The sequence below is a fragment of the Nocardioides psychrotolerans genome (assembly GCF_943371775.1).
GTDB classification, from domain to species: Bacteria; Actinomycetota; Actinomycetes; order Propionibacteriales; family Nocardioidaceae; genus Nocardioides; species Nocardioides psychrotolerans_A.
In genome coordinates this window covers 1-57,671 of the sequence record NZ_CALRWD010000017.1, presented here as the reverse complement: position 1 = coordinate 57,671, position 57,671 = coordinate 1, and the positions used below count along the sequence as shown (strand labels likewise).

The following is a 57,671-nucleotide window of genomic DNA, read 5'->3' as shown; positions in this document are numbered from 1 at the left end:
CTGCATGAGGTGCTTGACGTAGGTTGACGCCTGCAGGTTGTGACCCGTGGGACGAGGGAGACATGGACGTCTTCAAGGTCCACGACCAGGTGATCGAGGACTACCGCGCTTTCACCTCGGGCTTCGTGGAGGTGAGGGATGAGCGCATCAAGGCGTTCGTCGACCAGCAGTTCGACGACGGCGTGCAGTGGCCCGACCCATGGGTCGGGCTGAACCCGTCATTCGCGACGGGGGGGTCAGTCCCTGAGCTCGTCGATGAAGGGTTGCTACACCCTGAGGCCGCACGCATCTTCCGCCGGAAGCTTGACCGTCAGGACGCCGGTCGCGACCCGATCGTGCTGCATCGTCACCAGCGACAGGCCGTGGAGATCGCCCGGACAGGTGCGAGCTACGTCCTCACGACCGGCACCGGCTCGGGCAAGTCGCTTGCCTACATCGTCCCGATCGTCGACGCGGTGCTCCGCGAGAACGCCGAGCGAGGTAGCCGTCGGCCCGGGGTGAAGGCGATCGTCGTCTACCCGATGAACGCACTGGCCAACTCCCAGGTCGAGGAGCTGCGCAAGTTCCTGCGATTCGGCTATCCCGAGGACGGGGAACCCGTCACGTTTGCCCGCTACACAGGTCAGGAGAATCCCGACGAGCGGCGCCGCATCCTCGCCGACCCGCCGGACATCCTGCTCACGAATTACGTGATGCTGGACCTGGTGCTGACGCGTCCGGACGAGCGCAACCAGCTGGTCAGGGCTGCTCAGGGGTTGCGCTTCTTGGCGCTGGACGAGCTGCACACCTACCGCGGTCGCCAGGGCGCCGACGTGGCGATGCTGGTCCGACGCCTCCGCGACGAGTGCGAGGCCGAGGACCTCCAGCTGATCGGCACCAGTGCCACCATGTCGAGCGAGGGCACGTTCGAGGAGCGAGCTCGTGTCGTGGCCGGCGTCGCGACGCGTCTCTTCGGCACCGACGTCCGCCCGGAGCATGTGGTGGGGGAGACGCTCGTCCGTTCAACCCCTGAGGTCACCGCCGACAGCCCCACCTTGGCCGACGCGGTCCGCGGCAACGTCAGCCAGCAGCAACGCCTCTTCGAGACGTTCACGCGTGACCCTCTGACGAGCTGGATCGAGACGACGTTCGGACTGACCTACGAAGCGGGTGCGGATGGGGAAGATCGGCTGGTGCGGCGTCCGCCCACGACCCTTCCGGAGGCCGCCAAGACGCTCGCAGACGAGACCGGCCTGGACGAGCCGTCCTGCGAGACGGCGCTCCGCAACGTCCTTCGCGAGGGGTCGGCGGTCACGCACCCGACCAGCACGAGGCCGGTCTTCGCGTTCCGGCTCCATCAGTTCCTCTCCAAGGGCGACACGGTCTACGTGTCGCTGGAGCCCGAGAGCACCCGTCACATCACCGGCACCTACCAGGTCCGGGTGCCCGGGCACCCGGACAAGGCGCTTCTGCCGTTGGGCTTCTGTCGCGAGTGCGGCCAGGAGTACCTCGTGGTCGCCCGGACCTCCGTCGATGGGGAGAGTCAATTCGTGTCGCGCCGCGACGCCGATGCCAGCGGGGGCGATGCCGTCACCGGCTACCTGTACGTCTCCTCCGACTACCCCTGGCCGGAGAAGGCCACCGAGATCAACCGCGTCCCCGAGCCATGGCTGGTCACCGACCCCGAGACCGACCGCGTCGAGGTCATCGAGAGCAAGAAGAAGTACCTGCCGACGCCGGTGTGGCTTCGCGCCGACGGTGGAGTGGACGCTACGCGTACCGGCCTCCAAGCATGGTTCGTCTCCACGCCCTTCGCGTTCTGCATGCGGTGCGGTGTCTCCTACGAGCAAGTCCGGGGACAGGACTTCGGCAAGCTGGCCACTCTCGACGCCGAGGGTCGTTCGAGCGCAGTGTCGCTGCTGTCTGCGTCGCTGGTTCGCAGTCTCAAGAGCCTGCCCGAGTCTCAGCTGCCGGCCACTGCACGCAAGCTCCTCACGTTCGTCGACAACCGCCAGGACGCCAGCCTTCAAGCAGGGCACTTCAACGACTTCGTCCAGGTCTCGCAACTGCGCGCCAGCCTGTTTGCGGCGCTGGTGAACGCCGGGCCTGCCGGGCTGACGCACGACGTGCTGGGTGACGTCGTCACGAACACCCTCGGTCTGCGGATGGTCGATTTTGCGCAGGCGCCTGAGGCGAAGTTCAGTGCGAAGAAGGATGCTGAACGAGCCCTGCGTGCCGCGGTGGAGTATCAGCTCTACGTCGATCTGCAGCGCGGCTGGCGAGTCACCATGCCCAACCTCGAGCAGACCGGCCTGCTCAAGCTCGTCTACCGAGACCTTCCCGAGCTCGCCGAGGACGAGGAGTCCTGGGAGGGCACCTACCTGCTCCATCGGATCAGCCCGGCGCAGCGCCACGAGCTGTGCCAGATCTTGCTCGACGAGCTGCGCCGCGTTCGGGCGATCGCAGTCGACTGCCTCACGGAGGACGGCTTCGAGCGCCTCAAGCGCCTCACCCGTGCCCACCTCATCGAGCCATGGAGCCTGGGTGAGGACGACCGTGTGGTCGAGGCCGGCGTCGCGATCCCGCGCCCTGCCAAGGCAGGTGGACGACGCGCCCTGCTCGCCGTTTCTGGTCGGGGCGCTTTCGGCAAGTACCTGCGCCGCGACGTAGCCGGCCTGCCCGACAACGGGACCCTCAAGTCCGAGGATTCAGAGCGGGTCATCGTCGACATGTTCAAGGTCCTGACCCGCGCCGGCCTGTTGGTGCAGAGCGAGGGCCCCGACGGAAGCGAATACAGGATCAACGCCGGAGCCCTGCGCTGGGTCGCCGGCGACGGTACGTCGGGCGCCGGTGATCCCCTTCGGAAGTCGTTCGCCGGAGAGGAGACCGCCCGGGTCAATCCGTTCTTCCGCGAGCTGTACCGGGACCTCGCTCGAGGCTTCGCGGGCCTGTTGGCGCGTGAGCACACCGCGCAGGTATCGCAGCAGGACCGCCTGGAGCGCGAACGCCAGTTCCGCAAGGGTGCGCTGCCGCTCCTCTACTGCTCGCCCACCATGGAGCTCGGCGTCGACATCTCCGACCTAAACGCTGTCGCGCTGCGCAACGTGCCGCCCACCCCGGCCAACTACGCCCAGCGCTCCGGCCGGGCCGGTCGCAGCGGCCAGCAGGCGCTCGTGCTGACCTACTGCTCCACCGGCAACGCGCACGACAGCTACTGGTTCCGCCGCTCCCGCGAGATGGTCGCCGGCACGGTGATCGCACCGCGCCTCGACCTCACCAACGAAGACCTTGTGCGCTCCCACGTGCACGCCATCTGGCTGGCCGAGACCAACGAGTCGATGAAGTCCTCGATCACCTCCCTGGTGGACGCCGACGGCGACAGCCCCAACTACACGGTGTTCCCCAACCTTTGGAGCGCCGTGACCAAGCCCGACGTGGCGCGCCGCGCCCAGACCCGAGCCGAACGCGTTCTCGCCGGGCTGCGAAAGACCTGGCAGCTCGACGGGGGAGATCCTTCCTGGTGGTCGGACGCGTGGGTCCACGACCAGGTCGCCCGCGCTTCGCAGGCCTTCGATGACGCCTTCGACCGGTGGCGGACGCTATACCGCACCGCGCTCACCGAGGCAAATGAGCAACACAAGCTCGCGCTCAGCACGACAGCAAGCCGGTATGACCGCACGATCGCCGAGCGGCGACGCACCGATGCCCGCAACCAGCTGCGGCTGCTCCGCAACGACGACTCCGAAGCTGGCGCCACCGACTTCTACAGCTACCGCTACTTGGCCAGTGAAGGCTTCCTCCCCGGCTACTCGTTCCCGCGGTTGCCGCTGGCCGCTTACATCCCGGCACGCCGGGGCGGCAAGCATGACGGCGACTACCTCCAGCGGCCGCGGTTCCTTGCGATCTCCGAGTTTGGACCAAACAGCCTGATCTACCACGAGGGAGCCCGCTACGAGGTCACCCGGATCCAGCTGCCCCGCGATCCTGGTGAGACCAGCGGCGGGGGTGCGATCACCGAGATCGCCAAACGCTGCCCAGGCTGCGGGTACCACCACCCGGTGCAGGTCGGCACGGACGTGTGCGAGAACTGTGGCGAGCGTCTAGGCGCAACCCAGTACGGGCTGCTGCGGCTGCAAACGGTATTCACCCGCCGCCGCGAGCGCATCAGCAGCGACGAGGAAGAGCGCCGCCGCTCCGGCTTCGAGCTCGAGGTTTCCTACCGGTTCCCCGACCGTGGTGGGGCACCGGACTGCATCCGCGCTGCGGCGACGCGCGACGGCACCATGATCCTGGAGCTCACCCACGCAGAGGCCGCCGACATGAGGATCACCAACGTCGGCCGGCGGCGCCGCAAGAACCCTGACGACCGGGGGTTCTGGCTCGACCTTCGTGAGGGTCGATGGCTCAGCGACAAGCAAGCCACCGACACCACGGTCGACACCGACGGACTCCCCGACGCCCAAGACGTCAAGGAGCGCGAGAAGGTCGTGCCCTTCGTCCAGGATCGCCGCAACATCCTTGTTCTCCGCGCGGCCACGCACCTGGTCGACGAGGTCGCCGTTTCCCTCCGGGCCGCGCTTGAGCGCGCGATCGAGACCGAGTTCCAGCTCGAGGACTCCGAGCTCGACAGCCGCGCGCTGCCCGACACCGGCGAACGGGGTCGCATGCTGCTCACCGAAGCGGCCGAAGGCGGCGCCGGCGTCTTGCGACGACTCGTGGACGAGCCCGAGGCGATCCAGCGCGTGGCGCGCAAGGCGCTGGAGATCATCCACTACGACCCCGAGACCGGGACTGACCTCGAGCACGCCGCCGGTGCCCGGGTCCGTTGCGAGCGCGGCTGCTACGACTGCCTCCTCTCCTACGGCAACCAGTACGAGCACACCCTCATCAATCGGCACAGCGTCGTCGACATCCTGCGCGATCTCCTCGATGCTCGCGTCGAGGCAGGCGCCGGTGGACGACGCCGCGCGGAGCACGCCGACTGGCTCACCAAGCTCGGCGACTCCAGCCTGGAGTCACGGTTCATCACCTGGCTCCAGTCGACGGGACGCCGTCTCCCCGACGACGCCCAGCGCACCATCCTGGACTGCCGCGCCCGCCCCGATTTTGTCTACGACGGCAACATCCCGGTCGCGGTTTTCATCGACGGGCCACACCACGACAGCGACACTCAGCAGCAGCGTGACCGCGAGGCCGAAGCCCGCCTGACCGACGCGTCATGGTTCGTGATCAGATTCCGGTACGACGACGACTGGGCCACCCTCGCCGACCAGAACGAGTGGCTTTTCGGTCGCGGAAGGAGCACCGCCTGATGAGCACCACTCACGCCGTGGGCAGCTTGGTCCTAGCCCGCGGCCGGGAGTGGGTAGTCCTGCCGGGCACGACGCCCGACTTCCTGCTTCTCCAACCCCTTGGCGGCGGCAACGCCGACGTAGCCGGCGTGTTTCCTGACGAGGGCGTCGAGGCTGCCACGTTCCCGACCCCCACCCTCGAAGACCTCGGGGACAGCACGTCAACTGCCCTGCTGCGCACCGCGCTGCGCGTCGGTTTCACCACGAGCGCCGGTCCGTTCCGCTCACTCGCCGGTATCTCGGTGAGCCCGCGCAGCTACCAATACGTCCCACTGCTCATGGCGCTACGTCAGGACGTCGTACGCCTCCTCATCGCCGACGACGTCGGCGTCGGCAAGACCATCGAGGCCGGCCTCATCGCCGCCGAGCTCCTTGCCCAGGGTTCAGCACAGCGGATGGCGGTGCTGTGCTCCCCGGCCCTGGCCGAGCAGTGGCAGCGCGAGCTCTCGGCCAAGTTCGGTATCGAAGCCGTGCTGCTGCTGACAAGCACCGTGAAGGGCCTCGAGCGCGGCCTGATGATGAACGAATCACTCTTTGACCGCTATCCGCACGTCATCGTGTCGACGGACTTCATCAAGTCCGACCGGCGCCGCCACGAGTTCCTGCTTCGCTGCCCCGAGCTGGTCATCGTCGATGAGGCGCACAACAGCGTCGCCGGCTCGGGCATGGGTCAGAAGGGGCGTCACCAGCGCTACGAGCTGTTGCGTGACCTCGCAGCTGACCAGAACCGCCACCTCATCCTGGCAACCGCTACCCCGCACTCTGGTGACGAAGAAGCCTTCTCCAACCTCATCGGCCTTCTCCACCCCGACCTTGGCACCGCAGACCTGGTCAGCACCCGAGGCCGCGAGCTGCTGGCGCGCCACTTCGTCCAGCGCCGGCGCGGCGACATCCGCCGCTACCTCGACGAGGACACGCCGTTCCCCAGCGACAGACTCACCCTCGACGTCCCCTACAGCCTCTCGCCGGCCTACCGCGATCTCTTCGACGACGTCCTCGCCTGGGCGCGCGACCAGGTCAAGCAGGACATCGGCAGCGCCAAGGGGCGGGTGCGCTGGTGGTCCGTCCTCGCGCTCCTGCGCGCGCTCGCCTCCAGCCCCCGCGCCGCGGAGGCCACGCTTCGCACACGGGCCGCCAACAGCGAGGCCACCACCATCGCCGAGGCCGACAACCTCGGTCGTGCCGCCGTCCTCGACGAGAGCGACGAGGAGTCGCTGGAAGGGATGGACACCACCCCCGGCGCCGTCGTCGAGTCCGACGCCGACAACGGGCACGACGTTGCCTCCGCCACCAGCGCCACTGAGCGTCGGCGACTGCTGGACTTCGCCAAGCGCGCCTCCGAGCTTCACGGCCCCGACCAGGACCGCAAGATCGGCAGTCTCACCCAGCAGGTCAAGAAGCTGCTCGCCGGTGGTGACAACCCCATCGTCTTCTGCCGCTTCATCGACACCGCCCACTACGTCGCCGAGCACCTCACCGACACGCTGGGCACCAAGAAGGCTCCGGTGACGGTCGTGGCGGTCACCGGCGAGCTCCCGCCAGCCGAGCGCGAGCGGCGCGTCGCCGAGCTCACCGCCACCGACGGCATGCACGTGCTCGTCGCCACCGACTGCCTTTCTGAGGGTGTCAACCTCCAGCACGGATTCTCGGCGGTTGTCCACTACGACCTGTGCTGGAACCCAACACGGCACGAACAGCGGGAAGGCCGCGTCGACCGCTACCTGCAACCCAAGGACATCGTTCGCGCGCTCACGCTCTATGGCGAGGACAACGGCATCGACGGCATCGTCCTCGATGTCCTCATCCGTCGCCACCGCGCCATCGCAAAGGCCACCGGCGTCGCCGTGCCCGTCCCTGGCGATGGACAGGGCCTCATCGACGCACTTGCCGAGGGCCTGCTGCTGCGCGGGGAGTCGTCCCGCGACCAGCTCATGCTCGACCTTGACCTCAACGCCAAGGCAGCGCAGCTCGACCGAGCCTGGACGTCGGCCGCCGAGAAGGAGAAGGCCTCCCGTGCCCGTTTCGCCCAGAACACCATCAGGCCAGAGGAGGTCGCCCAGCAGGTCGAGGACATCCGGGCAGCCCTCGGATCACACGGCGACCTGCGGCAGTTCGTCACCGCGTCGCTGAGTTCGCTCGGCTCCACGATCACCAGCACCGATGACGGGTTCACCGCGGTCACGGCCACACTGCCTCTCGGCGCCCGCACCAGCCTCCCGTCCGGCCTGCGCGACCCGTTGCCGTTCCACGCCGACCCACCTGCCGCCCGCGGCCACGCCATGATCGCCCGCACCGACCCCGCCGTGCAGGCGCTCGCCCGCTACGTGCTCGAGAGCGCCCTTGACCCCACCGTGGCGCCTCACGAGCGGCCCGCTCGTCGTGCCGGCGTCATGATGACCGATGCCGTCGGCACCCGCACGACGCTGCTACTGGTGCGGCTCCGGTTCCACCTGACCCTCCCCACCCCGTCCGGGCCTCGGCAGAAGGTCGCCGAAGACGCCTGTGTCCTTGCCTTTGAGGGCTCACCGGAGGCCGCCGCTTGGCTGCCCGACGAGGATGCCGAACGCCTCGTCGGCGCCCAGCCCTCCGGCAACGTTCCTCCCGCGGTTGCGCAGCAGTGGATGGGCGGCATCCTGCGCGGGCTGGACGACCTCCAGCCGGTGCTGGCCCAGGTGGCCGAGCACCGTGCGCAACGGCTCCTCGACGCTCACCTACGCGCCCGCGCCGGCACGGGCCGCGACGCGGAACGGTCACGCCGCGGCCTGACAGTCACCGCCCAACAACCCGTCGACGTCCTCAGCGTGCAGGTGCTCATGCCCGCCGGGGGCACCCCATGAGCACCCAGCCCGCCGGCACCCTCAGCACGGCCAGGCTGACGGCCATCCGGGTCGTCGGAGGCTTGTTGCCCAATGACGTCCTCACCGCGGTGCTGGCCGGCACTCTCGACGGCCTGAAGGGCAACGACTACCACCTCGGCTCCGAGACACCACGCGAGGCTGCCGCCCGCGCCTGGACCCATCTGCTCGCCACCTACCGACGCTTCCGAGACGACCTCGGCGCGCTCCCCGAGGGTGACCCGGCCGTGGCCGTCACCCGGGAACGCTGGCTGAGCCAGGTGCTGGGCGACCTCGACTACGGCCGGGTAGCCGCGACACCCGTCGGCGGTCTCACCGCAGGCGAAGGGACGGCCGCCAAGCAGTACCCGGTCAGCCACCTGTGGGGGAGCACCCCCATCCACCAGCTCGGCTGGGGCGTGCCCCTTGACACGCGCAGCCCCGGGGTCGCCGGTGCCGCGCGCGCACCGCATGCGATGGTCCAGGAGCTGCTCAACCGAACCGACGACCACCTGTGGGCGATCGTCACCAATGGCCGCATCCTCCGACTGCTGCGCGACTCAACGACGCTGACCGGATTCGCCTACGTCGAGTTCGACCTCGAGGCCATGTTCGACGGCGAGCTCTTCGCCGAGTTCGCGCTCCTCTTCCTGCTAGCCCATCAGTCCCGCGTCGAAGTTGCCGACGGCGCGGCTCCGAGCTCGTGCTGGCTGGAGCGATGGCGCACCACCGCCATCGGCCAAGGCGTGCGCGCGCTTACCCTGCTGCGCGACGGCGTCGAGACCGCCCTGGAAACCCTTGGCACCGGATTCCTCCAGCACCCTGCCAACACCCAGTTGCGTGACTCGCTCGCCGACGGCACCGTGCGGCTCTCCGATGTCCACGCAGCCCTGCTGCGGACCGTGTACCGCCTGCTGTTCTGGGCCGTCGCGGAGGACCGCGACGCCCTGCTCGCCCCAGGCGCCACTGCTGACCAGCGGGCCAGATACCAGGACTACTTCTCCTCCGCTCGCCTTCGCGACCTGGCGCTGAAGCGACACGGCAGCGGACACGACGACCTGTGGCAGGCCGCTACCTTCGTTCTCGACGCACTCGGTCAGTCCGACGGAGAGCCCCGCCTCGGACTGCCCGGCTTGGGCGGCCTGTTCAGCACCACAGCCACCGACGTGCTCGCCGGCTGCCGACTCCCCAACGGTGGCCTGCTCTCAGCGGTCCGGTCGCTGTCAGTGGTGCAACCCAAGGGCGAGCCGCGACGCGTGGTGGACTTCGCCCACCTCGGCCCCGAGGAGCTCGGCTCGGTCTACGAGTCGCTGCTGGAGCTCGTGCCCCGCTACGACCCGGTCAGCCACGCGTTCTCCCTGGAGACGCTGGCCGGTAACGACCGAAAGACGTCCGGCAGCTACTACACCCCCGCCGCGCTGGTCGAGCTCGTCCTCGACACCGCGCTCGACCCGGTGCTCGACGATGTCGAGAAGCACACCCGCACCCCAGAGGAGCGCACCGAGGCGCTCCTCGCGCTCAAGGTCTGCGACGCGGCTGTCGGATCGGCACATTTCCTGGTCGCCGCGGCCCGGCGGATCGCGCTGCGGGTCGCGGTGGCACGCACGGGCGAGCTCGACCCCACCCCGACCGACTACTCCGACGCACTCCATGACGTGGTCGGCAGCTGCCTATACGGCGTAGACATCAACCCGATGGCCGCCGACCTCGCCAAGGTCAGCCTCTGGCTCACCGCCATGACCCCCGGCAAGCCGCTGTCGTTCCTCGACCACCACATCAAGGTCGGCAATGGCCTCCTCGGCACCACCCCCGCGCTGTTGAGCGACGGCTTACCTGACGCCGCCTTCACGGCTCTCACTGGCGACGACAAGGCAGTAGCAACCCGATGGAAGAAGGCCAACAAGGCTGAGCGCGCCAACCGGGGCGGGGATGATCTCTTCGGCGAGAGCGCCGCCCACCTCGACCCGGCCCGCGCCCGTGCCGTCACCACCGAGGTCGACCAGGCCCTCCGGGCCGCTGCCACGCTCGATGAGGTCACGTTCGCCGCCCAGCGCTACGCGACCCTCGACGACGACCCCGAAACCCTGCGCCACCGGCTCGCAGCCGACGCGTGGTGCGCCGCCTTCCTCGGCGAGAAGACACCGGCGTCGGTGCCGATCACCACCGTTGTCGTCGACACCGTCGCCGCGGGCACCGCCGACGACACCGTGCTTGACGCCGTCCGCGCCATCGCCGCCCGGCACCGCCTCTTCCACTGGCACCTCGAGTTCCCCGAGGTGTTCCACGTCCCCGACGGCGGCCCTGTCGAGGACACCTACGGCTGGACGGGCGGATTTTCGGCCGTCCTGGGAAATCCGCCGTGGGAGAGGGTCAAGCTCCAGGAAGAGGAATTCTTCGCCACCCGTGCCGAGGACATCGCCGATGCCAGGAACGCCGCGGCCCGCAAGAAGGCGATCGCCGCCCTCGAGGGCAGCGAACGCCACGCCGTGTTCGTCGAGTTCAACGACACCAAGCGCCGCTCCGAGGCCGAGAGCCAGTTCCTGCGCACGAGCGGCCGGTACCCGCTCACCGGGGTTGGCGACGTGAACACCTACCAGGTGTTCGCCGAACACTTCCGTGCCGTTTTAGCCCCCAACGGGCGCAGCGGAATCATCACGCCCACCGGTCTGGCGACGGACGCGACCACGGCCCCGTTCTTCGCTGACACACTCAACAGCGCCCGGCTCGCAGCGTTCTACGACTTCGAGAACGAAGCGAAGATCTTCGCCGGCGTGCACAACCAATTTCGCTTCGCCGTCACCAGCATGTCCGGTGGTGAGACTCTTCGTGACGTCGCGCTGGCCTTCTACACGAGGTTCGTCCAGGACGTGCCTGCTCGCCGGTTTCGTGTCGCAGCCGACGAGATCAGGCTCCTCAACCCCAACACCGGAACCCTGCCGGTGTTCCGGTCCCGGGTGGACGCCGACATCACCCTTGGTTGTTACAAGAAGCACCCGGTCCTCATCCGAGACGGCGGCGAGAACCCCTGGAACTTGAGGTTCGTTCGGCTGCTCGACATGGCCAACGACAGCGGCCTGTTCATGACTGCCGACGACTGTGCCGCCTCAGGTGGGGACTACGACGGCTGGGCTTGGGAGACTGGGGACCGATCGCTGTTGCCGCTGTACGAGGCCAAGATGCTCTCGCACTGGAACAATCGTCACGCCACCTACGAGCACGCCACCCAGGCGCAACTCAACAAGGGCACGCTCCCGCGGCTCACTCCCGAGCAGCTCGACGGTCCGGAGACCGACGTGCTTGCCCGTTACTGGGTCGACGAGGACGCCGTCCTCCACTCGGCGCCGGCGTGGTGGGACCGGGACTGGCTGTTCGGGTGGCGCGACATCGCCCGGGCGAGCGACTCGCGGACTTTTGTGCCCAGCGCACTGCCGCTCTCTGCCGTGGGACATAAATTTCCGCTTGCTTTTCCCCTTGAGCCGGCCCATGGGCCGCTGCTCCAGGCGGTGTGGTCGTCGATGGTCTTCGACTACGTTGCCAGGCAGAAGCTCAGCGGCGCTGGCATGACCTACTTCATCGTGAAGCAACTGGCATGTCCCACTCCTGCGACCTTCACCGCGGATGTCTCGTGGGCGGACGCGACGCTGGCCGACTTTGTTCGGCCCCGGGTGCTGGAGCTGACCTACACCAGTCATCGGATGGCCGGGTACGCCCGCGACGCGCTCGTCCTGCCAGCTGGCGCGCCCGTCGGCGGGCCGTTTCGCTGGTTGCCCGAACGACGATCCCAGCTCATCGCAGAGCTCGAAGCCGCGATGCTCCACGTCTACGGTCTGTCCCGCGCCGAGGCCGAGCACGTGCTCGATTCGTTCTTCGTGGTGGCCAAGGTCGAGGAACGTGACCTGGGGGAGTACCGCACCAAGCGGCTCGTCCTGGCCGCCTACGACGCGCTCACGCGCGCGGCCGCCACCGGCGTGCCGTTCGTCTCCCCGCTCGACCCGCCACCCGGGGACGGCCCCCGTCACCCCGAGCGCCCGACTCCATCACGCATTGAGAGGCCCGCATGACTGAGAGCCCGGTCGACCCGCGGGTATCGCCCGAACCCGACGGCCCAGACCCGGACTGGCCTGTCCGAATCGTGCGCCGTATCCGGCACGCGATGGAGGAGCTCGTCCGGATGCCCGAGCCTGTGTCACAGGCCGAGCTGCAGGACGCCTGCGCCGCGCGCGAGCCGCTGACGGCTTGGGACGCCAGCCTCACCAACAGCGGCGCCGTCCGCGCCTGGACGAATCTCGGGTGGAACCTCACCACCAACGTCGAACACGCCGGCTGGCTGCACGCCACCCGTGACGGATTCCGAGCCACCGTCGAAGGACGGACAGCGCTCAGTGAACATCAAGACCCGCAGGACTTCTTCCAGACGTCAGTCGATGCCTACTACAAGTGGGACACCCTAAGGAAGGCTGCGCTGGAGCCTGCCGAGCAGCGATCGGCCGCGGTCACGCACGGAGGCAGTGGGTTTGTGCACGCCTCCAGCGCCTGTGCGCCAGTGCTCGCTGCGTGGCGCGGCGGAGACTCGGCACTCTCCCCGGGCCTCGAAGCATGGGGCTCCACTTCGGGCCGGTCGCTCCGCGACTTCTTGGTCGCGGAGCCGACCCCCGACGCGATCATGCGCGGACTGGCATCGGACACGGCACGAGTGCTGGCCGCGGAGATGTGGGTTCTCCTGGTGGGACCGCTCAGCGACATGATCGGGTCGACCAAGAGGAGCCGAGTCCGGGGATCGCTCCTGCGGACAGACGAGCTCCCGCCAGGTCTCCCATGGGAGATGTCCGCCCACCTCGAGCAGGGCTTCGTCCACGCAGGGCAGGGGTTGATCGCAACACCGTGGTTGATGCTGTCGTCGTTCGCACACCTGCTGGTGCACTGGCACGAGCAGCCGTCGGACGTGCGCGAGGCCCTCTGGGACGACCCGTGGGCCTTCCGCGACCTCGCCGGAGCGGCCCCAGGTGTCGACCCGCGTGTCGCGGCGCTGTTGTGCGTCGTGGTCCACCCGCAGTCCTTCACCACCGTGCTTCGCTCGGCTGATCGGGAAGCCATCGTCACCGCGCTCGGTGCCGAAGCGGATGCGCTGAGTGGAGACGTAGAGAAGGACCTCAAGGCGATCACGCTTCGCCTGCAGGCCGAGGCCGGTGGGGCAGCAGTGCGCTACGACCAAGCCCCCCTCCTTCAGGCGTGGAGTGACGCGGACGGCGGCCGCGCGTGGTTGGTCCGTGGCGAGGTCGACCAGCAGAACCGGGTGCCGACGTGGGTGCGTCAGGGGATCGTGTCGATCACGGTCGGCAAGCTGACTCAGCTGCCGAAGGAGCCGTCGCAGAAGTCCCTGGGTGACCTGGTGGACGAGCACTATGGCGACCTGCAAGTGGTCAAGCGAGAGGCGAAGAAGCGCGACGTCCTGTCCTTCGCCCTCGGGATGTCGGAGGGCGACCTCGTGGCGACCGTCGACGGTGGCGCGCTGCGGCTGGGGGTGGTGCAGGACGAACCAGCGCGGCTCCAGTCGATCGGCGGCATGACGCTGCTGACCCGCGCGGTGACCTGGTACCCGGACCTTGCGCCCGAGGTGAAGGCGCTGCCCGGCAGCATCCGCACGAGGGTGCGGTTCAAGGGCGAGGACGTCCTCGACCTGACCGACCTCGCCGGAGCGCTGGCCGAACTCCGGCCGGAGGACGAGGAAGCGGAGCGCCCTGACGACCTGGACGATCTCGATGGCCTCGAATCGACCACGGTGGTCGACTCAGATGAGACCAAGGACCAACCCGTAACTGTCGAGCCCGCTGCCCTGGCGTGCGACGAGGAGGCGCTAGCCACCCGCCTGCACCACGCAGACTCATCGTGGATCGCCGAGCTCCTGGTCAGCCTGAACGAGCGGCGCCAGGTGGTGCTCGAAGGTCCTCCGGGGACCGGCAAGACGTTCCTCGTGCAGGCCCTCATCGACGCGTGCGAACTGACGGACACGCAGTGGAGCATCGTCCAGTTCCACCCCACGTACTCGTACGAGGACTTCGTGGAGGGCTTCCGGCCCGTAACTAAGGGCGACGAGGCTGGCCAACTCACAGTGATGCCGGGGCCGCTGAAGCGCCTGGCAGAGGAGGCCGAGAAGGTCCCGAGCAAGCCGTATGTGCTGGTGATCGACGAGATCAACCGCGCCAACATCGCGAAAGTCTTCGGCGAGCTGTACTTCTTGCTGGAGTACCGAAACCGTCCGGTCGAGCTCTTGTACAGCGCGGGGGAGCAGTTCACTCTGCCGCCGAACCTGTTCATCATCGGAACGATGAACACCGCTGATCGGTCCATCGCGCTGCTTGACGCTGCGATGCGGCGCCGGTTCGTGTTCCTGTCGATGGGGTCGGAGGAGCCGGCGCTGGCCGGGATGCTGCACCGCTGGTGCGCGACCACCGGCCGCCCGACCGCCCTGGCCGACCTACGGGACCGCCTCAACGCCGAGATGGCCAAGCGTGGCCTAGACCCGGCTCTGGCGTTCGGGCCGTCGTACTTCATGCGGGACGGTGTCGAGACACCGGCGGCCCTCGATCGGCTGTGGCGGCGCGAGCTGCGTCCGATGCTTGTCGAGCACCACTACGGCAAACACCAGCAGGTCGATGCCTGGTACCCGTTCCCGGCATGGGCGCGCGACCTTGGGCTGGACGGGCTCATCGAGACGCCGATTGGTGAAGCCGGTGCCGACGCGCAGTGACCTGGAGCGCCTGTCCGAGGGACAGACGCTCTACCCGGTCGACCTCACCACCGCCGAGGCTACGGCGCTGAACACCTCGCAGCTGGTGAAGGTGATCCCCGACGAGCTGGGCTGGCGGGTGACCGCTGAGTACTGGGTCGGAGCCGTGGCGCGTGGCGACCTCGTGGTGCGGGTCGCGCCCAAGGTCGGAGCGGTGCAGGTGCTGCGGCTGCTCGCCATGTCAGACGGCGCAGCGGACCTTGCCGTCGATCACGAGCGGGTTGAGCTCGCGGACAACGCCGACCTGTCCGCCGTCCTTGCTCGGATGTTCGTGCTGGAGGCCGAGCACGCGCTCGCAGCAGGCCCGCTGCGGGGCTACCGCACCGAGGACCAGACGCTGCCCGTGCTGCGCGGCCGGGTGCGGCTGCGGGACCAGTACCTACGACGATTCGGCCAGCTGAGCCCGCTAGAGGTGACGGTGGACGAGTGGACCGTCGACACCGCGGAGAACCGGCTGATCCGGTCCGCCGCTTTGGCGTTGCTTGCCCTGCCCGGCCTGACGCCCGGGGCGGAGGCTGATCTGCGGCGGGTGAACCGGATGTTGGTCGAGGCTGAGCGCCTGGTGCCCGGCGCGGGACTACCGGCCTGGCAGCCGACGAGGTTGAACGCGCGTCTGCACGCGCTGCTGGGGCTGGCCGAGCTGACGCTGCGGCACGTGAGCGTGGAGAGCGCCGCCGGGGAGAGCGTCGTCCATGGCTTCCGCGTGAACATGGCGCACCTGTTCGAGCGCCTCGTGGCGCGGCTCCTCGCCGACATCGATCCGGCCTGGTCGGCGCAAGTCACGTTGCCGCTCGATCAGCGCGAGACCCTGGTGATCCGGCCCGACCTGGTGCGCGGCGACGGCACAGGGTGGAGCGGCGTCGCGGACACCAAGTACAAGGTCCTGGACGACGCCGGGAAGGTCTCGAACGCCGACATCTATCAGCTCGTCACCTACTGCGCGCGTCTCGGCCTCACGAGTGGGCACCTGATCTACGCCGACGGCGGGACCGCTCCGCCGCCTTACGAAGTGAGAGGTACCGACGCCGCCATCGCCGTCCACCGGGTAGACCTCACCGCCTCGCCGGAGGACTTGCGGGCCGAGGTGTCGGCGCTAGCGGCAACACTCGCCCCCAACGCAAGAACCGAGGCACTGAGGATGATGGAGAGCGCGTGAGCAGCGATGAGCCCGGGGAGACCAACGAGATTCGGCTTGTGGCCGACGAACGCGGCCTAGCTGTGTTCGGCGCGCCCAGCGCTATTGAGCAGTTCCTCGCCTCAGAGGGCTTGGTGGCCGCCGGTCCGGCGTCCGCGGGTCTAGGCGTGGCACGGCTCCGTGGACTGTTGTCGACAGGCTCTGCGACGGCGCAAGCCGGCTCAGAGATCGCTGCGGGCTCGGGTCGCTGGGTCAAGCTCAGCGAGGAGTCGGCCAAGGCGATGAAGAAGCACGGACTCAGGGAGAGCTCGAAGAGCGGCTTGCAGACCGGAGTGCTGAAGGGTGAGAAGGGGCAGATCAAGGGCTTCGTGGAATTCGTCCGTGGACCGGGCGCCGGGCTCACCAACCCGGCCATGCTCGCCGGTGCAGCCGGAGTCATGGCGCAGCTGGCCATGCAGCAGACGATGGACGAGATCACCGACTACCTGGAGCGCATCGACGCCAAGCTGGACGACGTCCTGCGTGCGCAACGTGACTCGGTGGTCTCGCGACTGGTGGGTGCGGGAATGGCGATCGACGAGGCCATGACGGTCAGCCGAGCACGGGGCAAGGTCGACGAGGTGACGTGGTCGAAGGTGCAGAACCTGTCGACGACCATCGCTGAGGTCCAGGGCTATGCGCTGGCCCAGCTCGACGCCCTGGCTGGCAAGCTCGAGTCCGCCGCGAAGGTGTCTGACATCGCGGACGCCACCGCAGCTGCGGCGGGCACGACTCAGGAGTGGCTTGCAGTGCTGGCGCGGACGTTCCAGCTGCAGGAGGGACTTGACGTCCTCGAACTGGACCGAGTGCTTGACGCGTCCCCGGGAGAGGTCGACGACCACCGGCGTGGGCTGGAAGAGGCTCGCCGCAAGCGGCTCACCGACATCGGCGTGGCCACCGAGCGGCTGCTCGTCCGCATCGTCGCCGCAGCCGGCACCGCCAACGAGAAGGTCCTGCTGCACCCGGCGGCATCGCCCCGCGCGGTGCGCGCCGGCGGACGGGTCAGCGGGGCGATCCTAGACTTCCATGGCCTACTCGGAGTCGAGACGCCGCACGCGGTGCTGGAGGAGCGCCGGTGGTCCTCCGCAGCCGGCGAGGTCCGAGCCCGGGCGATCGAGACGGGTTCCGAAGGCGTAGGCGCCGTCCGGCGCGGCGGTGGCGCTGCCTTGGGACGCGCCCGGGACGGTGCCGGCGGTGCACGTAGATCAGTGCAGGGGCTGCCTGGCAGGCTGAGGTCAGGCCGCGGTCGACCGGCTGGCGACGGCGAGGATGTCGAGGGCTGATGGCCTCGCCGGAGCGTCTGCAGTGCCCCTAGAGTTCCGGGCACGGCGTCGATGAAACCGCCGCAACTCGGCTCCGCCAGGAGGCCGCGGCGCTCGTAGTATCGCAGGGTCTCGACGATCACCCCCCGGCGCTCGCCACCTGACCACGGCGCAGCCCGGCCAAGTCGGCGCTCGTCGCCGCCTCCCCGGGCGGTTGAGCAGGCCCGCCAGTAACTCGGCGGACACCGGGGACACAGCGACTTCGAGTGCCACCTGAGCGTCCCCGACCCTCGAGACACCGAAGGCGAAACCTTCTGCGCGGACTCGGCTGACCAGGGACGCGTCGTCGCCGCGCGCAAAACCCGTCGACCAGCTGCCTGCACACCCATCACCACCCGGATCGGCAGCTCAGAGTGGAGGGACAGAGCGCGGCTGGCCGTCGGTGACCGGCCGGTCCGGACCGGCTCAGGCTGCGAGGTCGTCCTCGTCGTCGACGTCGAACTCGGGGAGGGCGCTCTCCCACTTCGAGAGCCGGCACGGCACCGCACCTTCGTCGTCACGGACCAAGAAGTCGGGGAGGCGCCGGTCCACGAGCCGCAGGGTTCGGTCGTCGGCGTCGGGGGTGAGGTGGCCGTACACGTTCTCGGTGGTGAGGCTGCTGCTGTGTCCGAGTCGGCGCTGCACGACGTAGCTCGGGACGCCGTCGCTGAGCAGCCAGGCGGCGTGGGTGTGCCGCAGGTCGTGGATACGGAGCCGGCTGGGCACCGGCTTGCCGGCGACCTTCACGGCTGGCCGGAAGTAGCGGTTGTAGAAGTTGCCGTGGTGAAGGGGGCCGCCTTCGACCATCGTGAACACGTGCTCGTCGTCGGCCTTGCCGTCCACGAGGGGTCGCAGCACCTCCACCAGCTTGGGGGAGAGCGTGATCCGACGGACCGACGACTTCGTCTTGGGGCGGCCCAGCTTCCACTTCTTGCGTGCCCACTTCAGCACCACGCGGATGTCGACGTAGGGCCGGTCGACGTCCAGGTGCAGGTGGCGTACGAGGAGCCCGGCCGCCTCGCCGAAGCGGGCGCCGGTGCCGACCAGGAAGTCGAGCAGCGGGCGGAAGTGGTCGTCCATCGCGGCGCGGAGCGCGACGTAGGCCGCCGCGTCCTGGAGGAAGAACATCTCGCGGCGGTCCTGCTTGGGCAGCCGGATCTCACGTGCCGGGTTGATCTCGAGCAGGGCCGGGCGTTCGTCGACCGCGAACTGGAGGACCTGCTTCAGCACGGTGTGGACGTTGCGGATGAACTTGATGCTCAGCTTGGAGTCCTTGATGGGCCGCTGAGCGTTGTTGCGCCGGGGCTTGGCCAGCATCTGCCTGACCCAGTCGTCGACGTAGACGGTGCCGGGGACGGCGTCGGCGGCTCGGAGCGGCTCGGCGCGCTGGATCAGGCCGAGGTCGATCTCGCGGAAGAACGGCAGCAGGTGGTTCTGGCCGTACTGCTCGTAGAGGTCGTGGGTCGACTCCTCGAGGTGGCGCTGGCTGTTGAGCCAGCGCTGCCACAGGTGCGCGAACGTGACGCCGACTCTCGGGTTGTACCGGTCCCCGACGCCTGTGCTGGACCCCAGCACGCCGGCAACCGCCTGCACCGCCGTCGACGTCTCCGCAGGCCTGGACAACGGCCGGCGACCGAGCAGCTCCATCAGCGCCTCCTCGCTCGGGTTGCGCACGTAGGCCACGGCACGGGGCAGGCTGCTGGCCCGGGCGAGCTGGCGGAAGAGCTCAGCCTGGTCGCGGGTGCCGAAGGGCTCGAAGGACTTCTTGGGGCCGGTCTGGTTCTGGTTGCGCCAGTAGACCCGGTGCTGCTGGCCGCGCTTCTCGATCCACATGATGGTTACTCCGGTCGGTTGGTTGTGCTGACCGGCTCCACCGTGCTGAGGGTCCGACTGGGTGCAATCGACCCCGTCACTGCCCCCCAATTTGTTCGAGGTGCCCCCCGCCGTGCCCCCCAGCTGGGGGGCACGGCGCAAATGAGTCGAGCCCCTGACCGCGTTTCCGCTGATCAGGGGCTCGACACCACTGGGGTGAGTAACGGGACTTGAACCCGCGACATCCGCCACCACAAGGCGGCGCTCTACCAGCTGAGCTATACCCACCAGGTCGATCCGGGCTGAGCCCAGAACGAAGAGGAGTGTAGTCCGATCAGGCGCCGGTCCTCGAATCGGGGTCCGAGATGCCGGTGAGGGCTCCGCCGTGGACCTCGGCGATGGCGCGGGCCGCGGTCGAGTCGGGCCCGGGGGAGGGCACGAAGACGGCCTCGCGGTAGTAGCGCAGCTCCTCGATGCTCTCCTGGATGTCGGCGAGGGCGCGGTGGTTGCCGCGCTTGGCCGGAGCGGCGTAGTAGGCCTTGGGGAACCAGCGGCGCGAGAGCTCCTTGATGGAGGACACGTCGACGATCCGGTAGTGCAGGAAGGCGTCGAGGTCGGCCATGTCGCGGGAGATGAAGAGCCGGTCGGTGCCGACCGTGTTGCCGGCGAGCGGCGGGCGCGAGCCGTCGGGGCAGTGCTCCTGGACGTAGGCCAGCACCTGCTCCTCGGCCTCCGCGAGGGTGATCCCTCCCTCGAGCTCCTCGAGCAGCCCGGACTTCTCGTGCATGTCGCGCACGAAGTCGATCATCTGCTCCAACGCCTCGGCGGGGGGCTTGATGATCAGGTCGATGCCGTCGCCGAGCACGTTGAGGTCGAAGTCCGTGACGAGCGCCGCCACCTCGATCAGGGCGTCCGCTCCCAGGTCGAGTCCGGTCATCTCGCAGTCGATCCACACCAGTCGGTCAGTCACGAGAGGTCACCTTAGACCTGTCGGGGAAGGACCTTCGCCTCTCCGTCCCTCCCCGGGGGCGGCCTAGCGTCGAAGACGTGAGGGAATGGCTCGGACTGCTGGCGCGCCTGGTCACCGGAGGCGTGTGGATCGCCGCCGGTGCGGTGAAGCTCCCCGACCCCTACGCCAGCGTGCAGGCCGTGCGCGCCTACGAGATCCTCCCGGCCTCCACGGCGCGGACCGTGGGCCACCTCCTGCCGGTCGTCGAGATCGTCCTCGGGGTGGCCCTGGTCCTGGGGCTCCTCACCCGGGGGGCGGCGGTCGTGTCCGCGCTCCTCTTCCTGGTGTTCATCGCCGGCATCGTGTCGGTCTGGGCGCGTGGGCTGGAGATCGACTGCGGCTGCTTCGGCGGTGGGGGCTACGACCCCGACGCCACCTCCAGCTATCCGTGGGAGATCGCGCGGGATGCGGCGCTGCTCGCCCTGTCCGGCTACCTCGCCTGGCTGCGCGCCTCCCGCCTGGCGCTCGACAACCTGTTGTTCCGTCGTACGACCGTGACCACCGAAGGATCGTGATGTCCATGTCCACCAAGACCCGAGCACCACAGGAGCGACGCAGCAATGCGCTGGCCGTGGGAGGGGTCGTGGTGGCGATGATCCTGGTCATCGGGGCCGGCTTCCTGGTCAACAGGCTGCGCGACTCGTCCCAGGACATCGCGGCGGCACCTGCGGGGTCCACCGAGCACGGTGTCGCGATCGGCGACCCCGACGCTCCGCACCAGGTCGTGATCTACGAGGACTTCCTCTGCCCCTACTGCGGCCAGCTCGAGGCGGCCTCCGGCGACGAGCTGGCCAGGCTGGCCGACGAGGGCAAGGTCTACGTCGACTACCGGCCCTTCGACCTGCTGCGGACCGACTACTCCGTCGATGCCGCCAACGCCTTCGCGGTGGTCCTCGACGTCTCCGGGCCCGAGGTCGCCAAGACCTTCCACGACGAGCTCTACGCCGACCAGCCGGCCGAGGGCGGCCCCTACCCGGATGCCGACTGGCTCGTCGCCAAGGCCGTCGAGGCGGGCGCGACCGAGGACGACGTGCGCCCCGGCATCGAGGACGGCGCCCAGGAGCAGTGGGTCACCGACGCGACGAGCGCGGCGGCCGACGCGGGTGTCAACAGCACCCCGACGGTGCTGCTCGACGGGCGGTTCTTCCAGGACGGACGCACCATGCAGGAGATCGTGGACAACCTGGTGGCGGCGCTCGAGTGATGGCCTGGCAGCATCCTCAGGATGAGCCTGAACGACTTCATCGCCGGTCTGCCCAAGGCGGAGCTGCACGTGCACCACGTCGGCTCCGCGTCCCCCCGCATCGTCAGTGAGCTGGCCGCACGCCACCCGGGGCGGGTGCCGTCGGACCTCGACGAGCTGCGCTCGTTCTACGAGTTCCGCGACTTCGCCCACTTCGTCGAGGTCTACCTCGCGGTCGTCGACCTGATCCGCACCCCGGAGGACCTGCGCTACCTCACCTACGAGATCGCTCGCGAGATGGCCCAGGGGCAGTCGCTGCGCTACGCGGAGCTGACCTGTACGCCGTACACGTCGGTCGCCGCAGGCATCCCCATCGAGGCCTACACCGAGGTCCTGGAGGACGCGCGCCACGCGGCGGAGCGTGACTTCGGGCTGGTCCTGCGCTGGATCTACGACATCCCTGGCGAGTCGGGACTGCCCGCCGCCGACGACACGCTGCGCTATGCGCTGGACCACCGGACGGAGGGGCTGGTCGGCTTCGGGCTGGGCGGGCCCGAGATCGGGGTGCCGCGCCCGCAGTTCCAGCCGCACTTCGACGCCGCCCGCGCCGCGGGCCTGCGCTCGGTGCCGCACGCGGGGGAGACCACCGGGCCCGAGACGATCTGGCACGCGATCCGGCTCCTCGGTGCCGAGCGCATCGGTCACGGCACGTCCGCGGCCGCCGACCCGGCCCTGCTCGCGCACCTGGCCGAGCACCGGATCCCCCTCGAGGTCTGTCCCTCGTCCAACGTCGCGACCCGGGCGGTCGCGACCTTGGCCGAGCACCCGCTCAAGGCGTTCGTCGACGCCGGGGTGGTCGTCACGATCAACTCCGACGACCCGCCGATGTTCGCGACCGACCTCAACCGCGAGTACGCGATCGCCGCCGACCTGCTCGGGCTCGACGAGGACGGGGTGGCCGACCTGGCCCGCACGGCGATCGACGTGTCGTTCGCCCCCGACGACGTCAAGGCGTCGGTGCGCGCCGAGATCGACGCCTACGTGGCAGGCACGACCTCGTAAGGACCCTCGTAGAGACCCTCGTAGGGACGCAGAGGGCCCCGCACTCTCATACAGCGCGGGGCCAGTGCTGTTCTATCCGTCGGTCGGCTCGGTGGTCGGGAGGCTCGCCGGGGTCCACACGAAGTGCTCGTGGGTCCCGGCGAAGTGCGACAGCATCCGACCGGGCAGGAGGGCCTCGGTGTCCGGGCTGTCCGACGAAGGTCGGACCTGGCTGGCGTGGCACTGGATGGCGGCCGCCTTGGTCTCGCGAAGCTCGTCACTGAGGGGGAGGCAGACCATCTCCTCCCACGGCGCCTCGTCAGCGGTGTGCCGCTGCCAGAACCACACGGGGTACTCCAGCAGGTGGGCCCCCGAGCGCTCGGCCGCGACACGCGCCGCTCGACCCGCCGCATCGTGGTCGGGATGGCCGTCGCGGCTCCAGGGTGCGACGAGCAGCGTGTGCTCGGCCTCGCCCAGCAGGTCGGTGAGGGAGTCCGCGATGGCCCTCTCGGCCTCGGCGACCTGGCCGTCGAGCGCGCCGAGGAACACCAGGGGCGTGTCGGGGGCCAGCCGGGCCAGGGCGTTCTCCATCTCGGCCAGCCGGAGCGTGGCGAGGGCGTGCCGGCTCGATCCCGGCGCGCCCTGGTGCGACGCCTCGCCGGCGGTGAGGAGGACGACGTACACCCGGAGGCCCGCGGCGTGCGCGGCCGCGATGAGCCCGCCGGCGCCGAGGCTCTCGTCGTCGGGGTGGGCGGAGACGACGACCAGGCGCGACCAGGCCTGTGCAGGGTCGAGGAGGTCGATCCTCGGCACGGCTCCGTAGGCGGGGTGGGCACGCCAGTCGGCGGCCGTCATCAGGGGTTCCCGCACGAGGTCAACCTACGAATCAGGGTCGGATGACGCTTCCTCCGCCTGGGTGAAATATCCTGTCCCCATGGCAGAGCACGCGGGACCGATCAGGGTGGCGATCGTCAACGACTACGAGATCGTGGTCGCGGGCGTGGCGGCGATGCTCGACCCCTTCTCCGAGCGGGTCTCGGTGGTCGAGCTGGACGCCGGGATGTCGGTGTCCCAGGACGTCGACGTCATCCTCTACGACACCTTCGGTCAGGTGCAGGGTGACGGGGTCGACCTCGAGGACCTCGTGCACGGCGGGCGGGCCAAGGTCGTCATCTACAGCTGGAACGTGCAGCCCGAGCTCGTCGACCGCTCGATCGCCAAGGGTGCCCGCGGCTACGTGTCGAAGGCCTTCACGGCCGAGGAGGTCGTCGCGGCCGTCGAGGCCGTGTGCGGAGGCGACGTCGTGCGTCCCGGGCCGCCGGCCGCCGAGGCTCGAGACGCCGGCGCCTGGCCTGGTCGTGAGCACGGGCTGAGTGCCCGCGAGGCCGAGGTCATCGCCCTGATCACCCAGGGGCTCTCCAACCAGGAGATCGCCGACCGGTCCTACCTGAGCATCAACTCGGTCAAGACCTACGTGCGCACCGCCTACCGCAAGATCGACGTCACGCGGCGCTCGCAGGCCGTGGTCTGGGGCATGACCCACGGGTTCTCACCCGACCGGCTCCGGATCCTGGATCCGGCCGGGGAGTAGCGGACCGGGTCAGTCGCGCAGGCGCGAGGCCACCCGACCGGCGCGCTGACGCCGCAGTCGTCGTACGACGAGCGGGTCCAGCTCGAGCGCCTCGGGCTGCTCGATGATCCAGTTCAGACGGTTGTAGTAGTGGGCCATCGTCAGGCCGAACCGCTCACGGGTCTGGGTCTCCTTGGCCTCCGGGAACTTCCACCAGTGCCGCTCGAAGGCGAGGATCTCTCGGTCCTCGGCAGTGAGAGTGTGAGCCATGGTCACGAGGTTATGAGCACTGCTCCGCGCCTGAATCGCCAGATGTGGGTAGGGCTGGGTGACCGGGGTGAGAGTCAGGACACATGGGCCTGCCCCGACGCAAGCACCGCCCGCCCCGGGGGGAGGGGCGGGCGGTGCGCGGGGGATGGATCAGGTCAGTGCTGAGGTCACTGATCAGGTCACTTGTCAGGGGTTGGTGAAGAGCAACCGGTTGGGCGAGCCGTTGGCGCCGGTGACGACGCCGGTGGTGCTGTTGGCGATCAGCGTGCTGGCCACCGTCGCGGGCGAGGCCGACGGCGACGCCTGGAGGATCAGCGCCGCGGCACCCGCGACGTGCGGGGAGGCCATCGACGTGCCCGAGATCGTGTTGGTCGCCGTCGTGGACCCGATCCAGGCCGAGGTGATGGAGCTGCCGGGCGCGAAGATGTCCACGCACGAGCCGTAGTTGCTGAAGCTCGAGCGCGCGTCGGTGCTGGTGGTGGCCCCGACCGTGATCGCGTTGGTCGCCCGCGACGGGGAGACGTTGCACGCGTTCTGGTTCTCGTTGCCGGCGGCGACGACGACGGTGACGCCGGCGGAGACCATGCGCTGGACGGCGGCGTCCGTGGCGGCGTCGGCGGGACCGCCGAGGCTCATGTTGGCGACGCGGGCGCCGCCGGTCTGGCCGGCCACCCAGTCCATGCCGGCGATGACGCCGGAGTTGGCACCGCTGCCCTGGCAGTCGAGGACCCGCACGGGGACGAGCGTGACGCTCTTGGCGATGCCGTAGCGGGTGCCGCCGACGGTGCCCGCCACGTGGGTGCCGTGGCCGTTGCAGTCGGTGGTGCCACGGCCGTCGTTGATCGCGGTGGCGCCGGCGGCCACGCGACCGGTGAACTCGCTGTGCGATCCGTTGATGCCGGTGTCGATGACGAAGACCCGGACGCCGGAGCCGGTGAGGGAGTAGGTGTAGGTCCCGTTGGTCGGGCGAGCACGCTGGTCGCTGCGGTCCAGGCCCCACGTGGCGCCGGTCTGCGTGGCCTCGATGCTGACGCGACCGTCCTCCTGGACGAACGCGACGTCAGGGTCGCTGCGGACCTCGGCCAGCTCGGCGTCGGAGAGAGCAGCGGCATAGCCGCCGATGTTGGTGTAGACGCGCTTGATCTCCGCGCCGTCCTTGCGAGCGTCCGCACGCGAGTCGGTGGCCTCGGCCCGCGTGGTGTCGCGGTCGAAGACCACGATGTAGCGCCCGTCGATGGCCTCCGCGGCCTGCACGAGCGGGGCCTGGGTGTCGCCGGCCTGGGGGGCGGGGGCAGCGGTGGCCGACACCCCGGGGACGGCGGCAGCGCCGCCGAGGGCGACGACGAAGGCCGCCGCACCGATCCTGGTCTTGCTCAACATCTACGTGTTCCTCCTCGGACCTTGTGGGTCCTGAGTCCGACACCGTCCCGAGAGCGGACAGCGAGCGACCTGGTTGTCGCTGAGGAGGACTCTCGCCCGGAGGAGCCGCACCGCGGTAGCGGGGAAACCCTCGACCATCCTCTGGCGCCCCTCGCCAGAGCTCCAAGGAGTTCCCAAGGTGTCGAGCGGATGGTGATCCCCACTTCGTACCCCTCCGGCTCCGGCCGCCAACGAGATGGGCTAGTCATGCGCCGCATCGTCAAGAAACTCACGGGCGCTACGCCGCCCGTGCGCAAGAGCAGAGTCGCGGCAGCCGCGTGCCTCGCGGTTGTCGTGAGCCTCGTCCTTCCTGGGGCGTCGACGTCGGCAGAGGCTGCAGTGGCTGCGCCCACGGTGGGCCAGGGCTTCGTCGTCACCCCCTCGGACCTGGCCTACATCCTCAAGCAGATCAAGATCGCCGAGGCGCATGTCGCCAACACCACGTCGGCGACGGGTCCGTGCGGCGCACTGGTCGGCACCGGTCCCCACCAGCTCTCGAGCCCGTTGCTCTCGTTCGGGCTGCGCACGGTCGACGGTTCCTGCAACAACCTCGTGCCGGGCCGGGAACGCATCGGCGCCGCCGACGAGCTGTTCCCGCGCCTGGCGACCGCCGACTTCAAGGCTGCGGGCCCCGTCCCCGCCGGCTTCGGACCTCCAGGAACGACGACCTATGCCCAGACCAAAGGCAACGTCTTCGACACCGAGCCCCGCATCGTCAGCAACCTGATCGTGGACCAGACCTCGACCAACCCGGCTGCCGTCGCGGCTGCCGGCTTCCCGGTCCGGACCCAGGGCAACCCGGGGGTCGTGCCGTGCACGACTGACCCCGACCCCCTGGCCGACCCCGTCGTGGTCGAGGTCCCGCTCGGGTGCACGCCGTCGCACCAGACGCTCTTCATCCCCAACGTGACCACCGACGTCGGACTCTCGCCGCCGTACAACTCGCTGTTCACCCTCTTCGGCCAGTTCTTCGACCACGGCGTGGACCAGACCGTCAAGGGCGGCAGCGGCACGGTGTTCGTGCCCCTCAAGGACGACGACCCGCTTGTTGCCGGCCCCAACCACGTGTTCGGTGACGCCGACGACCTCAATCCCAACCTGCGGTTCATGGTGCTCACCCGGGGCAAGAACCAGCCCGGTGCTGACGGTGTCGTCGGCGACAACCCCGCGACGCCCATCGACGAGAGCGCCGACGACGTCCGCGACACCAAGAACACGGACTCGCCCTGGGTCGACCAGAGCCAGACCTACAGCTCGCACGCCTCGCACCAGGCCTTCCTGCGCGAGTACGTCAACAACTCGGCGGGTCGTCCGGTCTCCACCGGCAAGCTGCTGGGCGGCGTCTTCGCCGGTGACGGCGTGGACACGGGCATGGCGACGTGGGCCACGACCAAGGCACAGGCAGCGGACCTGCTCGGGCTGCTGCTCGTCGATGCGGACGTGACCAACATCCCCATGCTGGCCGTGGACCCTTACGGCAACTTCATCCCCGGCCCCGCACGCGGACTGCCGCAGTACGTCACCGAGACCGGTCTGGTCGAGGGCGACACCTCCGCTCCCGTGCCCGTCCCCTCGAACGTGAGGTACTTCGACACCCCGTTCCTGACCGACATCGCGCACAGCGCCGCACCGACCGCTGCGGGACCTGACAGCAACGACACGGCCGGCAACAGCCTGGACACGCCGTCGCCCGCAGGGACGTACGACGACGAGCTGCTCGATGCGCACTTCATCGCCGGTGACGGCCGGGTCAACGAGAACATCGGCCTGACCGCGATCCACCAGGTCTTCCACTCCGAGCACGACCGGCTCATCGACGACATCAAGAACACGCTGACCAACGACACCTCGGTGAGCGGCGTGGCCGCGTTGGCCCAGTGGAAGCTCGACACCGGTGCTCCGGATGCCGTCAACGGCGCCTGGAACGGGGAGCGCCTCTTCCAGGCGGCCCGGTTCGTCACCGAGATGGAGTACCAGCACCTGGTCTTCGAGGAGTTCGCCCGGAAGGTGCAGCCCGCGATCAACCCCTTCGAGCCGTTCGCCTTCACCCAGCCCGACCTCAACCCGGCTGTCCGGGCCGAGTTCGCGCACGCCGTCTACCGATTCGGTCACTCCATGCTGACCGAGACGATCTCCCGGCGGAACGCCGATGGCACCGACAACGACATCTCGTTGCTGGACGGGTTCCTCAACCCGGCGTCCTACACCGACGGTGGGACCGCCGGCACGCTCAACCCGCAGGAGGCCGCGGGCAGCATCATCATGGGCATGTCGGACCAGATCGGCAACGAGCTCGACGAGTTCGTGACCGAGACGCTGCGCAACAACCTGCTGGGACTGCCCCTCGACCTCGCGACGATCAACATGACACGTGCTCGGTCCGAGGGCGTCCCGCCGCTCAACGTCTTCCGCCGGGAGGTGTTCGGCGCGACCAACGACGGACAGCTACGTCCGTACTCCAGCTGGGTGGACTTCGGGGAGAACCTCAAGCACCCGGCATCGCTGGTCAACTTCGTCGCGGCCTACGGTCAGCACCCGACCATCCTGACCGACGTCGGTCCGGACGGTGAGCTGATCGACGACCCGACCACGGTCGAGGACGAGACCGCCGACAACGGTCCCGCCACCCTGGCCTCGAGGCGCACCGCCGCGAGGCGACTCGTCAACCCCGTGCTCGGCGAGCTTCACATCCCGGGGGACGCCGCGCAGTTCATGAACAGCGTCGGCGCCTGGAGCAACGACGGGACCCGGTCGATCACCGGTCTCGACAACGTCGACCTGTGGGTGGGTGGTCTCGCTGAGATCACTACTCCCTTCGGTGGCCTCCTCGGCACCACGTTCAACTACGTGTTCGAGAACCAGATGACCGACCTCCAGAACGGGGACCGGCTCTACTACCTGGCCCGCACTCCGGGCATGAACCTGCGCACGCAGCTGGAGGGCAACTCGTTCGCCGAGCTGATGATGCGCAACACCTCGGGCACGAACACCTTGAAGGCCGACTCGTTCGCCACGGCCGACTGCAAGTTCCAGCTGGGCAACCTGGCCGGCACGCCGGCCGGGTTCACCGCCTCCGGCAACACCGTGGTCGACGACCCCTCGACGGAGTGCGCCGAGAACCTCGTTCTCCTGCGCAAGCCGGACGGCACCATCCAGTACCGCCAGTTCAACTCCGTCGACCCTCCCGGCATCAACGGCCAGAGCGTCTACAACGGCACCGACGGTCCCGACCGCGTCTGGGGCGGCAACGACAACGACACCTTCTGGGGAGGCCCCGGAAGCGACGTGATCGAAGGTGGCGGAGGAGCCGACGTCGCCCTGGGCGGCCTGGGAGACGACATCATCACGGACCTGGCAGGCGACGACGTGCCCAAGGGCGGTCCCGGCAACGACGCGATCGACGCCGGTCCTGGTCTGGACATCGTCATGGGAGGCGAGGGCAAGGACTTCACCAACGGTGGAGCCAACGCCAACGAGACCTTCGGTGGTGACGGTGACGACTTCATCTACCTCGGGCAGAGCCTCGACGCCGCCTTCGGCGACAGCGGCAACGACTGGGAGGAGGGTGGTGACCAGCCGGACCTCATGCAGGGGGACAGTGGCAACCTGTTCTTCCTGGACGACTCGCAGAAGCCCGGCTCCGACATCCTGATCGGACAGGGTGGTGACGACGACTACGACATGGAAGGTGGCGACGACATCGGCGTCGGCGGTTCCGGCATCGAGAAGGTCGCAGGCGCGTCCGGCTTCGACTGGGAGATCGGTCAAGGCGAGCCCCAGGCCCAGGACATGGACCTGGCCCTGCCGATTCCTCCCCTGGGAATCCTCCAGGTGGGTGTCCGCGACAAGTTCAACGAGGTCGAGGCCCTGTCGGGCTGGAAGTTCGACGACACCCTGCGCGGCGACGACATCGTGCCGAGCGGAGTCGGTGGAGCCGGCTTCATCGGCTGCGACGTGCTGGACCAGGCGGGTCTGGACCGGATCAGCGGTCTCGACGCCCTGGTGCCGCCACTGGCCACTCCGCTCGAGACGGTCGTGACGCAGTCGGCATCGCAGGACTGCCCGATCCTCACCGGACCCAACGTGTGGGGTGACGGCAACATCCTGCTCGGCGGCGCCGGGAGCGATCTGATCGAGGGTCGAGGAGCCGACGACGTCATCGACGGCGACGCCTACCTCAGTGTCCGGCTGAGCGTGCGCACCAATCCCAGCGACCCGGCCTCCGAGATCGGGAGTGCCAGCATCGAGGGTTCGCTGCAGAGCGCGATGACCAGTCAGTACCTGCGCACCAGCACCGGCGCCCTCACGGGCCCGACACTGCAGCAGGCGGTCTTCGCAGGCACTGTCGACCCCGGCAACATCGTGGCGGTCCGTGAGGTCCTGGTCGGCTCGGGCGGGACGGACACAGCAGTGTTCTCCGGTCCTCGTGCGGACTACGACGTCACCTTCGGCCCCGATGCGATCACCGTGACGCACGCCCGCGGCACGGCGACTGACGGCCAGGACCGCGTCAGTCGCGTCGAGCGCCTCCAGTTCAGCGACGAGGTCGTCAACGTGTCGGCGCCGGCAGCCCCGGTGATCGGCGTCGCGACGGCCGGCAACGCCTCGGCAACCGTCAACTGGACCGCTCCGGTCGCCGACGGCTCCCCGGCGGTCACCGGCTACGAGATCGTGATCAGCGACGGCACCGTCATCACGGGCATCGCCAGCACGGCCACCAGCCGGGTGGTCAACGGGCTGACCAACGGGACGGCGTACACCTTCCGGGTGCGGGCCAGCAACGTGATCGGCACCGGTCCGCTCTCGGATCCGTCCAACTCGGTGACCCCGACGGCTCCCGTCGGACCTCAGATCACCAGCCGGACGCCGGGTGTGAACGAGACCGGGGTGGCAGTCAACAGCAACGTCGACGCCATCTTCGACGTGCCGATGGCCGCTGCCGGCTTCACCACTGGAACGGTGGTGCTGCGCAACCCGGCCGGGGCGATCATCGCCGCGACGGTCAACTACAACGGTGCCGCCCGACGGATGAGGCTCAACCCCAACGCCAACCTGGCGGCTGGGACGGTCTACACGATCACCCTCACCGGTGGGCCGTCGGCGATCAGGAGCCTGACGGGCATCCCGTTCACCACGACGAGCTGGAGCTTCACCACGCTCGCCCCACCGGCGCCCACCGTGGCGTCGTCCACACCGGTGCCGAACGCGACCAACGTGGCGAGGGGCGCCAACCTGGTGGTCAACTTCAGCCCGGCGGTCATCGGAGTCAGTGGCACGACGTTCGTGCTCACCGACGCCACGACCAACGCGGTGATCCCGGGTGTGCTCACCACTGCGGCGATCGCGGCCGGCACCCGGGCCACGTTGAACCCGAACGGCGCCCTGGCCCGGAACACGCTCTACCGGGTCACCCTCACCGGCGGGCCGGCAGCCATCCGGTCGGCCGCGGCGGGCACCCCGTTCGTCTCCACCAGCTGGACGTTCACCAGCGCACCATGACGGACCGCCACCCTCCAGGTGGCTGACCGATGAGACCCAGGACACCCCGGCCGCCCTGCCCGGGGTGTCCTGGCGTTCGTGCTGAGCGGCCTGCCAGGGCCGGGGTGCCCCCGACAGGATTCGAACCTGTGACCGGCGGATTAGAAGGCCGCTGCTCTATCCAGCTGAGCTACGGAGGCGGAGGATCGGACGTGCGGCCGGAAACCACCGGGGGCCACCCCACGCGACTTCCGCCCATCTCCCGATCCGCGGTCAGTATGCCGCAGCCGCCACTCGCGTGCTGCGGGCGGTCGGGAAGCGGCCGGCGTCAGTCGAGCGGGAAGACCCAGTCGTCCAACGCATTCGGGCCGCCCATCTCCTCGAGCACGTCACAGCTGCCGCGAGTGGAGCAGCGGAGCAGGTTGTTGCGGTCCCCGTCTCGGGCGACGAGCAGCAGGGCGGTCTCGGACTCGAAGCCCACGACGTGGGAGAAGACCATGCCGCCGACGTCGAGACCCACTGGAGGGGTCGATGCGTCGCTGGGCTCCACCACCGGTCCGGAGCTCGCGGTGTAGGCCACGACCTGGCCCGACGGCGACCAGGAGGCCGGCTCGGTCGGGTCCGGCATCGTGAGCTCCCGACCACCCTCGAATGCACCGAGCTCGTTGACCTCGCCCAGGACGCGTTCGGTGGAGGAGCCGTAGTCCCCGGAAACGGCGAGGACACCCTGGGTGCCGACCTGGACGATCTCGCCCGGCGCCCCCCTGACGGCCGTAGGCTCTGCGCTCCGAGGATCCCAGACGAAGCTGCGGTCGCGTTCGTTGTAGAAGACGCGGCCCGCGGTGTCGAAGCCCAGGATCTGGACGGTCCCCGACTCGCAACACGATCCCGGCACCGCGAGGTCGATGACGCCGACCTCGGTGCCCCGCGCCAGGTCGTGGGTCGTGAGACGCGTGGTCGTCGGGTCCGGGTGACTCATGGCGAGCACCTGTGAGCCGTCGAGGCTCAGGGCGACGACGGAGTCGTCGAGGAACGGCAGCGGCACCAGCTCGTTCCCGTCCAGCATCCACGAGCGCGCCACACCGTCGCCTGCCTGGCTGGAGTAGGTGTCGGTGACGACCACGGAGTCGCCGGCCCAGCGGAGCTGGTCGGCCGTGGTGGCTGCCGAGGAGGAAGCACGGTGCAGGACGCCGTCCTGGATGTAGGGAATGGTCGGTCCTTCGCCCGTGGACCCACCGGTCTGACCGGCCGGCGGAGCCTCGGAGCCTGTGAGCCACCCGCTCCCGACACTGATGCCGACCATCACCACTGCCACCGCAGCAATCATGGCCACTGCAGCAAGCGGAGCCACGCGGCGGCGCGGCCGTGCGGACAGCCCGAGCAGCGCCTCGGGGACCGGAGGGTGCGGGGTCGACTCCACCCGCTCCTTGAAGAGCGACCTGAGGTCGTGCTCGATCGGATCACGCATCGCGGTTCCTCTCGTTGCCGTCGGTGGCCCCGGCGGGCATGCGCGCCCTCAGCTTGCCGAGCGCGACATGGGCGTATGACTTGACCGAACCTGTCGAGATGCCCAGGACATCGGCGATCTCCACCTCCTTGAGGTCCTCGTAGTAGCGAAGGACCAGCACGGCCCGCTCGCGCGGGGAGAGCATCATCAGCTGCTGCCACAGGTCGAGCCGCTCGCCGGGGTCCGCCGAGCACGACGGCTCGGTCCGGACCAGCAGGAGCCGAGCCTTCGCCGAGCGACGGCTGTCGCGCCGTCGTGCATCGATGAAGACGTTGAACATCATGCGCCGGACGTAGGCCTCCGGCACCTCCGCACGAGACACCCGGTCCCAGCGCGGGTAGGCCTTGGTCAGGGTCTCCTGCACGAGGTCCGCCCCGAGGTCCGGGCTGCCGGTCAGGAGGTGCGCGGTCCGCACGAGCGTCGTCCATCGAGCCACCACGAACTCCTCGAACGTCGGCGGATCTGACCTGTCGTCGTCGTTCACACCATCACCCTCTCGACCCCTTGACGTCACGGCCGCTGCAGAAGGTTGTGGCTGACCCTAGGACGCTGCGGCTCGGAACGGCTCGAGTGTCACGCCCGCGTCGAGGAACACGACGGGAAGCTCCTCGTCCCAGTAGTCCTGCTGGACGATGGAGCGGATCTGGTCGCCGGTGAGTGGGGGCTCGCGGCGAGTGACGTAGGTGCCCACTCCTGGGCGCGTGATGCTGTTGGTGGCCACGACCACCACACGGACGCCGTCGACCCGCACGAGCTCGGCGACGCTGCGGATGTCCCCGGGGGTCTTGTCGCCGGTGAGCACGTAGGACGTGAGCGTCGCGCCGTCAGGGAGTCGCGTGGAGCTGCACTCATCCATGGTCTCTGTGCAGCCCCCGCTGAAGCCGCCGTCGAACTGCACGTTGATCTCCACGTTGGCCGGGCCACCGTCGTCCTCCAGCCGGACCTGCGCGTAGTAGTCCCTATCGCCGAGCTCGGCACGCGGGTCCTGACCGACATAGGCCGAGGTCGGCGCGTCGGTGACGTCACCGAGCGCGGACACGAGGGCAGCGACGGCCCCGCGTGCGGTGGCAGGGCCTGTCCCTGGCTCGGCGCTGACGGGGGCCGTCGGGTCAGTCGGGTCAGTCGCAACGGTGCCCTCGGTGCTCGAGCGACCGTCGTCCCAGGGAGACGCGACGAGCACGACGCCGCCGATGGCGATCGTTGCGAGCGTCACGCCGGTCGCTGCAGCTCTGCGGAGCAGCGTGAGGCGCCTTCCGCGCGAGCGAGCATGGGCGGTGAGACGGGCGATGTCGGGCCCGGCCCGGTCGGTGCGGTCGAGGTCCTGTGTGATGCGGTCATGGAGGTTCATGAGTCTTCCCTGGGGTCGAGGTCGAGGTCGGTGAACTGCGTGCGAAGGCGGCTCAGTGCTCGCTTGCTGCGGGTGCGCACGCCGGCCTCGCTCAGCGCCAGGTCAGCTGCCGTCTCGGCGACGCTGCGGTCGAGCCAGTAGCGGTGGACGACCACCGCACGGTCCGTGGGGGACAGGCGACGCAGCGCATCCACCATGTCGAGGCGCAGGACGGGGTCCGGCCCACCGCCGGGCACGGGCGACTCAGAGAGCCCGAGCTCGTCCGTCGGTCGCTCCGAGGACCGCCGCAGCCGGCGGTGGGAGAGGAAGGTGCGGGTCAGGACCGTGCGGGTGTAGGCCACCGGATCGTCGGCGCGAGAGACCCGCTTCCAGGCCACCCACACCTTGACGTAGGTGGTCTGCAAGAGGTCCTCGGCGAGGTGGTGGTCGCCGCCGGTCAGCAGCAAGGCGGTGCGGTGGAGAGCCGGTGCCGTGATGCGGACCAGCGTGTCGAAGTCGAGGTCCGGGTTAGCAGCCATGGCGCCCTTCCGGGCTGAGTCCCGAGAGGGGAGAGCGGTTGATGCAGTCACACCTACTAGACGCTACGAACCACCCTCCGCGTGACACTCCGGATGGCGCGATGATCCGAGCCTGTCCCGCACCCCTGACCCGCGTGCCTCAGGGGTCGGTGAGGTCTCTCGTGCCGTGTGGGGTGACGAGGAGGGTCTGACCGTGGGGTTCGCGCCAGAGGAAGGTGCCGGGAGTGAGTTGTTGGTAGGTCCAGCCGGCATGGGTCTTGAGCTGGTGGTGATGTCGGCAGAGTGGGGCGAGGTTGCACTCGCACGTCACGCCTGACGTTGCGTGGGCGATGAGGTGGTCGAGGTCGCAGGATCTGGATCTCTTGGTGCACTGAGGGAAGACGCAGGTGGGGTTGCGGAGTCGGACCTTCTCGGCGGTGATGTGCGACGGGACGTAGGGGTCTGAGCCGTCGTGGCCATCCCCGTCGCAGTGGCCGCGCAGGTCTAGGACGGGGCGGATGGTCACGTGTCGGTCGTGGCGGGCGAGCCACTCGCGGACGGTGGTGGCGAGGAGGGTGTGGCCGTGCTCGTCGGTGGCGAGGAGCCCGCGGCCTTCGAGGGCGTCGGTGTCGAGGTGGAGGTAGGCCACGATGCTCTTGCTGGGTGCGGGTGGCTCGGTGCTGTTGAGGAGGGCGAGGGCGCGGGCGGGGTCGGCGAGGACACCCACGGCCATGGAGCGGCGGACGTCCAGAGACTCCGGGGACCCGTCCCTCTTGAGGGCGTCCGCGACACGGGAGACGGCTTGGTCGAAGTCGACGAGGTCGGCCCAGTCGGCGCGGATGTCCATGGTGGCGATCCCGGTGTGGCCTATGGTGCGCTCGTCGAGGGTGACGTGGCGGTGCTCGAGGGCCTCCAAGGACTCGATCTCGACGAGCTCGGCGTAGAGCTCCAGTTTGGCCTCGTCGATGAGGCGGTCGACGGTGACGAGCCCCGCGGTGTCCGCGATCGGAGCGATCGCCTTGTCGACGCGCTCCACCACGTCTCTGGGTGTGCCGAGGACGGCGCGGGCGATGCGGTGGGCCCGCCAGATCGGGACCTTCCCGGCGGACACCTTGGCGTGCACCCTCGGCATGCGGTGGCGGATGACGAGGCTGTCGCGGATGAACGCCCGACCCGCGCTCGTGCTCATGTTGTTGGCGGTGGCGAAGGGGGCGGCGGCGTTCCACGCGATGGGTGGGAGGCCGAACCACTGGTCCTCGTCGAGGTCACCGGTGCCGGGGGTGCGGTCGTCGCGCTCACCGAGCTCGTCGGCCGGCACGGAGCTGCTGCGGGGTGCTTTCCAGGACTGGTCGCCGGGGGTCTCGGGGTGGGCGTGGGCCCATGCGATCGCGAGGTGGAACAGGTCGAGGTTGGCCTGGTCGGCTGCTGCTCGGGTCTGTCGGACCAGGGTGATGAGGTCGGTGGGTGTGGGCGCGTCGTCGTCGACCTGGTGGGGGTCGATGACGGTGGTCATGGCATCTAGTGTAGTCGAAGACACGTTCGGTTGACAAGCACAATTCCACATGTATCCGCCGTCCGGTGGGTGGTTTCGAGGCTCGCTGCGCTCGCACCTCAACCACCGTGCGAGGCTCGCTGCGCTCGCACCTCAACCAGCGTTGGGGTCTCGACGCCTCCTCGCTGGCGCTCGTCGGGCTCGACCACCGAAGGTCCGGCTCGGCCAGCGAGAGCCCCCTTCGGTGGCCATACGTTTGACCACCCCGCAAGCGCGGGGTCCAGCTGGTCTCGACCACCGGGTGGTTTCGAGGCTCGTTGCGCTCGCACCTCAACCACCGTGAGGGTCTCGACGCGTCCTCGCTCGGCTAGACAGGCTCAGGTGACGCGCCGTCGCGCCGATCGGAAGTCATGGCCGACGAGCTTCCCGCCCCTGACGACCCGCGCTGGCGCCGCACAGCTCCACGTTTCGAGGACCCCGAGCTCGACCGGCCGCCGATGATCGAGTCGATCACCGCCCCCCTCGTGCCGTACGCCGTGTGGCGCACCCGGGTGCCCTACGCGCTCGCGGCGGCCGTGGGGTGGTTCTTCGTGTTCCCGGTGCTGCTCGGCGGCGCGTTCGGCGTGGGCGTGGCGCTGCTGGCAGGCGCGGTGTCGTCGTGGCTGCTGCTCGGTCGGCGAGCGCCGCTGGAGGCGGAGGGCTACGCGGTGCTGGCCCTCATGCCGGTCCTGCTCGTCCTGCTGCTCGCCACCTGAGCCGTCCTGGGTCGGCGCTCAGCCGACGGCGTCGACGAGGCGGCCCAGAGCGGTCTCGGTCAGCGAGTCGAGGACGTCCTCGCCGGGAGCGGCCAGGTCGATCAGCCCGACGACGCTGAGCGCGTTGTCGACGCGGGAGACGACGAAGCTGACGTCGTAGGAGTAGCTGTTGCCGGGCGCGGACACCGAGCCGGTGCCGCTGAAGCCCACCTGGTCGTCGGTCTCGCCGATGCCGGGGGCCTCGTCGACGGTGACGGCCAGGGCGAGGTTGGTGCCGCTCTCGGGGTCGGTCACCTCGACCGTCTCGCACCCGTCGAGGCTCGCGCGGAACTCCTCGACGCCGGCCACGACCGTGTCGGTGTCGGCGTAGGAGTTGACCACGGTCACGATGCTGCGGCGAGACGTCTCCGTCTCGAGCTCGAAGTTGTTCTCCGCTTCCGTGTCGGCGCTCAGGTCGGACAGTGCGGTCAGGCCGCTCAGGCAGCCGAGGTCCTGGTCGTCGCTCTCGGTCGGGCCGAGCTCGGTGAAGTCCGCCCCGACGTCCTCGAGGGTCAGGAGCGCACCGTCGGCCTCGTCCTGGCTCAGCACCACCGGCGCGTCCGAGCCGGCATCCGTGGAGCCGGACTTCTCGTCACCTCCGCACGCAGCCAGGCTCAGGGCGAGCACGAGAGCACTCGAGGACAGACCGGCGCGGCGCAGGAGGGTCGACATGGTCGCAGTCTGTCAGCGACCCTTCTTGCCCTTTCCCTTGGGACCCTTCGGTCCCTTCGGCGGCTTGGGCGGCTTGCCCTGCCCCGTGTCCTCGGCGTCCTCGTCCGACTCGTCGGCGTCCTCGTCGTCGGTGGCCTCGTCCGTCGGCTCCGCCGTGGGGCTCTCGGTCGGGTCGGCGTCCGGCGCCGAGGCCGGCAGCGCCTCGGTCAACGCCTGGACGGCGTCGATGATCCGCTCGGCCTGCGCCTGGTCGAGGTCACCGTCCTCCACGGCAGCCGCGGTGTCCTCGCCCAGTGCAGCCAGCGCGTCGCGCGCGACCGCATAGCGTCCGTCGACGATGGCGCTGTCGATGTCGTCGAGCCGGGTCGACAGAGCCGGGACGGCGCTCGACGCAGGGTCCTCCGAGCCGCAGCCCGTGAGCACGAGCAGGGCCACGGTGCTCGCTGCCGCGAGCCTCGTCGTACGACGGCGGCGGCTCGTCACTCGACACCTCCGACCGCGTCGTGGAGGTCCTGCAGCGGGCCCTCCAGCTCGGCGGGCGTGCCGGCGGGGACCGTCCCTCCGGCGGGATCGGCCGGTTCCTCCGCCGAGCCACCGCCACCGCCAGCGACGCCGGCGATCACGACGAGCAGCAGGATCGCCGCGATGGCGGCGCCGACGCCCCGCACGTGGGGCGGGACCTCGCGCAGGCGCGCGACGACGCGGTCGGTCGCCGACGGCCCCTGCGCGGGCGTCACGGCAGGCATCCGGCGCACGGTCGGCTCGGTGTCGAGGACGAGCGTGGCGCCGGCCGCGTCGACATCGCCGTCCAGCGTCCGCAGCCGCTCGGCGACCACGCCTGCCGAGGGACGGGCGGCCGCTTCCATCAGGGTCATGTCGGTGAGCAGGTCGCGCCAGGCCGCCGACAGCGTCGGTGGGACCTCGGGCGAGCGGCTCAGCCGGGCCAGCGCCGACTCGGTGGGGGAGCCGGGATAGGCGCGCTCGCCGGTGAGCACCTCGAGCAGGACCAGGCCGAGGGAGTAGACGTCGGCGGCCGCGGTCAGGTCGTCGCCGCGGACCTGCTCGGGGGAGAGGTAGGCGGCAGTGCCGATCGCGTGGCCCGTCTGGGTGTGCCGGACGGTGTCGCCGATGAGCCGGGCGATGCCGAAGTCGGCGAGCTTGACGCGGCCGTCGTCACCGAGCAGGACGTTGGCGGGCTTGACGTCGCGGTGGACGATGCCCTTGTCGTGGGCGTAGGCCAGGGCGTCCGCGAGGGCGGCGCCGATCCCGGCGACCTCGTCGGGCGGCAATGTCCCGCCGCGTGCGCGGTCGGACAGCGTGGTGCCCTCGACCAGCTCCATCACGAGGTAGGGCTGGTCGGTCGTCATGCCGGCGTCGAGCACCATCACCAGGTTGACGTGGCTGAGCTGGGCGAGGGTGCGCGCCTCGGCGGTGAAGCGCAGCCGGTCGGTCTCGTCACCCGCGGTCTCGCGCAGCACCTTGATCGCCACGGGACGGTGCAGCACGCGGTCGGTCGCGCGGAAGACGTCGGCCATCCCGCCGGTGCCCAGACGCTCCCCGAGGTCGTAGCGGTCCGCGAGCACGCGTGCCTCCTGCGATCAGAGTCGGAGCGACCCCATCCACGCCTCGACGTCGGCCGAGGTGCGGGGGAGCGCCGCCGACAGGTTGGTGGACCCGTCGTCGGTGACCAGGATGTCGTCCTCGATGCGGATGCCGATGCCGCGCAGCTCCTCGGGGACGAGCAGGTCGTCCTCCTGGAAGTAGAGGCCTGGCTCGACGGTGAGGACCATACCGGCCGCGAGGGTGCCCTTGGCATAGGCCTCGGGAGCGGCCTGACCGCAGTCGTGGACGTCCATGCCGAGCATGTGGCTGGTGCCGTGGAGGGTCCAGCGGGCATAGACCTTCGACTCGGGGTCCAGCGCCTCCTGCGCCGAGACCGGCAGCAGGCCCATGCCCTCGAGGCCGTGGGCCAGGACGCTCATCGAGGCCGCGTGCACGTCGGCGAAGGCGAGGCCGGGGCGGACCGCGTCGATGCCGGCCTGCTGCGAGGTGAGCACCAGGTCGTAGAGCTCGCGCTGCAGCGTCGTGAACGTGCCGTCGACGGGCAGCGTGCGCGTGACGTCGGCGGTGTAGAGGTTGTGGCCCTCGACGCCCATGTCGAGCAGGACCAGCTCGCCGGGCGTGATCGGGCCGGAGTTCTCGATCCAGTGCAGCGTCGTGGCGTGCTTGCCCCCGCCGACGATCGAGTCGTAGCCGATGTCGTTGCCCATCGTGCGCGCCCGGCGGAAGAACGTGCCCTCCAGCCAACGCTCGCCGTGCTTCAGGACGTTGTCCCACTCGCGGACGCAGTCCTCGAAGCCCAGCGTCGTGATGTCACAGGCCTCCTGCAGCTCGCCGATCTCCCAGGAGTCCTTGACCAGGCGCATCTCGGAGACCACGCGGGCCAGGTCGCCGTCGAGGGTCTCGTCGGGGGCGACCAGCGAGTCGACGTACGACGAGACGCCGCGGTGGACGCGCGTCTTGCCGGAGGCCGACAGAGCCTCGGGCAAGGAGTCGATGTGGCGCACCTCGATGCCCAGCGAGGAGGAGATCTCGTGGGCGGAGGGGCGTCGTCCGGCCCAGAGCTCGCCGTAGACCCGGTCACGGAAGAACTCGTCGCTCTCGCGCGACGAGCGGGGGCGGGCGTAGAGGACCGCCTCGCCGTCCTCGAGGACGAGCACCGCGTCGCTGGTCTGGTTGCCGGAGAAGTAGGTGTGGGCGGTGTCGGAGCGGAAGCGGTAGTCGGTGTCGTTGGAGCGCTGCTTGTAGGTGCCCGAGGGCAGCACCAGGCGCTCGCCCGGGAAGGCCTCGGCGAGGCGGGTCCGACGGGCCGCCGCGAGGTCGGTCACGGGGTGCGGCGGGAGGTCGAGCTCGCGGTCGCCCCAGCCCGTGCGCATGAAGGCGGAGTAGGCGGCCGGGACTGCAGGGTCGTGGGACTCCGTCGCTGGCTCGGCGGCGCTCGCGCTCGCGGATGCGGTGGACTCGGGGGTGGTCTGCTCGCTCACGCCGTTACTCTACGCGCCGACATGAGCCCTTCGACCCCCTGACGTTAGGCTTCGCCCCATGCCCGCTCCCCGTCGTGACAGCCGCGCCTTCACGGTGGTCGTGACCGTGCTGGTGGGCCTCGGCGCGCTGCTGACGCTGGTGATCCTGGCGTTCTCGGGGGCCCCCGCCATCACCCTCCTGGCGACCGCTCTCGCGGCCGTGCCGGTGGGGCCGCTGGTCGCCGGCTACCTCTGGCTGGACCGCTACGAGCCCGAGCCCAAGGCCCTGCTCGTGCTGGGCCTGCTGTGGGGCGCCTTCGTGGCCACCATCGCGGCGATCCTCATCGGCGGGGTGGGCGGCCTGGTCGTCGGCTTCACCGACACCCAGTCGCTCGCGATCGTCGCGCCGGTGACCGAGGAGGCCAGCAAGGGCCTCTTCCTGCTGCTCCTGCTCTGGTGGCGCCGGGCCGAGATCGACGGCATCCTCGACGGGCTGGTCTACGCCGGCATGGTCGGCATCGGCTTCGCGTTCACCGAGAACATCCTCTACCTCGCTGCTGCCTACAACGGCGCCGACGGCATGGCGCCGGGCGGGATCGCCGGCATCACGGTCCTCTTCGTCGTGCGCTGCGTCCTGAGCCCCTTCGCGCACCCGCTCTTCACCGCCTTCATCGGCATCGGCGTCGGCATCGCGGTCACGACCCGCACCCCGGCCCTGCGCTGGGCGGCGCCCCTGGGTGGCTACGCGCTCGCCGTGCTCACCCACGGCCTGTGGAACGGCTCCACCGTCTTCGGGCTGGCCAGCTTCGCCGGCGTCTACGTCGTGCTGATGCTCCCGGCCGTCGTCGGGATCGTGTGGCTCGGCGTGTGGATGCGCAGCTCCGAGCGCACCATGCTCGCGGCCGCCCTCGGCGACGCGTCGCGACGTGGCCTGATCCCGGCCACCGACATCGGGTGGGTCGTCGACCTTCGTGCGCGGCGGGCGGCTCGCCAGCACGCCCAGCAGCACGGTGGTCCCGCCGGGCTGGAGGCGATGAAGGACTACCAGCAGGCCGCCATCGAGCTCGGGTTCTTGCACCATCGGCTGCTGCGGGGCACGGCCCCCGCCGACTGGCAGCTGCGCGGTCAGGACTACCTGTCCCGCATCAACGCGGTGCGACCCGGCATCGCTTTCCCCGGACAGGTGGTGCCGACACGATGAGCGACACCGGCAACAAGATGCTCACCGCGCTGGTCCGTCTGCGAGGCGCGCTCCAGGACGCCGAGCTCCCGCTCGACGTGCCCGGCATCGAGGACCAGCGCACCGCCCGCCGCGAGATGATCGACCAGCTCGAGGACTACGTCATCCCGCGGCTCATGACCATCGACGCACCGCTGCTCGCGGTCGTCGGCGGCTCCACCGGCGCCGGCAAGTCGACCCTGGTCAACTCGCTCGTGGGCCACCGGGTGACGACGCCCGGCCTGCTGCGCCCCACGACCCGCTCGCCCGTGCTGGTGCACCACCCCGACGACGCCGAGTGGTTCGGCCAGGACCGGCTCCTGCCCGACCTCGAGCGCGTCCCGCACTCCACCAACGACCCCGACGCGCTCCAGCTGGTCGCCACCGACGCGATCCCGGCCGGTCTGGCGATCCTGGACGCCCCCGACGTCGACTCCGTCGAGGAGCGCAACCGCCAGCTCGCCGCCCAGCTCCTCGCGGCGGCCGACCTCTGGCTCTTCGTGACCTCGGCCGCGCGCTATGCCGACCAGGTCCCGTGGGACTTCCTCAAGCAGGCGGCCGAGCGCTCCACCGCGGTGGCGATCGTCCTGGACCGCACCCCCGACGAGGCCATCGAGACCGTGGCGACGCACCTCGCCCGCATGCTGGCCAGCCGTGGCCTCAAGGACTCGCCGCTCTTCACCGTCACCGAGGGCAAGGTCGACGACGAGGGGCTGCTCCCGGCCGAGCACGTCGCGGAGATCCGCGCGTGGCTCGACTCGCTGGCGATCGACACCGACGCGCGCGGTGCGGTCGTGAAGCAGACCCTGGACGGAGCCATCCGCACGGTGGCTCGTCGCACGCACGGGGTGGCGGACGCCGCCACCGAGCAGGTCGCCCTCGCCGCGCGCCTGCGCGAGGACGCCGACCGGGCCTACGACGAGTCGATCGCCGCGATCATGACGGCCTCCGCGGACGGCACCCTGCTGCGCGGCGAGGTGCTCGCCCGCTGGCAGGAGTTCGTCGGCACCGGCGAGCTGCTCCGCTCGCTCGAGACCAAGGTCGGCTGGTTCCGCGACCGCGTCGTCAACGCCGTCAAGGGCAAGCCCCAGCAGGCCGAGCGCGTCACCGTCGCGGTCGAGTCCGGCCTGGAGACGCTGATCCTCGAGCATGCCGAGGCCGCCGCCGAGCGCGCCGAGGCCTCCTGGCAGCAGCTGGCTGCCGGCCAGGGGCTGCTCGGCGCAGCCGACCAGGACCTCGGTCGGGCGTCGCGCGACCTGCGCCGCAAGGCCGAGCGTGCCGTGCGCGACTGGCAGTCCGACGTGCTCGACATGGTCCGCACCGAGGGTGCCGACAAGCGCGGGACGGCCCGCTTCCTCGCCTTCGGCGTCAACGGCCTCTCGGTCGCGCTGATGGTCGTCGTCTTCGCCAGCACCGTCGGGGTCACCGGCGCTGAGATCGGCATCGCCGGCGGATCGGCGGTCCTGGGCCAGAAGCTCCTCGAGGCCGTCTTCGGCGACCAGGCCGTGCGCACCCTCGCGCAGCGTGCCCGCACCTCCCTCGAGCAGCGCCTCCAGGCGCTCTTCGCCGACGAGCGCGCTCGCTACCTCAGCCTCCTCGACGGGCTCGGCCTCCAGGCCGGCGCCGCCGAGCAGCTCCGCGGCGCCTCGCGCCGCATCGACGACCTCCGTTACGAGTCCAAGAAAGGCCCCGAGTGACCTCCCTGCTCGAAGGTGCGAAGAAGCTGGTCACTCGCGGGACCGACATCGGGGCGCGGATCACCGCGCTCGAGACCGCGGCGGCCGCCGCCCGCGGACGGCTCGACGACGAGCTCGTCGACGAGGCCGAGGCGATCGCCGGTCGTGCGGCCGGGCGCCTGAAGCTGTCCGCCCAGCACACGGTCGTCGGCATCGCGGGGGCGACCGGCTCCGGCAAGTCCTCCACGTTCAACGCGCTGACGGGCCTGGAGCTCTCGGCCGTCGGCGTACGACGTCCGACCACGTCGTGGGCCAGCGCCTGCGTGTGGGGCACCGAGGGGGCGACCGAGCTGCTGGAGTGGCTGGGCATCCCGCCGCGCCACCAGACCACGCGTGACTCCATGCTGGACACCCGTCGCGAGGACGCGTCGATGGAGGGCGTGGTCCTCCTCGACCTGCCCGACCACGACTCCACCGAGGTCTCCCACCATCTCGAGGTCGACCGGCTGGTGCTGCTCACCGACCTGCTCGTGTGGGTCCTCGACCCGCAGAAGTACGCCGACGCGGCGATCCACGACCGCTACCTCGCGCCGCTGAGCTCGCACGCCGACGTGATGGTCGTGGTGCTCAACCACATCGACACCGTCCCCGAGGACCGGCGCGAGTCGATGATCGCCGACGTGCGGCGCCTGCTCGACCAGGACGGTCTCCAGAAGGTCCCGGTGATCGCGGTCAGCGCCCGCCACGGCATCGGCATGCCCGAGCTGCGCGCCGAGATCGCGCGTCGGGTCGACGACAAGCAGGCGACCCGGCAACGGCTCGAGGCCGACCTCCGCGGCGTTGCCGCCCGGCTGGCCGAGGCTTCCGGTGACGGCAAGTCCCGGGCCCTGTCCGAGCAGCGCATCGCCGACCTCGACGACGCCTTCGCCGACGCCGCGGGCGTCCCCACGGTCGTGGACGCCGTCGAGCGCTCGACCCGGCTGCGCGCCGGTCGCGCCACCGGCTGGCCGGTCGTGGCGTGGTTCTCGCGCCTCAAGCCCGACCCGCTCAAGCGGCTGCACCTCGACCTCGGCGACGCAGCGGAATCGTTGTCGGGTCGCTCGCGCACGTCGCTGCCGGCCACGACCCCCGTCCAGCGCGCCCGCGTCGACACCGAGGTCCGTGCGCTCGCCGACGACGCCGCCGCGGGCCTCGGGCGGCCGTGGGCCGACGCCGTGCGACGTGCTTCGACCTCGCGCCTGCCCGACCTGGGTGACAGCCTGGACCGGGCCGTGGGCGAGACCGACCTCGACGTCGCCACGATCCCTCGCTGGGCCGGTGTGGTGCGGGGCCTCCAGTGGGCGCTCATCGCCACCGCGCTCGCGGGCGGGCTGTGGCTGGCGGTGCTCGCCGTGCTGGGCTACCTCCAGGTCTCGGTCGGCGACGCCCCGGGCCTGGGGCCGGTGCCGATCCCGACGTTGATGCTGCTCGGCGGGGTGCTCCTCGGGATCCTGCTGGCGGCCGCGTGCCGCTGGTTGGTCTCGGTCACCGCCTCTCGTCGGGCCGCCGCGGCGGACCGCCGGCTGCGCGAGGCCGTCCACCGGGTGACCGACGAGCTCGTGGTCCAGCCGGTCGCGGCCGAGCTCGCGGCCTACACCGCGGTGCGCACCAACCTCGCGACAGCGCAGAAGTAGGCCCATCAGCCGTCCACAGGGCCGGCTCCCGCACGTCCCTCCACAAGGACTTCCGCCGACGCCGGCCGATGTCGGCGCCCCCGCGCAGCCTCGTCTCGACAGCACATCCGAGATGAAGGAGAACGACATGCTCAACGAGACCGTGGTGACGCTGCAGGGGTGGGTGGGCGGCGACGTCCAGGTCCGCCACGCCGGCGAGGCGCTGGTGGCGCACTTCCGGGTGGCCTGCACCCCGCGGCGCTTCCGTCGCAGCAGCCAGGAGTGGGTCGACGGAGACACCCAGTGGTACTCCGTCAACGCCTGGCGTGGCCTGGGGGACAACTGCGCCCGCTCGCTGCGCCAGGGCGACCCCGTGGTCGTGCACGGCAAGCTCAGCGCCCGCACCTACGTCAACAACGCCGGTGTCGAGGTGACCGCCTTCGAGGTGGAGGCCAGCCTGGTCGGCCACGACCTGAGCCGGGGCACCAGCCACTTCAGCCGCACGCCCAAGGCGGCACCGGCGCCGGCGACCCCCGACAGGGAGTCGCCTGACCCGGAGTCGTCGGAGGAGCAGGGGAGCCAGGAGGTGGCCACAGCTGCGTGAGCGCGGACCGGCGCCGGGGTCGAGGTCCCGGTCGGGGGCCGCACCCCCGATCAGGCCTCGACCCGGGTTTCCAACTAGGCTCGGACCATGGCTGAGTATGTGTTCACCCTGCGCAACGTGCGTAAGGCCCATGGCGACAAGGTCGTCCTCGACAACGTGACCCTCTCGTTCCTCCACGGGGCGAAGATCGGCGTCGTCGGACCCAACGGCACGGGCAAGTCGACCCTGCTCAAGATCATGGCGGGCCTCGAGCACGCCAACAACGGCGACGCGATCCTCGACCCGGAGGCCACGGTCGGCATGCTCCAGCAGGAGCCGCCGCTGACCGAGGGCAAGACCGTCCTGGAGAACGTCGAGGAGGCCGTCGGCGAGCTCAAGGCCAAGATGGCGCGCCTCGACGAGCTCTACATGCTCATGGGCGACCCCGACGCCGACCTCGACAAGGTCTCCGCGGAGGCCGGTGACCTCCAGAGCGAGCTCGACGCCGCCAACGTGTGGGACCTCGACAGCCGCCTCGACCAGGCCATGGACGCGCTGCGCTGCCCGCCGCCCGACGCCATCGTCGACCACCTCTCCGGTGGAGAGCGTCGCCGCGTCGCGCTGTGCAAGCTGCTGCTCCAGCAGCCCAGCCTGCTGCTCCTCGACGAGCCCACCAACCACCTCGACGCCGAGTCGGTGCAGTGGCTCGAGGGCCACCTCAAGGACTACCCCGGCGCCGTCCTGGCCATCACCCACGACCGTTACTTCCTCGACAACGTCGCCGAGTGGATCCTCGAGCTCGACCGCGGCTCGACCCACCCCTACGAGGGCAACTACTCGACCTACCTCGAGACCAAGAAGGAACGCCTCAAGATCGAGGGCCAGAAGGACGTCAAGCGCGCCAAGATGCTCGAGCGCGAGCTCGAGTGGGTGCGCTCCAACGCCAAGGCCCGCCAAACCAAGAGCAAGTCGCGTCTGGCGCGCTACGAGGAGATGGCGGCCGAGGCCGACCGGATGCGCAAGATCGACACCTCCGAGATCAACATCCCGGCCGGTCCGCGCCTGGGCGACATCGTGCTCGAGTCGAAGAAGCTCACCAAGGGCTTCGACGGTCGGGTCCTCATCGACAACCTGTCGTTCTCGCTGCCGCGCGCCGGCATCGTCGGTGTCATCGGGCCCAACGGCGTCGGCAAGACCACGCTGTTCAAGATGATCACCGACGAGGAGCAGCCCGACGACGGTGAGCTGACGGTCGGACAGACCGTCAAGATCTCCTACGCCGACCAGAGCCGCGGCGGCCTCGACGCCACCAAGAACGTCTGGGAGGTCGTCTCGGACGGGCTCGACTTCATCAAGGTCGCCAACTTCGAGATGAACTCCCGCGCCTACGTCGCGTCGTTCGGCTTCAAGGGCCCCGACCAGCAGAAGAAGGCCAACGTGCTCTCCGGTGGTGAGCGCAACCGCCTCAACCTCGCGCTGACCCTCAAGATGGGCGGCAACCTGCTGCTCCTCGACGAGCCCACCAACGACCTGGACGTCGAGACGCTCTCCTCCCTCGAGGACGCGCTGCTCGACTACCCCGGCTGCGCCGTGGTCACCTCCCACGACCGGTGGTTCCTCGACCGCGTGGCGACGCACATCCTCGCCTGGGAGGGCACCGACGAGAATCCCGCCCAGTGGTTCTGGTTCGAGGGCAACTTCGCGTCCTACGAGGAGAACAAGATCGAGCGCCTCGGTGCCGAGGCGGCCCGACCGCACCGCGTCACGCACCGGCGCCTCACGCGCGACTGATCCGGGGCCGGACGGGGGCTGAGGTCCGCGTCCGGCTCACGGGGTCTCGACCCGCGGTCAAGGCTTCGCAGGCTCAGCCGTGCGCTCGCTCGACCGAGATCAGGTGTAGGCCGCTGCCGCGTCCGGCTCACAGGGTCTCGACCCGCGGTCACGGCTTCGCAGGCTCAGCCGTGCGCTCGCTCGACCGAGATCAGGTGTAGGCCGCTGCCGCGTCCTACCTGATCTCCATCTCCGGGTGGCCCGCGATGAGGTGATCGGCGACCGTGTTCATCACGCGACCCAGGGCGGCGAGGTCGTCGTCGGTGGCGATGTCGACGAGGTGGTCGCGCACCCCGTTGACGTGCGTGGGCGCGACGTTCTCGAGGAGCAGCCAGGCGCGGTCGGTCATCTGGGCGACCACGCCCCGACCGTCGTCGGGGGAGTCGGCGCGCGTGACCAGCTCGGCCTTCTCCATGCGCTTGATGGTGTGGGTGACCCGGCTGCGGCTGTGGGCCAGGGCGTCGGCCAGCTGAGCCATGCGCAGCTGACCACCGCGCTCGGAGAGGCGCACCAGGATCTCGTACTCCGCCAGGGAGATGCCGTGGTGGCGGCGCAGGTCGCTGTCGAGCCGGTCCATGAGCAGGGTCGTGCCGAGCACCAGCCCGCGCCAGGACCGCTGTTGGTCCTCGTCCAGCCAGTGCGTCTCGCGGGCCTCGCCGCCGATGTCTGCCACGCCAGGGAGTCTAGGAGGCGTACGACGCTCCGCGTCGCCGGACGGCCGAGTCGGCGCGATGTTGCACGGTGGTCACCCGGCCCCGCGGGCCAGGCTGCACCATCGCGCCGACTCGGCAGTGTGGTCAGACGCGCTCGAGGATCAGCGCCATGCCCTGGCCGCCACCGACGCACATGGTGATGAGGCCGGTGGACTTGTCGTGCCAGTCGAGCGAGTTGATCAGCGTGTTCTGCAGGCGGGCACCCGTCATGCCGAAGGGGTGACCCACGGCGATGGCGCCGCCGTTGACGTTGAGCCGGTCGATGTCGATGCCCAGGTCCTGGTAGGACGGCACGACCTGGGCCGCGAAGGCCTCGTTGATCTCGACCAGGTCGATGTCGCCGATGCTCATGCCGGCGTACTTGAGCGCGTTCTTCGTCGCCTCGACGGGGCCCAGGCCCATGATCTCGGGGGAGAGGCCGCTGACGCCGGTGGAGACGATGCGCGCCAGCGGGGTGAGCCCGAGCTCGGCTGCCTTGGTGTCGGACATGATGACGACCGCGGCCGCGCCGTCGTTGAGGCCGCAGCAGTTGCCGGCCGTGACGAGACCGTCGGGGCGGAAGACCGGCTTGAGGTCCTTGATGCCGTCGTAGGTGACGCCGGCGCGGGGACCGTCGTCGACGCTGACCACGGTGCCGTCGGGCAGCGTGACCGGGGTGATCTCGCGGGCCCAGAAGCCGTCGTTGATCGCCTTCTCGGCGAGGTTCTGCGAGCGCACGCCGAACTCGTCGAGCTCCTGGCGCGACAGGCCGCGCAGGCGCGCGACGTTCTCGGCGGTCTGGCCCATCGCGATGTAGGCGTCGGGGAGCAGGCCGTCCACGCGCGGGTCGTGCCAGTCGACGCCGCCCTCGGCGGTCTTGTCGGTGCGGGCCTTGGCCTCGTCGAACGCGTGGTTGTGCGTGTCGGGCCAGTGGTCGGAGGTGCCCTTCATGAAGCGGGAGACCGTCTCGACACCGGCGGAGATGAACACGTCTCCCTCGCCGGCCTTGATCGCGTGGAAGGCCATGCGGGTGCTCTGCACCGACGAGGCGCAGTAGCGCGTGACGGTGGCGCCGGGGACGGCGTCCATGCCGTTGAGCACGTTGACGATGCGCCCCATGTTGTTGCCGGACTCACCGCCCGGCAGACCGCAGCCCAGGTAGAGGTCGTCGACCGTGTTGGGGTCGAGCTCGGGGATCTTGTCGAGCGCGGTCTTGACGATGGTCGCCGCCAGGTCGTCAGGACGCAGGTCCTTGAGCGACCCCTTGTTGGCGCGGCCGATGGGCGAGCGCGCAACGGAAACGATGACTGCCTCGGGCATGGACGGATCTCCGATCTCGGGTGGGTGATGCGGTGGTCAGACTAGAACAGGTCGTCAGGTGGGCCGGTCGGTGCTCAAGGGATGCATGGCGAGGGCGAGGGAGCGAGCCAGGTAGTCGCGTCGCTCGTCGGCCGGTTGCAGCAGCGCCGAGAGCAGGATCCCGTCGAAGGAGGCCATCATGGCCTCCGCGCGGTCGTGGGTCTGGTCCTGCCCGTGACCCGCGAGGATCTCGGCCACGACCCCCACGATCCTGGTGCGCTCGCGGCCCAGCAGGGTGGCGAGCTCGGGGTCCCGGGCCGCCTCCATGGTGAGCTCGACCTTGGCGAGGACCAGGGCGCGCTCGTCGAGCCACCGGGCGAACATCGCGAGCACGAGCTCGACGGTGCGGGGGTCCTCAGGCGTGCAGTCGGCGATCTGCTCCAGCAGCTCGTCGACGTCCTGACCGACCTGGCCGGCGACGTGCTCGGTGAGCGCGAGCTGGAGGGCCCGTCGGGTCCGCAGGTAGGCCGAGGTGCTGCCTTGCGGCAGTCCGGCCGCGCGGTCGACCGCTCGGTGGGTGAGGCCGCGCAGGCCCTGCTCCACGACGACCGCGGTGGCGGCGTCGAGGATCGCGCGGCGGCGCGGGGAGAGCGGCGTGGTCGTCATGGGTCCTTCGCAGGGAGAGCAGGTGGCGGAGCCCACAGTAGCGATCCTTGTCCCCGGGGTTCTACAGGTGTAGTTTTCTACACAAGTAGAGACTACATCTGTAGAAAGTTGGCATCCCATGTCGTTCGACCTGCTTCCCACGATCACCCCGTTCGCGATCACCTTCCTCGTCGTTGCCGGCGTGGCCATCGTCGCGGCCCTGGCCGTCATGACGGACGTCGTCGTCGGCAACCGCCGCACGCGCGTCGCCCGTCACGAGTCGATCCGCACCTACTACGGTCGGCTCGCGCTCAGCCACTGACGACCGGGCGACGCCCCACCCTCTCGACATGCGAGAGTCGGGGCGTGCGCCACGTCTACGAGTGCCCCTTGCGGTGGGCTGACCTCGACCTCCAGGGTCACGTCAACAACGTGGTCTACGTCGACTACCTCCAGGAGGCGCGGGTCGACATGCTCCGCACGCACGCCCCGGAGCCCCGCACCGAGGAGCTCGCCGAGGGGGTCGTGGTGGTGCGGCACGAGGTGACCTACCGGGCACCCCTGCACTACGTCCGCGCCAACGTGAAGATCGAGTCCTGGATCACCGAGATCCGCGCCGCCACCTTCACGATGGCCTACGAGGTCTACGACGACGCGCCGGACGAGGAGTCCGGGCGCACCGTCTACCTGCGGGCCTCGACCGTGCTGACGCCCTACGTCTTCGCCACCGAGCGCCCCCGCCGCATCTCACCGGAGGAGCGGGAGGCGCTCACCCGCCTCCTCGAGCCCGTCGAGCGCGAGCGCCCGGTGCCGCTCGCCCCGGTCGAGCGCGACGGCGCCAGCCACTACCGCCTCCACGTGCGGTTCTCCGACGTCGATGTCTACGGTCACGTCAACAACGTGAAGTACTTCGAGTACTTCCAGGAGGCGCGGATCCGCCTCCACGCCGACCTCCTGCGTGGCGTCGAGGGGGTGGAGCACCCCACCATGGTGGTCGCCCAGACCGACGTCGACTACCGGGTCCCCATCATGTTCCGCCCCGAGCCGTACGACGTGTGGTCGCGCATCGTGCGGCTCGGGGAGCGCTCGATGACCGTCGAGTCCGAGATCTGCGACGGCGAGGTCGTCCTGTCGCGTGCACGGGTCGCCATGGTCTTCGTCGATCCCGCCACGGGGCGGGCCGTCGCGCCCGACCCCGCCTACCGCGAGCTGCTCAGCTCGACCACGTGAAGACCTCCCGAGGTCCGATGCGGAACACCTGGCCCTCGGTGCCGCTGACCTCGAGCCGCAGGTAGCGGTCCCGGTCGCTGCCGTTGTAGCCGTAGACCCCGACCGACCCGTCGGGCCTGCGGAAGCCCACGGAGACCACGTCGAGCGGGCTGGTCACGTCGAGCACCGTCGAGCCACGGCGAGCCGCCCGGCTGAGGTGGGCGAGCACGTAGTACTCCGGCTCGGCGTAGTGCCTGTCCCCGTCGACCGTCATCAGCCCCCGGCAGGTCCCGCAACCGCCGAAGGCGCCACGCTGCCCGGGGGAGAGCGCGAGGTTCCACATCAGGAGACCGGTGGAGCCCGCCGCGATCGACTGGTCGACGAGCACCCGGGAGTCCCAGGTGACGGTGCCGACAGCTGAGTCGTCGGTGCCGGTGCACTCGTCCATGATCCACGGGACGCCCAGGCCGGCTGCCTGGGAGGGGATGCCCTCGTAGCAGTGGAAGGCGACGGCGTCGTAGGTGCCCGGTGCGTTCCGGAGCGCCGTGGCCGCCCGCGTGGTGTCGCTCCAGTTGTGGTCGAGCGCCCAGAGGTCGACCCCGAGCCGCCCGACCTGGGGTCCGACCCGCAGCGCCAGCCGACGCAGCTGGCCGTCGCCGACCAGCATCGTGGGGTAGTCGCTGGCCAGACCGGGCTCGTTGGCCAGGGTCAGGGCCTTCACCGGGAAGTCGTGGCGGCGCAGCCACCGGACCTGACCGACCAGCAGGGCTGCGTAGGACCTGACGGCGTCGTCGCGCAGGTGGCCGCCGAACCAGGTCGGGCGGTCCTTGAAGCGAGGGGGAGCCGACCACGGCGTCGCCACGATCTTCAGGGCCGGGTTGACGCTCAGGACCTGGTCGCGCAGGAAGCGCAGGGTCCTCAGGGCCTCGGGGCTCGGGACCACCGTCCCCTTCCGCACCCGCCAGCCCCAGGTCCTGCTCGAGAAGTCGGTGGCGGAGAGCGGGAGTCGCAGCCACTGCAGGCGTGCGCCTCGCTCGGACGCGGGGTCGAACAGGAGGCGGATCAGGTCGGGGCGTCCGTCCAGGTGCGTGACCGAGGCGTCCGTGAGGGCGGCACCGACCCCGGTCCACTGCTGGCCCGACGAGGTCGGGTCGACCGTGACCGTCTCGACCGGTTGGTCGTCAGGGAGCGTCCCAGCGGGTTCGCGCGTGGAGAGGCGGACGAGGCCGTCGTACGGCGAGGAGACCACCAGGGACCCGGGATCCGCACCGGGGCCGACGGCGGTGCGACCGGCCTGCCACGACTGGCTGCCGGCGACTCCGAGCACGAGCGCAGCGGCGACCAGGGCGGTCACGACGACGGTGCGGGTGTGGTGGTGCTGAGGGCGGTCGATCACGTGAGGACCTCCGGTCACTCCAGGGTGTTGACCATGAACTGTGCGGCGTGGGTGACGTAGTCCCAGAACTTCTCGTCCTGCTCGGGGGTGAGAGCGACCTCGTCGAGGCCGGCCCGGAAGTGCAGCAGCCAGCGGTCCTTGGCGTCGGGGGTGACCGCGAAGGGAGCGTGGCGCATCCGCAGACGGGGGTGACCCCGGGTGTCGGAGTAGGTGGTCGGTCCGCCCCAGTACTGCACGAGGAAGAGCAGGAAGCGCTCCTCGGCCGGTGCGAGGTCCTCCTCGGGGTAGAGCGGGCGCAGCACCTCGTCGGTGGCGACACCCTCGTAGAACTTCGCGACGATGCGTCGGAAGGTCTCGAAGCCGCCGATCTCGTCGTAGTAGGTGGTCACGGACCCATTGTGCTGGGCACGCCCGGGGGGCTCGTCACCGGCGTGCGAGACTCGCCCGGCAGGGCGCCCGACAGCGCCCGACGCCCCCGATCACCAAGGAGTGAACGCACATGGCAACGACTCGCAAGGCCACCACGCACTGGGAAGGCAGCCTCTTCGAGGGTGCCGGCAAGGTCACCCTCGACTCCTCCGGCCTCGGCACCTACGACGTGTCCTGGCCCTCGCGCGCCGAGGAGGCGAACGGCAAGACGAGCCCCGAGGAGCTGATCGCCGCTGCCCACTCGTCCTGCTTCTCGATGGCGCTCAGCAACGGACTGGCCAAGGCCGGCACCGCGGCGACGTCGCTCGACACGACCGCCGACGTGGAGTTCACGCCCGGCACCGGCATCACCGGCATCAAGCTGACCGTGCGCGCGGTCGTCGAGGGCATGAGCAACGACGACTTCGTCGCTGCCGCCGAGGCCGCCAAGACCGGCTGCCCCGTCAGCCAGGCGCTGACCGGCACCACGATCACGCTCGACGCAGCACTCGCCTGACACCGGCACCCGCACCACTCAGGGCTGGTCGGCCCCGGCCTCGGCCGGGGCCGCCGGCTCCTGGCGGTTCCAGATCACGCGCTGCGGGAACGGGATCTCGATGCCCTCGTGGTCGAAGCGGGCCTTGATCCGCTGACGCATCTCGCGCGCCACGGCCCACTGCTCGAGCGGCGCGGTCTTGAGCGTCACCCGGACGGTCACCCCGTCGATCCCGAGGCTCTCGACGCCCCAGACCTCCGGCTCCTCGATGACGAGGTTCTTGTAGTCCTCGTCCTCCCACAGGTCGTGGGCCACGTCCTGGAGCACCCGACGCACGCGGGCGAGGTCCTCGCCGTAGGACACGTTGATGTCGAGGACCGTGCGCGCCCAGTTCTGGCTCATGTTGCCGACGCGCAGGATCTCGCCGTTGGGCACGTACCAGACGGTGCCGTTGACGTCGCGCAGCCGCGTGATGCGCAGGCTCACCGCTTCGACGGTGCCGCTGGCCTCGCCGACGTCGACGACGTCACCGACGCCGTACTGGTCCTCGAGGATCATGAAGATCCCGGACAGGAAGTCCTTGACCAGCGACTGCGCGCCGAAGCCGAGCGCCAGGCCGATGATCCCGGCGCTGGCGATGATCGGGGCGATGTTGACGCCGATCTCGCTGAGGATCATGGTCCCGAAGATGGCGACCAGGATGCCGGTGATGATGCTCTTGAGCAGGCTCCCGATGGTCTTGGCCCGCTGCACCCGCCGCGTGGAGGTCACCACGTCGTGGCCCACCTGGGGGTGCGGTCCCCGACGCGACTTGCTGAGGCGCCCCACGGCGTCGGGGAGCACCCCGGCCTCCGCGCGCTTCACCACTCGGTCCACGAGGCGGTGCAGGACCCAGCGGACCGCGAAGGCCAGCAGGACCAGTCCCACCAGGGCCAGGGGGGCGCCGATGACGACGTCGGCGATCGTGGCCACGGTCGAGTTGTCCGTCAACCGGAACGCGAGATCGCAGACGGTCTCGCCGTCCAGGCACGTGTTGGTGGTCGTGGCGGAGGGAGGCAGCATGCGCCCATGCTTAGCATCTCTGGTCAGGCACATCGAGCCGAGCCGATACCCTGGTCCACGTGACCACGAAGTTCTCCCACGCACTGCGCCGAACGACGCTCGTCCTCGTGACGGGGCTCACCTCCGTGGGCCTCTCCCTGGCCCTCGCCTCGCCCGCGAGCGCCGACGTCGCGGAGGGCTGGCCCCAGGCCGAGTCCGTCGACCTCCTCCACGCCCTGCTGCTCCTCGGCGGCGTCCCGATCCTGCTGTTCGTCGTCATCGCAGGGGCGGTCTACGTGCCGGCCCTCGTGCGCGGCGAGCGCATCGCCCCGGGCGCGCCCCACGTCGAGAACCAGTGGCTCGGCGGCCCGCGCAAGAGCGCCGGCGAGCTCGCCGGACCCGACACCGCCACGTCCGAAGCCGGTGGCGCCAGTGGCCGCTGGTGACCCCTTCAGCAGCGCGGAGAGGTTCGCGCTCGACGAGACGATCCGCAAGGCCGAGCAGCTGTGCCGTGCGGAGATCTCGGTGTTCGTCGGTACGTCGGGCAGTGAGCCGCGTGCCTTCGCGACGAGCCTGCACAACTCGCTGGTGGCACCCGCGCGCAGCATCCTGATCCTGGTGGACCCGACGGCTCGTGCCCTCGAGGTCGTCACCGGGGGCTACGTGCGCCGCACCCTCAGCGACCCCGAGGTCGAGCTCGCGATCCTCGCGATGCAGACCGACTTCGCGACCGGCGACCTGGTCGGCGGCCTGCGTCGCGGCATCGCGTTCCTGGCCGAGCACGCCCGGCCGCCCGAGATGCTGCACGCCGGCGACTGATCCGGTCGCCGACGCGCAGCACCGTCAGGTCAGACCTCGGCGTCCTTGGCCTGCGCGGCCAGCGCGCGGGCGACGTCGGCACGCCCCTCGCGCACGTAGCGCTTGGCGGCCGGGTTGGCCGGTGAGGTCGCGAGCCACGCGTCGACGCGGGTGAGCAGGTCCTCGCTGGCGAGCTGGCGCGGGAAGATGAACTCCAGCGCCGTGGACGCCCGCGCGGTGCCGAGGTGCTCCCAGATGTCGTCGGCGGCGGCGAGGTAGGTCTCGACGTAGGGCTCGAGGACCTCGTCCTGACCGGCCCGCTGGAACGACATGATGATCGAGCGCTGCGTCTCGTTGGGCGTGTCGGTCCGGGTGATCGCCGCCTCCCAGGCGGTGGCCTTGGCCTCCGCGGTGGGCTGGGCCGCTCGGGCAGCCGCGGCGTGCTCCTGGCCGGAGATCGTGGCGTCGAGCTCCAGCTCCTCGGCGATCCGGTCCTCGCCGACGGCGCCTGCAGCAGCGAGCGCGGTCACGAGGACCCAGCGCAGGTCCTGGTCGACGGCCAGGCCCTCGAAGGTCAGCGACCCGTCGAGCAGCGCGGTCAGGTCGGCGAGCGCCGCCTCGCTGTGGGCGGTGCCGGCGAAGGACCGGGCGAAGGTCAGCTGCTGGTCGCTGCCGGGCTCCGCCGCGGCGAGCAGCTCGCGCAGACCCCGCTCCCACTCCGCGCGCAAGGCCGGCCGGTTGGCCTTGGCGGAGAAGTGGTTGACCGCCTGGGCGGCGTACGCCGGGATCCGGCTGACGCCCCACGGGTCGGTCTCGGCGCCGATGTTGCGCAGCACGAGGGCGACGAAGTCGGACGCGCGCATCTCGGCGTCACGGGTCATGTCCCAGGCCGCACCCCACACGAGGGCGCGGGCCAGCGAGTCGTCGAGCTGCGAGAGCCCGTCGACCACGGTGGCGAGCGAGCGCTCGTCGAGGCGGATCTTGGCGTAGGTGAGGTCGTTGTCGTTGAGCAGCAGCAGGTCTGCCTGCTGCTCGCCCGCGAGCTCGGGGATCACGGTGAGCTCACCCTCGACGTCGGTCTCGACGTAACGACGACGCACCAGCCGGGTCTCGCCGGCGTCGTTGGCGACCGCGTCGTAGAGACCGATGCCGAGCCGGTGACGTCGCAGGGTCGGCCAGTCGGGGTCGGCGGTCTGGCGCACGGACACCGACGTGTAGCGGCCGTCGGCGTCGACCTCGAAGACGGGGGAGAGCGTGTTGACGCCGGCGGTCTGGAGCCACTCCTGGGCCCAGCTGCCCAGCTCGCGCCCCGAGGACTTCTCGAGCGCGGCGAGCAGGTCCTTGAACTCGGGGTTGCCGAAGGCGAAGTCCTTGAAGTACTGCTGGAGCCCGGCCTGGAAGTCCTCGAGCCCCACCCACGCGACGAGCTGCTTGAGCACCGAGGCGCCCTTGGCGTAGGTGATCATGTCGAAGTTGACCTCGACGGCCTGGAGGTCGTGGTTGTCCGCGGCGATCGGGTGCGTCGAGGGCAGCTGGTCCTGGCGGTAGCCGGTCTGCTTGCGGGCGTTGGCGAAGCCGGTCCACGCGTCGGTGTACTCGGTGGCCTCGACCTCGGCGTGGTAGCAGGCCCACTCCGCGAAGGACTCGTTGAGCCACAGGTCGTCCCACCACTTCATGGTCACGAGGTCGCCGAACCACATGTGCGCCATCTCGTGCAGGATCACCGAGCAGCGGAACTCGTAGAACGAGCGCGGCTGGCGGCTGCGGGGGAGGTACTCGTCGCGCAGCGTCACGCAGCCGGCGTTCTCCATCGCGCCCATGTTGTACTCCGGCACGTAGAGCTGGTCGTACTTGCCGAACGGGTAGGGGTAGTCGAAGGCCTCCTCGAAGAAGGCGAAGCCCTGCTCGGTGATCTTCACGAGCTCGTCGACGTCGAGGTAGTCCACCAGCGACTGGCGGCAGTAGTGGCCGAGCGGGATCTCGCCGTGCTTGCCGACGTAGACGTGCTGGACCTCGTGGTAGTCACCGGCGACGAGGGCGGTGATGTAGGTCGACATCTTCTTGGTGGGCTCGAAGCGCCAGACACCGAGCTCGCCGGTGACCTCGGGCTCGGGGGAGGGGGAGTTGGAGACGACCTTCCAGTGCGACGGCGCGGTCACGTTGAAGGTGAAGACCGACTTGAGGTC

At 70.0% G+C, this 57,671-nt stretch carries 43 protein-coding genes and 2 tRNA genes; 22 read left to right on the top strand and 23 right to left on the bottom strand.

Annotated features, from left to right (window positions below; all coding sequences use genetic code 11):
* Positions 1-89 precede the first annotated feature (89 nt).
* The 6 genes from AAG827_RS07325 to AAG827_RS07300 all read left to right on the top strand — a co-directional run bounded on the left by AAG827_RS07325 (position 90) and on the right by AAG827_RS07300 (position 17,408).
* Positions 90-5,291, top strand: coding sequence for a DEAD/DEAH box helicase (locus AAG827_RS07325; protein WP_341925234.1), 5,202 nt, complete (start codon positions 90-92; stop codon positions 5,289-5,291).
* The gene (locus AAG827_RS07320) at positions 5,291-8,167 is read left to right on the top strand and encodes a helicase-related protein (RefSeq protein WP_341925233.1); all 2,877 of its coding nucleotides are present in this window, start codon (positions 5,291-5,293) and stop codon (positions 8,165-8,167) included. The genes AAG827_RS07325 and AAG827_RS07320 overlap by 1 nt, the downstream gene beginning before the upstream one ends.
* 245 nt (positions 8,168-8,412) lie before the next feature.
* Entirely contained in the window at positions 8,413-12,225 is a 3,813-nt protein-coding gene (locus AAG827_RS07315; RefSeq protein WP_341925232.1) for an N-6 DNA methylase, read from the top strand.
* Positions 12,222-14,912, top strand: a complete 2,691-nt coding sequence (locus AAG827_RS07310; protein ID WP_341925231.1) for an AAA family ATPase — start codon at positions 12,222-12,224, stop codon at positions 14,910-14,912. The genes AAG827_RS07315 and AAG827_RS07310 overlap by 4 nt, the downstream gene beginning before the upstream one ends.
* Entirely contained in the window at positions 14,887-16,107 is a 1,221-nt protein-coding gene (locus AAG827_RS07305) for a restriction endonuclease (RefSeq protein WP_341925230.1), read from the top strand. The genes AAG827_RS07310 and AAG827_RS07305 overlap by 26 nt, the downstream gene beginning before the upstream one ends.
* The gene (locus AAG827_RS07300) at positions 16,104-17,408 is read left to right on the top strand and encodes a hypothetical protein (RefSeq protein ID WP_341925229.1); all 1,305 of its coding nucleotides are present in this window, start codon (positions 16,104-16,106) and stop codon (positions 17,406-17,408) included. Before AAG827_RS07305 ends, AAG827_RS07300 begins: the two co-directional genes overlap by 4 nt.
* A gap of 444 nt (positions 17,409-17,852) precedes the next feature.
* On the opposite strand, the gene AAG827_RS07295 is transcribed toward AAG827_RS07300, so the two are convergent.
* From AAG827_RS07295 to orn, 3 genes are all read right to left on the bottom strand, one after another.
* Positions 17,853-19,259 (bottom strand): site-specific integrase, encoded by a 1,407-nt coding sequence (locus tag AAG827_RS07295; RefSeq protein ID WP_341925228.1) that lies wholly within the window; start codon positions 19,257-19,259, stop codon positions 17,853-17,855.
* Positions 19,260-19,450: 191 nt separating this feature from the next.
* Positions 19,451-19,526 (bottom strand) — tRNA-His (locus AAG827_RS07290).
* Positions 19,527-19,572: 46 nt separating this feature from the next.
* Positions 19,573-20,208, bottom strand: coding sequence for an oligoribonuclease (gene orn, locus AAG827_RS07285; protein WP_341925227.1), 636 nt, complete (start codon positions 20,206-20,208; stop codon positions 19,573-19,575).
* A 77-nt stretch (positions 20,209-20,285) separates the two neighbouring features.
* On the opposite strand from orn, the gene AAG827_RS07280 reads away from it, so the two are divergent.
* Genes AAG827_RS07280 through AAG827_RS07270 form a run of 3 tightly spaced genes read left to right on the top strand, consistent with a single transcriptional unit; the run spans position 20,286 to position 22,492 of the window.
* Positions 20,286-20,762, top strand: coding sequence for a MauE/DoxX family redox-associated membrane protein (locus AAG827_RS07280; protein WP_341925226.1), 477 nt, complete (start codon positions 20,286-20,288; stop codon positions 20,760-20,762).
* Positions 20,763-20,767: 5 nt separating this feature from the next.
* Positions 20,768-21,451, top strand: a complete 684-nt coding sequence (locus AAG827_RS07275; protein WP_341925225.1) for a thioredoxin domain-containing protein — start codon at positions 20,768-20,770, stop codon at positions 21,449-21,451.
* Between the two features lie 21 nt (positions 21,452-21,472).
* On the top strand, positions 21,473-22,492 hold the full coding sequence (locus AAG827_RS07270; RefSeq protein WP_341925224.1) for an adenosine deaminase: 1,020 nt from the start codon (positions 21,473-21,475) through the stop codon (positions 22,490-22,492).
* A gap of 72 nt (positions 22,493-22,564) precedes the next feature.
* Here AAG827_RS07270 and AAG827_RS07265 read toward each other — a convergent pair whose 3' ends face one another.
* Positions 22,565-23,341 (bottom strand): PIG-L deacetylase family protein, encoded by a 777-nt coding sequence (locus AAG827_RS07265; protein WP_341925223.1) that lies wholly within the window; start codon positions 23,339-23,341, stop codon positions 22,565-22,567.
* Positions 23,342-23,405: 64 nt separating this feature from the next.
* Here AAG827_RS07265 and AAG827_RS07260 point away from each other — a divergent pair, with 64 nt between their 5' ends.
* Positions 23,406-24,062 carry a response regulator transcription factor gene (locus AAG827_RS07260; protein ID WP_341925222.1) on the top strand — a complete coding sequence of 219 codons (657 nt, stop codon included), beginning with the start codon at positions 23,406-23,408 and terminating at the stop codon, positions 24,060-24,062.
* Between the two features lie 9 nt (positions 24,063-24,071).
* Here AAG827_RS07260 and AAG827_RS07255 read toward each other — a convergent pair whose 3' ends face one another.
* Complete coding sequence (locus AAG827_RS07255) at positions 24,072-24,311, bottom strand: DUF3263 domain-containing protein (RefSeq protein ID WP_309648477.1); 240 nt, start codon at positions 24,309-24,311, stop codon at positions 24,072-24,074.
* Between the two features lie 186 nt (positions 24,312-24,497).
* Positions 24,498-25,691: a S8 family peptidase gene (locus AAG827_RS07250; RefSeq protein WP_341925221.1), complete on the bottom strand. Its 1,194-nt coding sequence runs from the start codon at positions 25,689-25,691 to the stop codon at positions 24,498-24,500.
* A gap of 378 nt (positions 25,692-26,069) precedes the next feature.
* Between AAG827_RS07250 and AAG827_RS07245 the strand changes: the two genes are divergently transcribed.
* Positions 26,070-31,229 (top strand): peroxidase family protein, encoded by a 5,160-nt coding sequence (locus AAG827_RS07245; RefSeq protein ID WP_341925220.1) that lies wholly within the window; start codon positions 26,070-26,072, stop codon positions 31,227-31,229.
* A gap of 105 nt (positions 31,230-31,334) precedes the next feature.
* Here the strand turns inward: AAG827_RS07245 and AAG827_RS07240 are convergent.
* The 6 genes from AAG827_RS07240 to AAG827_RS07215 all read right to left on the bottom strand — a co-directional run bounded on the left by AAG827_RS07240 (position 31,335) and on the right by AAG827_RS07215 (position 36,073).
* Positions 31,335-31,408 (bottom strand) — tRNA-Arg (locus AAG827_RS07240).
* 128 nt (positions 31,409-31,536) lie between these two features.
* On the bottom strand, positions 31,537-32,676 hold the full coding sequence (locus AAG827_RS07235) for a hypothetical protein (RefSeq protein ID WP_341925219.1): 1,140 nt from the start codon (positions 32,674-32,676) through the stop codon (positions 31,537-31,539).
* Positions 32,669-33,199: a SigE family RNA polymerase sigma factor gene (locus tag AAG827_RS07230; protein WP_341925218.1), complete on the bottom strand. Its 531-nt coding sequence runs from the start codon at positions 33,197-33,199 to the stop codon at positions 32,669-32,671. The genes AAG827_RS07235 and AAG827_RS07230 overlap by 8 nt, the downstream gene beginning before the upstream one ends.
* Before the next feature lie 57 nt (positions 33,200-33,256).
* On the bottom strand, positions 33,257-34,063 hold the full coding sequence (locus AAG827_RS07225) for a hypothetical protein (protein WP_341925216.1): 807 nt from the start codon (positions 34,061-34,063) through the stop codon (positions 33,257-33,259).
* A complete protein-coding gene (locus AAG827_RS07220; protein WP_341925215.1) occupies positions 34,060-34,581 on the bottom strand; it encodes a SigE family RNA polymerase sigma factor in 522 nt (173 codons plus the stop codon). The genes AAG827_RS07225 and AAG827_RS07220 overlap by 4 nt, the downstream gene beginning before the upstream one ends.
* A 139-nt stretch (positions 34,582-34,720) precedes the next feature.
* Complete coding sequence (locus tag AAG827_RS07215; protein WP_341925214.1) at positions 34,721-36,073, bottom strand: HNH endonuclease signature motif containing protein; 1,353 nt, start codon at positions 36,071-36,073, stop codon at positions 34,721-34,723.
* A gap of 389 nt (positions 36,074-36,462) precedes the next feature.
* Between AAG827_RS07215 and AAG827_RS07210 the strand changes: the two genes are divergently transcribed.
* Entirely contained in the window at positions 36,463-36,807 is a 345-nt protein-coding gene (locus AAG827_RS07210; RefSeq protein ID WP_341925213.1) for a hypothetical protein, read from the top strand.
* A gap of 18 nt (positions 36,808-36,825) precedes the next feature.
* Here the strand turns inward: AAG827_RS07210 and AAG827_RS07205 are convergent, their stop codons facing one another.
* From AAG827_RS07205 to AAG827_RS07190, 4 genes are read right to left on the bottom strand one after another with little or no spacing between them, the layout of a single operon-like run.
* Positions 36,826-37,518, bottom strand: coding sequence for a hypothetical protein (locus AAG827_RS07205; protein WP_341925212.1), 693 nt, complete (start codon positions 37,516-37,518; stop codon positions 36,826-36,828).
* Positions 37,519-37,530: 12 nt separating this feature from the next.
* Positions 37,531-38,001, bottom strand: a complete 471-nt coding sequence (locus AAG827_RS07200) for a hypothetical protein (RefSeq protein ID WP_341925211.1) — start codon at positions 37,999-38,001, stop codon at positions 37,531-37,533.
* Positions 37,998-39,101, bottom strand: a complete 1,104-nt coding sequence (locus tag AAG827_RS07195; RefSeq protein WP_341925210.1) for a serine/threonine-protein kinase — start codon at positions 39,099-39,101, stop codon at positions 37,998-38,000. The genes AAG827_RS07200 and AAG827_RS07195 overlap by 4 nt, the downstream gene beginning before the upstream one ends.
* 15 nt (positions 39,102-39,116) lie before the next feature.
* Entirely contained in the window at positions 39,117-40,562 is a 1,446-nt protein-coding gene (locus tag AAG827_RS07190; RefSeq protein WP_341925209.1) for an aminopeptidase P family protein, read from the bottom strand.
* Between the two features lie 58 nt (positions 40,563-40,620).
* Here AAG827_RS07190 and AAG827_RS07185 point away from each other — a divergent pair, with 58 nt between their 5' ends.
* The 5 genes from AAG827_RS07185 to ettA all read left to right on the top strand — a co-directional run bounded on the left by AAG827_RS07185 (position 40,621) and on the right by ettA (position 47,462).
* Entirely contained in the window at positions 40,621-41,742 is a 1,122-nt protein-coding gene (locus tag AAG827_RS07185) for a PrsW family intramembrane metalloprotease (protein WP_341925208.1), read from the top strand.
* Entirely contained in the window at positions 41,739-43,457 is a 1,719-nt protein-coding gene (locus tag AAG827_RS07180; RefSeq protein WP_341925207.1) for a dynamin family protein, read from the top strand. The genes AAG827_RS07185 and AAG827_RS07180 overlap by 4 nt, the downstream gene beginning before the upstream one ends.
* The gene (locus AAG827_RS07175) at positions 43,454-45,109 is read left to right on the top strand and encodes a GTPase (protein WP_341925206.1); all 1,656 of its coding nucleotides are present in this window, start codon (positions 43,454-43,456) and stop codon (positions 45,107-45,109) included. The genes AAG827_RS07180 and AAG827_RS07175 overlap by 4 nt, the downstream gene beginning before the upstream one ends.
* Positions 45,110-45,236: 127 nt before the next feature.
* A complete protein-coding gene (locus AAG827_RS07170; protein WP_341925205.1) occupies positions 45,237-45,692 on the top strand; it encodes a single-stranded DNA-binding protein in 456 nt (151 codons plus the stop codon).
* An 87-nt stretch (positions 45,693-45,779) separates the two neighbouring features.
* The gene (ettA, locus tag AAG827_RS07165; protein ID WP_341925204.1) at positions 45,780-47,462 is read left to right on the top strand and encodes an energy-dependent translational throttle protein EttA; all 1,683 of its coding nucleotides are present in this window, start codon (positions 45,780-45,782) and stop codon (positions 47,460-47,462) included.
* Positions 47,463-47,676: 214 nt separating this feature from the next.
* On the opposite strand, the gene AAG827_RS07160 is transcribed toward ettA, so the two are convergent.
* The 3 genes from AAG827_RS07160 to AAG827_RS07150 form a co-directional block, all read right to left on the bottom strand.
* The gene (locus AAG827_RS07160) at positions 47,677-48,174 is read right to left on the bottom strand and encodes a MarR family transcriptional regulator (protein WP_341925203.1); all 498 of its coding nucleotides are present in this window, start codon (positions 48,172-48,174) and stop codon (positions 47,677-47,679) included.
* Positions 48,175-48,298: 124 nt separating this feature from the next.
* Positions 48,299-49,513, bottom strand: coding sequence for an acetyl-CoA C-acetyltransferase (locus AAG827_RS07155; RefSeq protein WP_341925202.1), 1,215 nt, complete (start codon positions 49,511-49,513; stop codon positions 48,299-48,301).
* Positions 49,514-49,567: 54 nt separating this feature from the next.
* On the bottom strand, positions 49,568-50,158 hold the full coding sequence (locus AAG827_RS07150; protein WP_341925201.1) for a TetR family transcriptional regulator C-terminal domain-containing protein: 591 nt from the start codon (positions 50,156-50,158) through the stop codon (positions 49,568-49,570).
* 118 nt (positions 50,159-50,276) lie between these two features.
* Between AAG827_RS07150 and AAG827_RS07145 the strand changes: the two genes are divergently transcribed.
* Together AAG827_RS07145 and AAG827_RS07140 are read left to right on the top strand one after the other, a co-directional pair.
* On the top strand, positions 50,277-50,459 hold the full coding sequence (locus AAG827_RS07145; RefSeq protein ID WP_341925200.1) for a hypothetical protein: 183 nt from the start codon (positions 50,277-50,279) through the stop codon (positions 50,457-50,459).
* Positions 50,460-50,503: 44 nt separating this feature from the next.
* On the top strand, positions 50,504-51,367 hold the full coding sequence (locus tag AAG827_RS07140) for a thioesterase family protein (protein ID WP_341925199.1): 864 nt from the start codon (positions 50,504-50,506) through the stop codon (positions 51,365-51,367).
* Here the strand turns inward: AAG827_RS07140 and AAG827_RS07135 are convergent.
* Both AAG827_RS07135 and AAG827_RS07130 read right to left on the bottom strand, forming a co-directional pair.
* Entirely contained in the window at positions 51,351-52,742 is a 1,392-nt protein-coding gene (locus AAG827_RS07135; RefSeq protein WP_341925198.1) for a hypothetical protein, read from the bottom strand. The genes AAG827_RS07140 and AAG827_RS07135 overlap by 17 nt on opposite strands.
* Before the next feature lie 14 nt (positions 52,743-52,756).
* Positions 52,757-53,131 carry a globin gene (locus tag AAG827_RS07130; protein ID WP_341925197.1) on the bottom strand — a complete coding sequence of 125 codons (375 nt, stop codon included), beginning with the start codon at positions 53,129-53,131 and terminating at the stop codon, positions 52,757-52,759.
* A gap of 110 nt (positions 53,132-53,241) precedes the next feature.
* On the opposite strand from AAG827_RS07130, the gene AAG827_RS07125 reads away from it, so the two are divergent.
* Positions 53,242-53,667 carry an OsmC family peroxiredoxin gene (locus AAG827_RS07125; RefSeq protein ID WP_341925195.1) on the top strand — a complete coding sequence of 142 codons (426 nt, stop codon included), beginning with the start codon at positions 53,242-53,244 and terminating at the stop codon, positions 53,665-53,667.
* Positions 53,668-53,685: 18 nt separating this feature from the next.
* Here AAG827_RS07125 and AAG827_RS07120 read toward each other — a convergent pair whose 3' ends face one another.
* Positions 53,686-54,708, bottom strand: a complete 1,023-nt coding sequence (locus AAG827_RS07120) for a mechanosensitive ion channel family protein (protein WP_341925194.1) — start codon at positions 54,706-54,708, stop codon at positions 53,686-53,688.
* A 59-nt stretch (positions 54,709-54,767) separates the two neighbouring features.
* Between AAG827_RS07120 and AAG827_RS07115 the strand changes: the two genes are divergently transcribed.
* Complete coding sequence (locus tag AAG827_RS07115) at positions 54,768-55,133, top strand: hypothetical protein (RefSeq protein WP_341925193.1); 366 nt, start codon at positions 54,768-54,770, stop codon at positions 55,131-55,133.
* Positions 55,120-55,506 carry a DUF5130 family protein gene (locus tag AAG827_RS07110; protein ID WP_341925192.1) on the top strand — a complete coding sequence of 129 codons (387 nt, stop codon included), beginning with the start codon at positions 55,120-55,122 and terminating at the stop codon, positions 55,504-55,506. Before AAG827_RS07115 ends, AAG827_RS07110 begins: the two co-directional genes overlap by 14 nt.
* A 29-nt stretch (positions 55,507-55,535) precedes the next feature.
* Here the strand turns inward: AAG827_RS07110 and pepN are convergent.
* On the bottom strand, positions 55,536-57,671 hold a 2,136-nt coding region (pepN, locus tag AAG827_RS07105), incomplete at its 5' end, for an aminopeptidase N (protein WP_341925191.1).

Coding starts and splice junctions, on each gene's coding strand:
- AAG827_RS07320 (WP_341925233.1), top strand. CDS start 5,291: ATGAGCACCACTCACGCCGTGGGCAGCTTGGTCCTAGCCCGCGGCCGG.
- AAG827_RS07310 (WP_341925231.1), top strand. CDS start 12,222: ATGACTGAGAGCCCGGTCGACCCGCGGGTATCGCCCGAACCCGACGGC.
- AAG827_RS07295 (WP_341925228.1), bottom strand. CDS start 19,259: ATGTGGATCGAGAAGCGCGGCCAGCAGCACCGGGTCTACTGGCGCAAC.
- AAG827_RS07275 (WP_341925225.1), top strand. CDS start 20,768: ATGTCCACCAAGACCCGAGCACCACAGGAGCGACGCAGCAATGCGCTG.
- AAG827_RS07270 (WP_341925224.1), top strand. CDS start 21,473: ATGAGCCTGAACGACTTCATCGCCGGTCTGCCCAAGGCGGAGCTGCAC.
- AAG827_RS07260 (WP_341925222.1), top strand. CDS start 23,406: ATGGCAGAGCACGCGGGACCGATCAGGGTGGCGATCGTCAACGACTAC.
- AAG827_RS07255 (WP_309648477.1), bottom strand. CDS start 24,311: ATGGCTCACACTCTCACTGCCGAGGACCGAGAGATCCTCGCCTTCGAG.
- AAG827_RS07250 (WP_341925221.1), bottom strand. CDS start 25,691: ATGTTGAGCAAGACCAGGATCGGTGCGGCGGCCTTCGTCGTCGCCCTC.
- AAG827_RS07235 (WP_341925219.1), bottom strand. CDS start 32,676: ATGCGTGATCCGATCGAGCACGACCTCAGGTCGCTCTTCAAGGAGCGG.
- AAG827_RS07225 (WP_341925216.1), bottom strand. CDS start 34,063: ATGAACCTCCATGACCGCATCACACAGGACCTCGACCGCACCGACCGG.
- AAG827_RS07220 (WP_341925215.1), bottom strand. CDS start 34,581: ATGGCTGCTAACCCGGACCTCGACTTCGACACGCTGGTCCGCATCACG.
- AAG827_RS07215 (WP_341925214.1), bottom strand. CDS start 36,073: ATGACCACCGTCATCGACCCCCACCAGGTCGACGACGACGCGCCCACA.
- AAG827_RS07210 (WP_341925213.1), top strand. CDS start 36,463: ATGGCCGACGAGCTTCCCGCCCCTGACGACCCGCGCTGGCGCCGCACA.
- AAG827_RS07205 (WP_341925212.1), bottom strand. CDS start 37,518: ATGTCGACCCTCCTGCGCCGCGCCGGTCTGTCCTCGAGTGCTCTCGTG.
- AAG827_RS07185 (WP_341925208.1), top strand. CDS start 40,621: ATGCCCGCTCCCCGTCGTGACAGCCGCGCCTTCACGGTGGTCGTGACC.
- AAG827_RS07180 (WP_341925207.1), top strand. CDS start 41,739: ATGAGCGACACCGGCAACAAGATGCTCACCGCGCTGGTCCGTCTGCGA.
- AAG827_RS07170 (WP_341925205.1), top strand. CDS start 45,237: ATGCTCAACGAGACCGTGGTGACGCTGCAGGGGTGGGTGGGCGGCGAC.
- ettA (WP_341925204.1), top strand. CDS start 45,780: ATGGCTGAGTATGTGTTCACCCTGCGCAACGTGCGTAAGGCCCATGGC.
- AAG827_RS07155 (WP_341925202.1), bottom strand. CDS start 49,513: ATGCCCGAGGCAGTCATCGTTTCCGTTGCGCGCTCGCCCATCGGCCGC.
- AAG827_RS07150 (WP_341925201.1), bottom strand. CDS start 50,158: ATGACGACCACGCCGCTCTCCCCGCGCCGCCGCGCGATCCTCGACGCC.
- AAG827_RS07145 (WP_341925200.1), top strand. CDS start 50,277: ATGTCGTTCGACCTGCTTCCCACGATCACCCCGTTCGCGATCACCTTC.
- AAG827_RS07125 (WP_341925195.1), top strand. CDS start 53,242: ATGGCAACGACTCGCAAGGCCACCACGCACTGGGAAGGCAGCCTCTTC.
- AAG827_RS07120 (WP_341925194.1), bottom strand. CDS start 54,708: ATGCTGCCTCCCTCCGCCACGACCACCAACACGTGCCTGGACGGCGAG.